This window comes from Streptomyces sp. NPDC046557, from assembly GCF_040645975.1.
In the GTDB taxonomy this organism is placed as follows: Bacteria; Actinomycetota; Actinomycetes; order Streptomycetales; family Streptomycetaceae; genus Streptomyces.
On sequence record NZ_JBEYZH010000006.1, the window covers coordinates 1 to 54286 of the forward strand.

The 54286-nt window shown below is 70.4% G+C and carries 56 protein-coding genes and 3 pseudogenes (1 of these 59 cut by a window edge); 32 read left to right on the top strand and 27 right to left on the bottom strand.

Annotated features, from left to right (window positions below):
• The 13 genes and pseudogenes from ABZ934_RS14675 to ABZ934_RS14735 all read right to left on the bottom strand — a co-directional run.
• A pseudogene (locus ABZ934_RS14675) lies at positions 1-528 on the bottom strand (IS5 family transposase); the annotation flags it as partial.
• A 302-nt stretch (positions 529-830) separates the two neighbouring features.
• Positions 831-1307, bottom strand: coding sequence for a cupin domain-containing protein (locus ABZ934_RS14680; RefSeq protein ID WP_361312618.1), 477 nt, complete (start codon positions 1305-1307; stop codon positions 831-833).
• 784 nt (positions 1308-2091) lie between these two features.
• The gene (locus tag ABZ934_RS14685) at positions 2092-3003 is read right to left on the bottom strand and encodes a hypothetical protein (RefSeq protein ID WP_361312620.1); all 912 of its coding nucleotides are present in this window, start codon (positions 3001-3003) and stop codon (positions 2092-2094) included.
• Positions 2993-3622 (bottom strand): flavoprotein, encoded by a 630-nt coding sequence (locus ABZ934_RS14690; protein ID WP_361312622.1) that lies wholly within the window; start codon positions 3620-3622, stop codon positions 2993-2995. Before ABZ934_RS14690 ends, ABZ934_RS14685 begins: the two co-directional genes overlap by 11 nt.
• Positions 3619-4845, bottom strand: a complete 1227-nt coding sequence (locus tag ABZ934_RS14695) for a pitrilysin family protein (protein ID WP_361312623.1) — start codon at positions 4843-4845, stop codon at positions 3619-3621. Before ABZ934_RS14695 ends, ABZ934_RS14690 begins: the two co-directional genes overlap by 4 nt.
• A 92-nt stretch (positions 4846-4937) precedes the next feature.
• Entirely contained in the window at positions 4938-6227 is a 1290-nt protein-coding gene (locus ABZ934_RS14700; protein ID WP_361312624.1) for a pitrilysin family protein, read from the bottom strand.
• An 83-nt stretch (positions 6228-6310) separates the two neighbouring features.
• The gene (locus ABZ934_RS14705) at positions 6311-6460 is read right to left on the bottom strand and encodes an LxmA leader domain family RiPP (RefSeq protein ID WP_361312626.1); all 150 of its coding nucleotides are present in this window, start codon (positions 6458-6460) and stop codon (positions 6311-6313) included.
• 177 nt (positions 6461-6637) lie between these two features.
• On the bottom strand, positions 6638-7540 hold the full coding sequence (locus tag ABZ934_RS14710) for a T3SS effector HopA1 family protein (protein WP_361312628.1): 903 nt from the start codon (positions 7538-7540) through the stop codon (positions 6638-6640).
• Position 7541: 1 nt separating this feature from the next.
• Positions 7542-8630: a class V lanthionine synthetase subunit LxmK gene (lxmK, locus tag ABZ934_RS14715; protein ID WP_361312629.1), complete on the bottom strand. Its 1089-nt coding sequence runs from the start codon at positions 8628-8630 to the stop codon at positions 7542-7544.
• Positions 8627-10342, bottom strand: a complete 1716-nt coding sequence (locus tag ABZ934_RS14720; RefSeq protein ID WP_361312631.1) for a hypothetical protein — start codon at positions 10340-10342, stop codon at positions 8627-8629. The genes lxmK and ABZ934_RS14720 overlap by 4 nt, the downstream gene beginning before the upstream one ends.
• A complete protein-coding gene (locus tag ABZ934_RS14725; RefSeq protein ID WP_361312633.1) occupies positions 10342-11022 on the bottom strand; it encodes an ABC transporter ATP-binding protein in 681 nt (226 codons plus the stop codon). Before ABZ934_RS14725 ends, ABZ934_RS14720 begins: the two co-directional genes overlap by 1 nt.
• 9 nt (positions 11023-11031) lie before the next feature.
• The gene (locus ABZ934_RS14730; protein WP_361312635.1) at positions 11032-11775 is read right to left on the bottom strand and encodes a methyltransferase domain-containing protein; all 744 of its coding nucleotides are present in this window, start codon (positions 11773-11775) and stop codon (positions 11032-11034) included.
• A gap of 86 nt (positions 11776-11861) precedes the next feature.
• Entirely contained in the window at positions 11862-12872 is a 1011-nt protein-coding gene (locus tag ABZ934_RS14735; protein ID WP_361312636.1) for a transposase, read from the bottom strand.
• A 273-nt stretch (positions 12873-13145) separates the two neighbouring features.
• Here ABZ934_RS14735 and ABZ934_RS14740 point away from each other — a divergent pair, with 273 nt between their 5' ends.
• Complete coding sequence (locus ABZ934_RS14740; protein ID WP_361312637.1) at positions 13146-13733, top strand: TetR/AcrR family transcriptional regulator; 588 nt, start codon at positions 13146-13148, stop codon at positions 13731-13733.
• 271 nt (positions 13734-14004) lie between these two features.
• On the opposite strand, the gene ABZ934_RS14745 is transcribed toward ABZ934_RS14740, so the two are convergent.
• Positions 14005-14628, bottom strand: coding sequence for a ScbR family autoregulator-binding transcription factor (locus tag ABZ934_RS14745; RefSeq protein WP_361312638.1), 624 nt, complete (start codon positions 14626-14628; stop codon positions 14005-14007).
• 106 nt (positions 14629-14734) lie between these two features.
• Here ABZ934_RS14745 and ABZ934_RS14750 point away from each other — a divergent pair, with 106 nt between their 5' ends.
• The 5 genes from ABZ934_RS14750 (at position 14735) to ABZ934_RS14770 (ending at position 19597) form a co-directional block, all read left to right on the top strand.
• Positions 14735-15709, top strand: coding sequence for a ScbA/BarX family gamma-butyrolactone biosynthesis protein (locus tag ABZ934_RS14750; protein ID WP_361312639.1), 975 nt, complete (start codon positions 14735-14737; stop codon positions 15707-15709).
• Positions 15710-16752: 1043 nt separating this feature from the next.
• Positions 16753-16956, top strand: coding sequence for a cold-shock protein (locus ABZ934_RS14755; RefSeq protein WP_361312641.1), 204 nt, complete (start codon positions 16753-16755; stop codon positions 16954-16956).
• 309 nt (positions 16957-17265) lie between these two features.
• A complete protein-coding gene (locus ABZ934_RS14760; protein ID WP_361312643.1) occupies positions 17266-18777 on the top strand; it encodes a DEAD/DEAH box helicase in 1512 nt (503 codons plus the stop codon).
• A 46-nt stretch (positions 18778-18823) separates the two neighbouring features.
• On the top strand, positions 18824-19234 hold the full coding sequence (locus tag ABZ934_RS14765) for a CBS domain-containing protein (protein WP_361312645.1): 411 nt from the start codon (positions 18824-18826) through the stop codon (positions 19232-19234).
• A 51-nt stretch (positions 19235-19285) separates the two neighbouring features.
• Positions 19286-19597, top strand: a complete 312-nt coding sequence (locus tag ABZ934_RS14770; protein WP_361312647.1) for an SCO5918 family protein — start codon at positions 19286-19288, stop codon at positions 19595-19597.
• A 337-nt stretch (positions 19598-19934) separates the two neighbouring features.
• Here the strand turns inward: ABZ934_RS14770 and ABZ934_RS14775 are convergent, their stop codons facing one another.
• Positions 19935-20294 (bottom strand): hypothetical protein, encoded by a 360-nt coding sequence (locus tag ABZ934_RS14775; protein WP_361312649.1) that lies wholly within the window; start codon positions 20292-20294, stop codon positions 19935-19937.
• Positions 20295-21633: 1339 nt separating this feature from the next.
• Between ABZ934_RS14775 and ABZ934_RS14780 the strand changes: the two genes are divergently transcribed.
• Entirely contained in the window at positions 21634-21972 is a 339-nt protein-coding gene (locus ABZ934_RS14780) for a MerR family transcriptional regulator (RefSeq protein ID WP_361312651.1), read from the top strand.
• 147 nt (positions 21973-22119) lie between these two features.
• Here ABZ934_RS14780 and ABZ934_RS14785 read toward each other — a convergent pair whose 3' ends face one another.
• On the bottom strand, positions 22120-22248 hold the full coding sequence (locus ABZ934_RS14785; protein ID WP_361312652.1) for a hypothetical protein: 129 nt from the start codon (positions 22246-22248) through the stop codon (positions 22120-22122).
• A gap of 14 nt (positions 22249-22262) precedes the next feature.
• The gene (locus ABZ934_RS14790; protein ID WP_361312653.1) at positions 22263-23003 is read right to left on the bottom strand and encodes a hemolysin III family protein; all 741 of its coding nucleotides are present in this window, start codon (positions 23001-23003) and stop codon (positions 22263-22265) included.
• 262 nt (positions 23004-23265) lie between these two features.
• Between ABZ934_RS14790 and ABZ934_RS14795 the strand changes: the two genes are divergently transcribed.
• A complete protein-coding gene (locus tag ABZ934_RS14795) occupies positions 23266-23826 on the top strand; it encodes a hypothetical protein (RefSeq protein ID WP_361312654.1) in 561 nt (186 codons plus the stop codon).
• A 62-nt stretch (positions 23827-23888) separates the two neighbouring features.
• Here the strand turns inward: ABZ934_RS14795 and ABZ934_RS14800 are convergent.
• A pseudogene (locus ABZ934_RS14800) lies at positions 23889-24183 on the bottom strand (site-specific integrase); the annotation flags it as partial.
• Positions 24184-24366: 183 nt separating this feature from the next.
• Positions 24367-25245 (bottom strand): helix-turn-helix transcriptional regulator, encoded by an 879-nt coding sequence (locus ABZ934_RS14805; RefSeq protein ID WP_361312656.1) that lies wholly within the window; start codon positions 25243-25245, stop codon positions 24367-24369.
• 369 nt (positions 25246-25614) lie between these two features.
• Between ABZ934_RS14805 and ABZ934_RS14810 the strand changes: the two genes are divergently transcribed.
• The 4 genes from ABZ934_RS14810 (at position 25615) to ABZ934_RS14825 (ending at position 29605) form a co-directional block, all read left to right on the top strand.
• The gene (locus ABZ934_RS14810) at positions 25615-26922 is read left to right on the top strand and encodes an ice-binding family protein (RefSeq protein WP_361312658.1); all 1308 of its coding nucleotides are present in this window, start codon (positions 25615-25617) and stop codon (positions 26920-26922) included.
• 263 nt (positions 26923-27185) lie between these two features.
• Positions 27186-27842 carry a DUF5819 family protein gene (locus ABZ934_RS14815; RefSeq protein ID WP_361312659.1) on the top strand — a complete coding sequence of 219 codons (657 nt, stop codon included), beginning with the start codon at positions 27186-27188 and terminating at the stop codon, positions 27840-27842.
• A 67-nt stretch (positions 27843-27909) separates the two neighbouring features.
• A complete protein-coding gene (locus tag ABZ934_RS14820; RefSeq protein ID WP_361312966.1) occupies positions 27910-28977 on the top strand; it encodes an HTTM domain-containing protein in 1068 nt (355 codons plus the stop codon).
• A gap of 427 nt (positions 28978-29404) precedes the next feature.
• Positions 29405-29605 (top strand): hypothetical protein, encoded by a 201-nt coding sequence (locus ABZ934_RS14825; RefSeq protein ID WP_361312661.1) that lies wholly within the window; start codon positions 29405-29407, stop codon positions 29603-29605.
• 205 nt (positions 29606-29810) lie between these two features.
• Here ABZ934_RS14825 and ABZ934_RS14830 read toward each other — a convergent pair whose 3' ends face one another.
• Positions 29811-30311 carry a DUF5994 family protein gene (locus tag ABZ934_RS14830; RefSeq protein WP_361312663.1) on the bottom strand — a complete coding sequence of 167 codons (501 nt, stop codon included), beginning with the start codon at positions 30309-30311 and terminating at the stop codon, positions 29811-29813.
• Positions 30312-30602: 291 nt separating this feature from the next.
• Here ABZ934_RS14830 and ABZ934_RS14835 point away from each other — a divergent pair, with 291 nt between their 5' ends.
• From ABZ934_RS14835 to ABZ934_RS14860, 6 genes are all read left to right on the top strand, one after another.
• The gene (locus ABZ934_RS14835; RefSeq protein ID WP_361312665.1) at positions 30603-31178 is read left to right on the top strand and encodes a DUF5994 family protein; all 576 of its coding nucleotides are present in this window, start codon (positions 30603-30605) and stop codon (positions 31176-31178) included.
• A 5-nt stretch (positions 31179-31183) separates the two neighbouring features.
• Positions 31184-31372, top strand: coding sequence for a hypothetical protein (locus ABZ934_RS14840; protein WP_361312667.1), 189 nt, complete (start codon positions 31184-31186; stop codon positions 31370-31372).
• 98 nt (positions 31373-31470) lie between these two features.
• Positions 31471-31737 (top strand): hypothetical protein, encoded by a 267-nt coding sequence (locus ABZ934_RS14845; RefSeq protein WP_361312668.1) that lies wholly within the window; start codon positions 31471-31473, stop codon positions 31735-31737.
• A gap of 47 nt (positions 31738-31784) precedes the next feature.
• Complete coding sequence (locus tag ABZ934_RS14850) at positions 31785-32069, top strand: hypothetical protein (protein ID WP_361312669.1); 285 nt, start codon at positions 31785-31787, stop codon at positions 32067-32069.
• A gap of 404 nt (positions 32070-32473) precedes the next feature.
• Complete coding sequence (locus ABZ934_RS14855; RefSeq protein ID WP_361312671.1) at positions 32474-34012, top strand: alkaline phosphatase; 1539 nt, start codon at positions 32474-32476, stop codon at positions 34010-34012.
• 62 nt (positions 34013-34074) lie between these two features.
• Entirely contained in the window at positions 34075-34623 is a 549-nt protein-coding gene (locus ABZ934_RS14860; RefSeq protein WP_361312673.1) for a hypothetical protein, read from the top strand.
• A 93-nt stretch (positions 34624-34716) separates the two neighbouring features.
• Here ABZ934_RS14860 and ABZ934_RS14865 read toward each other — a convergent pair whose 3' ends face one another.
• Genes ABZ934_RS14865 through ABZ934_RS14875 form a run of 3 tightly spaced genes read right to left on the bottom strand, consistent with a single transcriptional unit; the run spans position 34717 to position 38116 of the window.
• Complete coding sequence (locus tag ABZ934_RS14865; protein WP_361312675.1) at positions 34717-35649, bottom strand: MASE1 domain-containing protein; 933 nt, start codon at positions 35647-35649, stop codon at positions 34717-34719.
• A gap of 49 nt (positions 35650-35698) precedes the next feature.
• Entirely contained in the window at positions 35699-36526 is an 828-nt protein-coding gene (locus ABZ934_RS14870; protein WP_361312676.1) for a PP2C family protein-serine/threonine phosphatase, read from the bottom strand.
• 60 nt (positions 36527-36586) lie between these two features.
• On the bottom strand, positions 36587-38116 hold the full coding sequence (locus ABZ934_RS14875; RefSeq protein ID WP_361312678.1) for an alpha/beta hydrolase: 1530 nt from the start codon (positions 38114-38116) through the stop codon (positions 36587-36589).
• 189 nt (positions 38117-38305) lie between these two features.
• Between ABZ934_RS14875 and ABZ934_RS14880 the strand changes: the two genes are divergently transcribed.
• Positions 38306-38914 carry a GNAT family N-acetyltransferase gene (locus tag ABZ934_RS14880; RefSeq protein ID WP_361312680.1) on the top strand — a complete coding sequence of 203 codons (609 nt, stop codon included), beginning with the start codon at positions 38306-38308 and terminating at the stop codon, positions 38912-38914.
• Positions 38915-39028: 114 nt separating this feature from the next.
• Positions 39029-39805: pseudogene (locus ABZ934_RS14885) on the top strand (SigB/SigF/SigG family RNA polymerase sigma factor); the annotation flags it as partial.
• A gap of 106 nt (positions 39806-39911) precedes the next feature.
• Here the strand turns inward: ABZ934_RS14885 and ABZ934_RS14890 are convergent.
• Positions 39912-40265, bottom strand: a complete 354-nt coding sequence (locus ABZ934_RS14890; protein ID WP_361312967.1) for an ATP-binding protein — start codon at positions 40263-40265, stop codon at positions 39912-39914.
• A 362-nt stretch (positions 40266-40627) separates the two neighbouring features.
• On the opposite strand from ABZ934_RS14890, the gene ABZ934_RS14895 reads away from it, so the two are divergent.
• The 3 genes from ABZ934_RS14895 (at position 40628) to pucL (ending at position 44187) form a co-directional block, all read left to right on the top strand.
• The gene (locus ABZ934_RS14895) at positions 40628-41368 is read left to right on the top strand and encodes an SDR family oxidoreductase (RefSeq protein WP_361312681.1); all 741 of its coding nucleotides are present in this window, start codon (positions 40628-40630) and stop codon (positions 41366-41368) included.
• Between the two features lie 234 nt (positions 41369-41602).
• Positions 41603-42964, top strand: a complete 1362-nt coding sequence (locus ABZ934_RS14900) for an aspartate aminotransferase family protein (protein ID WP_361312682.1) — start codon at positions 41603-41605, stop codon at positions 42962-42964.
• A 305-nt stretch (positions 42965-43269) separates the two neighbouring features.
• The gene (pucL, locus tag ABZ934_RS14905) at positions 43270-44187 is read left to right on the top strand and encodes a factor-independent urate hydroxylase (RefSeq protein ID WP_361312684.1); all 918 of its coding nucleotides are present in this window, start codon (positions 43270-43272) and stop codon (positions 44185-44187) included.
• A 16-nt stretch (positions 44188-44203) separates the two neighbouring features.
• On the opposite strand, the gene ABZ934_RS14910 is transcribed toward pucL, so the two are convergent.
• A complete protein-coding gene (locus ABZ934_RS14910; RefSeq protein ID WP_361312685.1) occupies positions 44204-44680 on the bottom strand; it encodes a histidine phosphatase family protein in 477 nt (158 codons plus the stop codon).
• Between the two features lie 256 nt (positions 44681-44936).
• Between ABZ934_RS14910 and ABZ934_RS14915 the strand changes: the two genes are divergently transcribed.
• From ABZ934_RS14915 to ABZ934_RS14940, 6 genes are all read left to right on the top strand, one after another.
• On the top strand, positions 44937-45152 hold the full coding sequence (locus tag ABZ934_RS14915; protein ID WP_361312687.1) for a CbtB domain-containing protein: 216 nt from the start codon (positions 44937-44939) through the stop codon (positions 45150-45152).
• A gap of 18 nt (positions 45153-45170) precedes the next feature.
• A complete protein-coding gene (locus ABZ934_RS14920) occupies positions 45171-45929 on the top strand; it encodes a CbtA family protein (RefSeq protein ID WP_361312689.1) in 759 nt (252 codons plus the stop codon).
• A gap of 21 nt (positions 45930-45950) precedes the next feature.
• A complete protein-coding gene (locus ABZ934_RS14925) occupies positions 45951-46196 on the top strand; it encodes a hypothetical protein (protein WP_136210153.1) in 246 nt (81 codons plus the stop codon).
• 300 nt (positions 46197-46496) lie between these two features.
• Entirely contained in the window at positions 46497-47141 is a 645-nt protein-coding gene (locus ABZ934_RS14930) for a hypothetical protein (RefSeq protein ID WP_361312691.1), read from the top strand.
• A gap of 178 nt (positions 47142-47319) precedes the next feature.
• Complete coding sequence (locus ABZ934_RS14935) at positions 47320-47667, top strand: hypothetical protein (RefSeq protein ID WP_361312693.1); 348 nt, start codon at positions 47320-47322, stop codon at positions 47665-47667.
• 97 nt (positions 47668-47764) lie between these two features.
• Positions 47765-47941, top strand: coding sequence for a hypothetical protein (locus tag ABZ934_RS14940; RefSeq protein WP_361312695.1), 177 nt, complete (start codon positions 47765-47767; stop codon positions 47939-47941).
• 57 nt (positions 47942-47998) lie between these two features.
• Here the strand turns inward: ABZ934_RS14940 and ABZ934_RS14945 are convergent, their stop codons facing one another.
• A complete protein-coding gene (locus ABZ934_RS14945) occupies positions 47999-48409 on the bottom strand; it encodes a hypothetical protein (RefSeq protein ID WP_361312697.1) in 411 nt (136 codons plus the stop codon).
• Between the two features lie 156 nt (positions 48410-48565).
• Here ABZ934_RS14945 and ABZ934_RS14950 point away from each other — a divergent pair, with 156 nt between their 5' ends.
• The 3 genes from ABZ934_RS14950 to ABZ934_RS14960 all read left to right on the top strand — a co-directional run bounded on the left by ABZ934_RS14950 (position 48566) and on the right by ABZ934_RS14960 (position 53365).
• Entirely contained in the window at positions 48566-49393 is an 828-nt protein-coding gene (locus ABZ934_RS14950; RefSeq protein WP_361312699.1) for a hypothetical protein, read from the top strand.
• Positions 49394-49507: 114 nt separating this feature from the next.
• Positions 49508-51523, top strand: coding sequence for an FUSC family protein (locus ABZ934_RS14955; protein WP_361312701.1), 2016 nt, complete (start codon positions 49508-49510; stop codon positions 51521-51523).
• 327 nt (positions 51524-51850) lie between these two features.
• Entirely contained in the window at positions 51851-53365 is a 1515-nt protein-coding gene (locus tag ABZ934_RS14960; protein ID WP_361312702.1) for a VWA domain-containing protein, read from the top strand.
• 83 nt (positions 53366-53448) lie between these two features.
• On the opposite strand, the gene aspS is transcribed toward ABZ934_RS14960, so the two are convergent.
• Positions 53449-54286: the 3' end of an aspartate--tRNA ligase gene (aspS, locus tag ABZ934_RS14965; RefSeq protein ID WP_361312704.1), read on the bottom strand. The gene runs 968 nt beyond the window's last position; the window shows 838 of its 1806 coding nt (coding positions 969-1806); the start codon falls outside the window, past its right edge; the stop codon is at positions 53449-53451.

A 54286-nucleotide genomic window follows, 5' to 3' on the forward strand; every position in this document is an offset into this window, starting at 1 on the left:
GTCGCGGGCCGCGGCGGGAGCGGATCGGCGGGATCCCGCGGACCAGGGGCTGCAGGGCCTGGCTGTCGTGGAGGTTGGCGCCCGATATGCCGACGCATATGGGCAGACCGGTCCGCTCGGTGATCAGGTGGATCTTCGAGCCTTTCTTGCCCCGGTCGACAGGATTCGGACCTGTCAGGTCCCCCCTTGCAGGGCCCGCATGTTCACCGAGTCGATCGCACACCTCGACCAGTCCAGGTCCCCGCGGGCGCCGAGTTCGTCCAGCACCAGGCGGTGCAGTTTGGCCCAGACACGGGCCTTGCTCCATTCGCTGAACCGGCGGTGCGCGGTCGGTCCCGACGGCCCGAACGACGGCGGTAACTGCTTCCACGTGCACCCTGACGTGGCCACGAACACAATCGCGGCCAGCACTTCACGATCCCCATACCGCCGTCGGCCACCACCTTGAGGCCGCGTCGGAGCGGGCGGCACCACCCGCGCGAACAACTCCCACAGCTCATCCGGCACCAGACGCTCCACAATGTCCACGGCCGCAGACTATCGAACACCCCAAATGAGACGACGTCTAAGTACCGCAACGGGGCGTCAGCATTGGCGCCGATGTCGGTGGCGAGGGTGTTGCCCGTGTGCCGCAGGTCGTAGAAGCGGAACAGCTTCCGGACGGCGTCCCGGTTGTCCGTCACCAGCAACGCCGCATAAGTGCCTGCGCCAATCAGGACCTCGAATTCCATGAATGAGCGATAGCCCGGGCGTACAGGCGGGAGGGAAAATCGTGATTCTTTCGGCTCGCCTCGGGGCCAGGAACTACTGTCACGATAAGCCCTCGCTGGTCAGGCGTGCTCGTCCGATGGCGGCTGGGCAGGCTGGACCGACCAGCTTGGCGGCTCGTCGTTGCCTGAGTCCTCGTCGCGCTCCGCGTCGGCGGCTGTCGCATGGATCTTGCCCGATGCGTGGTGGACCGGCGCGTATACGGCGTAGAGCTGCAGGGTCTCGTCACCAATGTTGGTGACGTTGTGCCAAGTGCCGGCGGGCACGAAGATTGCCCAGCCATCCTCGACCTCCCGGTCGAAGTCGAGTCGATCCTTCGTGCGGCCCATCTGGACCCGGCCCCGGCCTGCGTCGAGTCGTAGGAACTGGTCAGTCTCCGGGTGCGCCTCCAAGCCGATGTCCTCACCCACCGGGATCGACATGAGGGTCAACTGAAGGTACTTCCCAGACCAGGCGATCGCGCGATAGTTCGTGTTCTCGAGCGTCGCCTTCTCAAGGTCGAAGGTTTGAGGTTCCGGCCCGATGTCCTTAATGGTCATACTTCTCTCCCGGTCAACGAAGGCGGTACGCAATACACGGTCGCGGTCTTGCGCCAGCTCCGTCAACATTCTCAGAGCCCTATGCTCTTCTGGCCACAAGCACGCGAGCCTCTACCGCACAAACGGCCGCGACCCGTTGCCCGGACAGGCGCGGACGCGTCACCTCCCTGATCGAGTGCCCCTTCCGCGCACTCCAGCACGATCCGCGACCGCTGAGCCAGAGCCTGGGCCGTTGCACGACGACGCACCCAGCCCTCCAGCACAGCCCGCTGGACATCGGTTACCGACACTGGCGGAATCTTCGGACCATGACGACTCCTGCCGACCTAACGCCAAACCTCAGACCCAGGTCACTGGTAGGGCTTGGTTGGATTCCGCGGCAGTCGACGCGCTCGGGGCGGGCGGACGGTTGCCGCGATACCGCCGTGAGCCGCTGAGTTGTGGGGGCGTCGGCCGCCGATCTGGGCCACCATCATGGAGGGCGTGCCCCATCCATGCCCTTCGGGGCGGTGAACAGCGGTCAGAACCGGTGCCCAGAGGCAGTCCGAGCGGAGGCCGTCGGGACAGGAAACGGCAGGTCAGAAGCCGTATGGGTCACCGCGTGCCATAGATTCCCAAGCTTATAGCGCGGGTTCGATTCCCGTCATCCGCTCTTGCAAGAAGGCCCAGGTCAGCGACCTGGGCCTTCTTCGTTGTCTAGACCCCTCAGCCTCCCACCGCGCCCGCCGCGCAGCCAGCTCGCGCGGAAGTCCTGGCCGCAGCCCTTTGGCGCCCGTCGAGGCTCCTATGCAGTCAGTTCCAACGGCGAAAACACGGTTTGCCCGTCCTCGTCGATCAGGGCAGCCAGGATGTCGACATAGCCGGCAATTCCGGCGCTCCAACCGACATTGCCGGCGAAGTCCACGAGGTGAGCCATACGGCGCAACGTGGCACTGCGGCACAGGAGCGCGCCGTCCAGAGTGTGACCGCGGCCTGCCAGGAAGGCTTTCGCCATGACCTTGAAGGCCGAGGTTGCCGACTCGCTCGGGAGGTTGCGGCTTTCTACGTCTGCCATCTCCGCGAGTTCGCCCAGTAGCCAGCCCGCGTCGTGTTCGGGCCTTCCACGGGACAGGCTCTCACCGGTGAGCAGCACTGCGTGACGTCCGTCCGGGTCGGGCACAGTGAGTCCCAAGGACGGTTCGCCGTGGAGCAGCACCTCTCCCGTGGTCCCCGGGGAGCCCCCGTGACACCACTCGACAAGAGTGTTCAACCGCGTCGGCCCCAGGCGGTCCGTGCAGAGCCGATGGAGCCGTGCTGCCCCCTCTTCCTTGCGGCCCCCCCGGAGCCACTGGCTGAGGCGCTCAAGGGCGGGCGGCGGCCCCGAGGCGTCGAGGGGCCCGGTGTATCCGTTGATGTCGCGCAGTGCGTGGCCGATGGCGCTCATGACCAGGCCCGGGGGAAACGTCACCGGCGAGGGCGGCCAGACGATACGCGCCAGGGACTTGGCACCGGGCGTCGTGTACGTGACCGTGTCCCCGTCAAACGCGGCCGAAGCAACGTTCCTTGAGGAACCAAGCTGTTCGGCGCTCTTTCCCCTTGCTGCCGTGGCGCCGGCCGTCCCTCCTGCCAGGTGTCTTCTGCGCCAGAGGAAACGACCGTCCGCCATCGTGAAGATCTGGGTGCGCAGGTGCCTGGTGCCGTACTCGTCAACCAGCATGAGGGATGTCCGTTGCTACGAGGGCTGCCCGCTTCCGCTCCAGGCTGCCGATCACCACGGGCAGGGGCGGAGGCACGGCGGCATCGTCCCGCCCGGTAGTGATGCTGCGACCGTGGGTCGTGGGGATGACCACCACATTGGGCCGGGTTTCGAGCGTCTTCAGGTGATGCTGCAAGGTCAGGTTCTCCTGCCCGCCCGGAGGCACTGCTGGAGCCACCGCTACGGGGGCCCGTGTGCACTGCAGTGCGAGCATGGCGGGTGTGTCCGCCATACCGGTAGCGAACCGGGCGATGAAATTCATAGTGGCCGGATAGACGATCACCGAGTCTGCCCACTGGGCCAGTTCGACGTGCAGTGCGGCGGTCGAGGCCTCCTCCGGCCAGACGTCCAGCACCACTTCGTTACCGCCGAGGGCGGCCAGGGCGGTCCGGCTGACGAAGCGTTCGGCACTGCGTGTGATGACCATCCGGGTCTCCAGACGGGGATAGGCCAGCCGAAGCCATCCTGCCCAGGTGGGCAGGTTGGCCACATGGATGGCACCCGTCCCGACGATGAGCAGCCGTTCGGCGGTGAACTCCGGGACGGGTACGCCGCCGGTGGGGACTTCCTCGTAGGTCACGTCTGATCTCCTGGTGCGACGAATCCGAATCGAGCCAAGGACGGCCCCGCAGCGGCCGGGTCTCCGACGACGACGCCCGCCTGCGGGCCGGGGCCCAAGAAGTTCCGGCATGCTGCGGCGACCTCGTCCACGGTCACTTCCAGGAGTTGACGGGGGTACTCCTGGATCCAGTCGGTACCCACGTCCCAGCAGCACAGTGAGGCGAGGAGGTTGGCCAGGTCCGACTGGGAGGCGGTGGCGGTCAGCAGCGAGCCCCTGAGGTACGTACGGGCATCGTCGATCTCCCGTTGCGTCGGCGGGTTCTCCACCAGGTTCGTCAGCTCGGCGAGGATCTCAGACACGACGAGGCCGGTCGATTGCGTCCCGCAGACCACATCGGTCACCGTGGAAGGGGAGCCGAGCGTGCGGTCGAAGCGCGACAGCGCGTGATAGGCCAGGCCTCGCCGCTCTCGGATGTTCGCCACGAGCCGGGAGGAGAAGTACCCGGCGAATACCGCGTTGGCCACGGCGAGCGCGGGGTACTGGGGGTGGCCGAAGGACACGGAGCGGCAGGACAGTGCCACGTGCGACTGGGAGGCGCCGGGGCGCGGGATCAGCCGCAGGCGATCGGCCGGCGCCGTCCTGGGCACGGGGGACGCCGCGGCGCCGGAGGGCATGTCCGAGAAGGTCCGCGCCACCGCGTCGGCCGTGGAGTCGGCATCGATGTCCCCCACGACGATCACGCGAGCCTCACGGAGCGACAGGCACGTGCGGTGAGTCTCGTGCACATCGTGTGCGGTGAGGGCCGCCACCGTGTCGGCCGACGGCCACGCGTCGAAGAGCGGCATGTCGCCGTAACGGGCCCGGTTGAGCTCACGGACGGCGATGCGCTGGGGCTGGGTGTTGAGGATCACCAAGGCCTGGGACAGCCGCTCGCGTTCCTGGACGATGCGGTCTTCCGGGACGGTGGGCGCGGCCAGCCACGAGGCGAGCATGGCGAGCATCCGGTCGAGCCCTGCGACGGGCACGTGTCCGACGACCGTAAGCCACTCCGCCATGCGCTGCGCGTGCGGCCGGCCGGTGGTGAAGGCCGAGTCCCAGGGAACGTCACGGCCGCCCAGCCGCACGCTCCCGGTGAAGGCCGTCGTCGTGAGCAGCTCGGCCGCCACCGACTGCACCGGGTCGCCGACCGACAGCGGAACGAGGACGCGGACCTCGACCAGCGGAGTGCCTTTCCTGGGCACGGCGAAGATCCTCAATCCGGAGGGCAGGTGCCGTTCGACCACACGGGGGAGGGCGAGAGGCTTCTCGGGATGGAGTGGAGGCAGGGACCTCGTCACCGTGTACCTCCCGCATCGCGTGAGTGGACCAGGAGTGCGGCGGGCCTGCTGTTGACCAGGCTCTCGGCCGCGTTGCGCACGGAGCCGGCCTCGAGGACCGTCAGGTGTCCGGTGAGGTCCATCGGCAATGACGGCTCACCGTAGAGCAGGGAAGAGGCTCCGACCGCCCTCGCCAGGGCGAGAATGTTGTCGTGCTTGCGATGCCACCGCGCGACGGTCCCGCTGACCGCGGTGGCCACTTCGCGGTCGGTCGGCCCCGGCCCCGCAAGATCCTCCAGTGCCGCCTCGATCACGCCGGTGACTGCCTGGTGCTCGGACGAGGGGTGCCGGGCCGTCACGACGAAAGTGTCGGGGTCCCGTGCGTCGAACGGTCCGAAGAATCCACACTGGGCCATGGCGGTCGTGAGGCTGACGCCCCGGGCGAGCGCTCGCTGCTGCAGCCGTCCGGATGAGCCGCCCAAGAGCGTGGCCAGCGCGATGTGACCGAGGTAGCGGTCGCGCTCGGTGCCGGGATCCGGCAGACGGTAGCCGACTGCCGTGGCCGGCAGAGGGGCCTGCCGGTCGGTGCAGCTACCGTTCCGGGGCTCCGACGGCCATGGCTCCGACAGATCCTGCGGGGCGGCCGTCGGTCGTGCTGCGATGTCGCCGAAATGCCTGGATACCCATTCCAGCGTCAGTGCCGGATCGATGTCTCCGACCACCGTGAGTACGGCGTTGGACGGCGTGTAGTAGTCGTCGAAGAAGGCGGCGCACTCCTCCAACGTGGCTCGATCGAGATTGATGAAATCGCCATAGCCGTTGTGGGCGTTGGAGAATTTCCGATAGAGCACCGCAGGGAGGTTCGTCCACGGGAATCCGCCATAGGGGCGGTCGTGGACGTTCAGTTTTATTTCTTCCTTGACCACCGCCACCTGGGTGACAAGGGAATTCTGGGTAAGTCGCAGCGTCCGCATACGGTCCGCCTCGAGAAACAGCAGTCGTTCGAGGGCCGATGCCGGAGCGATCTGGTAATACTCGGTGTAGTCCTGGCGCGTGGATCCGTTGGCCGTTCCGCCTGAGCTCTGCACAATCGCGAAATGCTCGGAGCGTCCTACGTTTTCACTCCCCTGGAACATCAGGTGTTCGAAGAGGTGGGCAAATCCACTGCGCCCTTCCGGCTCGGACCGGAATCCCACGTCGTAGTGCACGCACACGGCCGCCAGAGGGGCCGTACCCCGCCGGCAGAGCACGACGCGCAGACCATTGGGCAGCGTGAAGCAGGAGGGGGACTCGAATTCCTCCGGCATGACGTGGCAACTTTCTCTACTGGCCGAGGCCCGGGCGCCGTCCGACGGACGCGCCCGGGCCACTGGCCGCTCGGCACTGAAGGTCAGCAGCCCCAGCCGACGGTGATCGTGATGCAGATCTCCGACGAGGTCACCGTGGTGGTGATGGCCGGCGCGTCGGTGGCCTCGGAAGCGGCGAGCTCCTCCGGAGTGGTGTAAGCGGCGTAACCGGCGATGAGTTCCATGGATTCCATGAGGATTCCCCCTAGAGTAAAGGTTTTTATCGGCGGTTTCCCGAGTGGGCCCCGCCGTTCCGACGTTTCTCAGTAGATCATCTTCCGGAGCGTCGGCAAACAACTTGTGGGCCGCGTCACGGAGTTCGAGCGCTACTTAGGAAAGTCGAGCGGGATGCGGGGCGAGGGCGGCGCTACTTAGGGAAGTCGAGGGGAATCCACATTCCGGTAGAGCGTCTCTTGGTCGATATTGGCGGCGGCCAACTGCTCCCGCAGGCAAGCGTGCAGCGCCCGGCCGTTCCCGTCGGCGTGCTCCAACAAAGCGTCCGCAAGGGCAGCAGCGCGATGCTGGCCGAAACTCATTCCCCGCATGCCCGGCCTCGTGTCCTCGGGCTCCCAGGCAATGGAAATGCCAGGCGCCAGTTCCCTGGTGAAGGAAGAGGTGGGTGCGGTCAGGTGGTGTGTGGCGGGACGCGTTACCGCATCGGCCACCACCGAGGCGGCGTGCCAGGCGTTCTCGCCCAGATAGACCACAAGCCCGTCCCGGCGCGGGAACAGGCGGCGGGACGACGTCACCTTGGCCCGGTAGGGAACCCCGTCGCGTTCCAGTGCGCGCAGCACGTCGCCCCAGGTCCGCACGGCCTCTTCAGGGGTGCGGACGTGTACGTACACCCTGAGCAGCGGGCGCCGGGCCGAATGCCCCCGGGAACCGTCGACGAGGAAGAAGCCCGGGGAGAGGCCGGGACGCCGGGCGGGCATTCTCACCCTCGTCGCCACGACGTCCGGTTCGGGTACGCGTACGCGTACGCCGTCCACCAGCACGAGACCGTCGCCGTCGAGGCGGGCGGTGGCCATCGTCGTGTCGTGCGGCGTGGCCTCACTCAGTTGCTGCTCAAGCCACGGGTCCCGGTAGGTCCGGGGCCGGTCCTCGGTGAAGGCGTGGCCCACATGGAACGTCTCGTAGAGCGCGGTGATCAGTTTCTGGCGGAGCTGGCCGGCCGTGTCGGCCGTGATGTGGCGCTCGCCCACATGGGCGCTGCGGGTGTCGGCGTGCACCCGCACGGCCGACAGGAGTGTCGCGAGGTCGGGGAAGTCGTCCATCTCAAGCCTCCAGGCCGAGGACTGTGGTGAACTTTTCGGGATGCATCACGGCAGAGCGTCCGATTCCCGCCGCTGCCCGGTCGAGGGCGGTGAGCCGTGGGCGCTGTTCCGCAGAGGCGAACACCCGGTCGATGAGGTGCCAGCCGGCGAAGGCCGTCGCCCTGACAGGCAGACCGGGGTCGGTGACCGCGGTGGTCGCCCGGTAGCCCTGCCAGAAGGCGACGTTGCGCGTCCGCAGCCTGTTGAGCTCGGCCACACCCCGTTGAACGATGTCCTGGTGGGAGAGCTGGGAACTTGGGCCGCTCAGCTCCGCGTCCTTCGCCGGGATGTCGAGCACGGCGCGGTGCAGCCATTCACCGACGAAGGCGCCGATGTCCCGGGCCGGATCTGCCTTGCGGAACTCCTCCCAGTCGCAGAGGAGGAGCCGTCCGTCATGCAGCAGGAACTGGTCCAGGCGCAGGTCGCCGTGGACGGAGGTCACCGCTGCCGCCGCCTCCACGGCGCGCAGCCGGCGCAGCGCCAGGGTGAGCTCGGTGTCGCGTTGCAGCATCCCCCATGCCTCCAGCGAGGCGCCGCTCGCCTGGGTGTGGTAGGCGAGCGGGAGCGAGTCGAAGAACTCCAGTGGGGGGAGGAGGATCGGGTCCGGTTCCGTCGTACCGGTCCCGTCAGCAGGAAGGGCATCCGGCGGAAGGGCGTGCAGCGCACCGACCATTTCCCCCGCGCGGTGGGCGAGTTCATCGTCGAACTCTTCGGAAGTCGCCAGATCGGACCCGGAACGAGCAGTGTCGAGCCACTCGAAGACGACCAACAGCTCCTCGTCGTCCCAGCCCAGGCACTTCGGTGAGGTCAGTGGCCCGTCATTGGCGACGGCCGTCGCCTCATAGGCGCGTTGCCGACGGAAACGGCGAGCCGCGTCCGGTTGCCGCCTGTCCAGCTGTTTGACGAACACGGCGCTTCCGGTGGTGGTCAGACCTGCCACGTTCCGGTTGCGGCCCATGGGTGATTCGCCCTGCTGAGGCAGCAACTGCCCGAGCCCGAGCCGCTCCAGAAGGCCCTGTACGGCGGGTGATGTCGCAAGATCGTCGATCATTTCAGCCTCGTGAGGAGGTAGGCGCGCAGTCTTCTGCCCGCGTTTCGATGGGGCCGCTCGGGCAGTGCGCCGTGCAGCCGGTGAGCCGTGTACCGGGCCCACCACATAGCTGCCGCGCCCACCACGAGCAGCCAGACGACGTGTCCTGCACCGAGCTGGTGATGGCGCTCGACCGCGACCAGTACCGGTGCCGACAGCACGATCGCGACCAGCGGGCCGCGCGCGTACCAGAGCCCTGTCTGAAGCGCGGCGGTATTGCCCATGGGGGTGTCCGCGCCGATCAGCAGATGGCCGGGGACAGTGCCGCGGTAGGAACTCACCAGCGCGGCCCCCACCATGGCTGGAACCACCGCCGGGAGCACGGCACCGCCTGGTGTCCACCAGCCGGTGAGCCCGGCCACGGCGTTGCCCAGGCCGAGCCAGGCGAGCAGCAGGGCGCAGGGGACCCCTCCGTGCCACAGCGCGAGCGTCCGGAATTCGTAGGGGAGGTTGGCGGAGCGACGGACGTCGTCGCTCTCGATGCGTGCCGGCTCCGTCAGCTGCGCGGCCGCCAGGTACTCGGCGACGAGGGCGGCAGCGCACAGGGCGACCTGCCCGTCCGACCGCGTGTGATGTGCGGCGGCGCCCAGGGCCAGTGCCGCGGTGCCCCAGAGGGCCGCCCACAGCAGCCGTCCCGGGACTCGCAGCAGCCCCGCTGCGTCTCGCCATGGCACGAGCAGCCACCTGCTGCGGGGCACGGGCAGGTGCAGTACCGGCCTGGCCCGCGGGCCTCGCGGGCCGCGGGCCGCGGAACGGGCCTGGCGCAGGTCGAGGGAGTAGATCGACGCGGCGACCTGGGACGCGACGGTGGCGCGGTTGCGGAGGGCCTCCCCCGGAATGTCCGGTGTCTCGCGGCGGGCGAGCAGCAGAGCGATGAGCGTGAACGCCGCGGACAGGACCGTCCCGAAGATCCAGCCCGGTGTGCGGTGCCCCGCCATGGCGACGAGCGGCTGGGCCGCCCACCCCCATGGCCCGGACCACAACACCAGTGAGCCGTAGGAGTCGTTCAGGCCGTTGTTCATGCCCCGCAGTACCGCGAACGCGCAGAGCGCCAACGAGCCCGCCGTCAACACCCAGGTGGCTGCGTGGATCCGGGAGCCGTGGCGGGCGGCGGCGCGATCGCAGCGCTCGACGAGCAGCCCGGCGGCCACCGCTGTCAACGCCGTGGCCGCGCCGGCCCAGGCGCCTGCCGCGGTCAGCGGTAGCCAGGCGGCGGTGCCCGCGATCGAGATCAGGTAGCCCAGCAGGCCGCCGCCGATGAGCCCCACCGCGGCCGCCCGGAGTGCGGACGCGTAGAACCGGGGCAGGAGGAGCGGCCCACGCAGGACGGGCAGGGGCAACAGCCACGAGACGGTCGGCAGGTCCACGAGCACCGGGCCCCGCCAGACGGCGCTCCGGGCGACATGGAGCATCACCAGCGCCAGCAGCGCCGGCACGGTCACCGGGAGACTGGCCAGCAGCTGATCGGAGGTACTGCCGTGCCACTCGCCTCGTCGTCCGGCCTCGGCGGCGGCGATCAGGAGCGGTACGCCCCAGAAGGCCGCCGCCAAAGCGATGCAGTACAGCACGAAGGCGTTGCTCTTGCGCTTGCTCCGACGCGTCGAGGCGCGGGCCTCGTGCAGGAACGCCAGCGTTTCGTCCGTGCGCCGGTGCAGGTCGGTGTGGTCGGTCATTACCGGGCCGTCCTGACCGGCGCCACGTCGGCCCGTCCGTCCTCCAGTGTGAGCACGTGGTCGGCCACGGCCGCGGCCAGCTCGTCGTCATGGGTGGCGAGCAAGATCGCCGCTCCCTGCCGCTTGTGTGCCGAGAGCCGCTCTGCCAGTTCCACACGTGCCCGGGAGTCCAGCCGCTGTTCGGGCTCGTCCAGCACCAACAGGTCGTGCGGCCGTACGAAGGCCGAGGCGAGGAGCAGGGACTGGGTCTGCCCCGACGAGAGCGCCGAAGGCCGTGACCGGGCGTGGTCGGTCAGCCGGTGGTCGGCCAGCACCCGGTCGACTGCGTCGTCGGCGCGGCGGCCGAGTCCGTGCCCGACCGCGACCAGCATCAGGTGTTCGCGTACCGTCAGATCCGGATAGTTCGAGCCGGCTTCCATCACGGTGGCCACTCGGGCTCGGGTGCGGGGCGAGTCCTCGTGCAAGGGCTCGCCGTCGAAAAGTACTTCGCCCGAGGTGGGCTGCTCGCGGCCGCAAGCCATCCGCAGGAGGGTCGATTTTCCCGATCCGTTGTCCCCCACCAGTACGGTGCACTCCGTCGCCGCCAGCCGCATGGTGACCGCGCGTAGCACGCTCCGGTCCCCGTAGCTGCGGCTGACGTCCGTCAGTTCGAGCAAGGTGTGGTTCCGAGTCGCCTTCATGTGTAACGCCTACTTCGGGTCTTCGATGGCCTCGTACACGGAGACGTGACGGTGGCTGTTCGCGTCGAAAGCCTCGCCCCTCCAGCCGCCCCGGCGGTCCACCAGCCGCAGGCCGGCGAGGCGTGCCATGAGGTCGATCTCCGTGGGCCAGGCGTAGCGGATGACCTCCTGGGTCGGGCGCGGCACCCCGCCGTCAACGACGGTGTGAATGACGAGGATCAGCTGCCGGTCACGCATGACGTGCGTGCTGTCGATCATCACCGAGGTGGGTGAGAGGTACCGCGTGCTGGTCTTCTCGCCCTCCTGCTGGTGGAAGGCGCTCGGCTCGAACGCCTCGATGACCACACGTCCGCCGGGCGCCAACTGCTCGCGCATCCGCTGCATGCACTGGACCTGGGCCTCGGCCGACGTGGGTGCGAAGAAGGTGTTGAGGGCGATGAACACCACGTCGAACTGTTCACCGGTGCCGCCGGTGGTGAAGTCCGCGGCCGTGGCGGTGACCCTTCCGTGAGTGTCCCGTGCCGCGAGCTTCTCCAGCATCTGCTCGGAACCGTCGATGCCGTGCACCGTCAGCCCGCGCTCGGCGAGCGGTATCGCTATCCGGCCATTGCCCACACCGAGTTCCAGGACACGGCCGGCATCCGGAGCCAGCTCGGCGATGAAGTCGACTGCATCCGCTATGTCCGGCGACGCGGGCGGGTACATCAGGTCGTAGACATCGGCCAGGGCATCGTAAGTGGTGGCGGAATCCATGAGTTTCTCTTTCGAATGGGGTGTTGCCGACAGCGGTTCGTGGCGCCGCGCGGAGGTGCCGGGTGGGCGCCGGGCCGTCGTGTGGTCTATGCCGCTGCGGGCAGGGCGGCGAGGTGGTGCGGAAGACCCGTCGCGCCCTGCCGGCTGTACGCGTAGGCAGCCGAGACGAGCGTCATGTGGTGGTGCCAGCCCGGAAACGACCGGCCCTCGAAGTCGCCGAGCCCGAGATCGCTCTCCATGTATCGCACGGCCTCCTGCGCGAGTCTCAGCGTCCGTGTCAGCGCGAGCAGCTCCTCGGTCCGACGGTGCGGCATGTTGGTGAGCCAAGTCCGGTCCGCCGGCCGCCCCGCGCGGGTCCGGGTGGTGAAGGCGCGGTACGCGGGCTGTCCCTGGTCTGCTCGGACCGGCCCCGGCATGACCGTCGTGGCGCGTGCGAAAGCCAGGCGTCCGGAGACCGCCACCACGAAGTCGTGGCCGCGAAGGGCCAGGCCCCGGACGAACGCCTCCGCGCCGGCGTAGGAGGACGCGTCGGCCACGATCGGCACCGCGGGCCGCCGGGTGTGCGCGGCCAGCAGGTCCACGAGGTCGAGGGCCTGCTCCTCGACGGACCGGTGGCCGATGTCGTCCGGGATGCGGACCCGCCGCCGCCGGGCGGGATCCCCCGTCCAGCACTCGGGCAGGTACAACCTCCAGTCGACGGGCAGCGCTTCGTGGTCCCCGACCAGAAACACTCCGGTGCCGACCTGCCCGTTGACGGATCGTCCGTCGACCGGGCTGAAGCGGCGGTGCACCCCGCACGAGTGGTCGCCTCGCTTGCGCAGGACCACGTCGTCGAGCACCCAGGCGCGGGGAGCCATGCGCTCCTCCGCCCACCGTGCCAGCTCTCGGCGGACCGGTTCCCAATCCCACGGACTCGCGTTGACGAACTGGTGCAGTGACTGGAAGGCCGTCTCCCGGTCCGATACCGCTGCGGCGAGCCGCCGCACTGTCTTCTTGCCGGATGTGCCGAGCAGCCCGGATAGGTACACCTCGGCCCATCGACGCTGGTCCGTCCGGCGCAGGCTGCCGAAGGTGGCCTCGGCGAACACTGAGATCATGTAAAAAGAATAGCGAACGTTCTGTTTTTTTCTAGGGCTGCTCTACGCTGGTGAACTACTTCGGCAAGTCGCGGGCAGAACCCCCATTGACGCTCCGTCAGTTGTTCCGGAGCTGCGGATGCACGGAGAAACCGGCGCGGTTTAGGCAACTAAGCCTTGCCTGAGGGACGCGGTGTTCCGCAGGCTGGCCACCACGGGCACCGCCGACAACGCCCACCTCAGCGCACGACACCCGCGCGCGACTCAGCCGGGTGTGGCGACATCGGAGAGAGCATGGTGAAGCAGGAGAGGGCAGTTCGGACGCGCAACACCGCCGTGCAGGCTGCCGCTTCGGAGTTCTACCGCGCCGGATACGGCGGGACGTCGCTGAAGGCGATCAGCAGGGCCGCGGGCATCTCCATGGGCGCGATCACCTTCCACTTCGACAGCAAAGCCGAACTCGCCGAAGCCGTCGTCGAGGAAGGGGGCTCGGCGGTGCGATCAGCGCTCGACGAGGCAGCCGGCCGCCGCTCGGGAAAGACCCTGCTCGACCTCGGGAACCTGATGCTGGAGCTCGCCCGCATGCTGCGGGACGACGTCACCGTACGCGCGACCGCCCACCTCGCCCGGGAGCTGCCCGGCATCGAGGACTGGACCACCCTGTGGCACCCCGTCGTGGCAGAGCTGGCCCATGAGGCCTACGAAAAGGGCGAATTGCACGCCGCCGCCGACCCGGCGAGCGTCACGGCGCTCGTCGCGCACCTGATCTGGGGGGCCGAGGCGACGCTGCGCGGCGCGTATCCGGACGACCCGGGCGACGCGATGGATCAGCTTGAGGACATCTGGCTCCTCGTCCTCAACGGGGTAGGCCCGGAGAGCTAGCCGGGCCCGGCCCGTTCCTGGATCGGCCCACGGCCTCCCGGTACCAGGGGGCCGCCGTCGCCAGGCGCGCCACCGGCCCCGGCCCCGGAGGGCAGTCCGCCACGCGCCACACCTCGTCGCTGCGGTACCAATGGTCCTGCGCCGGCAGGGAGAACTGCCGCTCACTCACGGCTCCCGGCGTGGCCCGCAGCAGGGTCACGCAAGCCGATCTCCCGGAGCACCGCCGCCCCGATGAAGCCCTTCGAACCGGTAAGCACCACCCGCGGCGGGTTCACGAGGTCTTTGGCTGGTCGGGCGTGGCACACAGCTGCGCCAGTGTCCGCGGCGTGGCGATGCACGGCAGGAGGTACTTCCACAGCGCGGCGACCCGCTGCGGAAGATCCGCGCGCCCCGTCGCGATCTGCGAGAACAGTTGCGTACCGCTGTACGCGCCGACCAGGACCTGGGCGAACTCCCGTTCGTCCACGCCGGGCAGCAGTTCGCCCCTCTCCCGCGCCACGAGGAGCAGGCCGTGGAACTGCTCCACCCACTGCTGGTACGCCGTGTCGTCCTGGAGGCCGAACTCGCCCTGCTCGACGGCAAGACGCACACCGGCCCGGAAGAAGACGTTCTGCTGAAGCTCCCGGCCCACGTGGAAGGTGATGTCGATCAGTCGCTGGAGCCCGTCCTCGCCCGGCGGGAGCTGCACGAAGTCCCGCTGGGCCAGCATGACGGAACGGGCGAGCTCCACCTTCGACTTGAAATGGAAGTACATGCCGCCCTGGGTGACCCCCGCCCGCCTCATGATCATGCTGATGCTGGCGCCGTGGAACCCAAGTTCGTCGAACGTCTCGGCAGCGGCGCGCAGGATCGCCTCCCGGGTCCTCAATGCACGGTTCTGCTTCAACCCCGCCATGGATCACACCGCCGCCACTCGACAAACAAAACGAACATTCTCTATTTTACAGACGGGCCTCCGCCGACCGTCAGCTCGGGGGCCGCACACGCACGCAAGGGGGAACATGCTCGTCACCGCCAATGGGCCCGTATCCGCCGGAGCGCCGGTCCTGACCACCACCGTGCCCCGGGAATACGTCCACCGCGCCGCCCTCTCCGAGGTCTTCCTCACCGGCTGGCAGCGCACCGGCACCCACGCCTTCACCATCACCGCCCAGTGGCCGCGCAGCCACAGCTTCTACACCGCCACGGCAGGGCTGCACGATCCGCTGATTCTGTGCGAGACCGTGCGCCAGACCTTTCCGCTGCTGCTGCACACCGCGTACGGAACCCCTCTCGGCCACCAGCTGAGTTGGTCGCGGTTCAGCTACGCGCTCAACCCGCACGCGCTCCAGGTCGAGCGCACGCCCGCCGAACTGGAGTTGCGGGTCACCGGCACGGAGTTCAGTCACCGCCGGGGCATCCCGACCGCGGTCTCCCTCGACATCGCCATCTACCGCGACGGCACGCCGATCGCCGTCGCCGACACCCGGTTCGGCTGCATCGCACCCACGGTCTACCGGCGCATCCGCGCGGACCGCGGAGACGTCACGCGGGTGTTCGCCGCAGTCCCCGATCCGATCACCCCCCTCAACCCCGCGACGGCAGGCCGCGACAACACCCGCGACGTCGTACTCGGCCACTCCGACAGCCCGGGCCGCTGGCCCCTGCGGGTGGACGCCACCCACCCCGTCCTCTTCGATCACCCCGTCGACCACGTCCCCGGCATGCTCCTGCTGGAAGCCGCACGTCAGGCTGCCCACGCCATGCACCCTTCGGCCGGAACGGTGCTGCCCACTTCGATGGACGTCACCTTCCACCGCTACGTCGAATTCGACTCCCCCTGCTGGATCGAGGCCCATCCCCGCTCGTCCTGCGCATCGGCCCCCGGGGCCCTTCGGGTCGACGCCATCCAGGACGGGGAGGTCGCCTTCACCGCGGAGGTCACTGTCGTACCGCCCCCTTCCTCGATGTGCCCGGCGACAGCACCAGCTGCCTGACGTCACCTTCGGGACATCCGGCTCCCCGGGGCCGGATGTCCCGAGGACTGCTCCCTGAGGGGGCGCGATAGGGGTCAAAGAGATCACCGCTGCGGGTGTTGAGGAACGCTGTTTCGAGGCGTGTCAAGTCGGTGTGGGCCGACCCCTCCGATCGGCGGGTTCAGGAGCGGCGCAACGGCCGGGTTCTCATGGTGATCACCACGAACAAGGATGAAGGTCCGGCGGCCGGAGTCATCGTCACCGGCTGCATCGTCGGGGAGGAGACCGGCTGCGTTGCCGACGCCGTGGGCGGCTTCGCCGGAGGACCCGGCCGCCTCGCCAGGGGCACCTCCCGTGCCGGCAGGACGGTTGGCGGGAGTGGTCGACGGAGACCCGCGACGGGGCACTCAGTCCTCTTTTCCCGCCGGCAGACGATCGGCGGCACAGTGCGGGCAGGAAGGGGCGTGCCCCGGGACCGTTGCCCGGCGCCGGTCGGCCGAGACGGTACGGGCCTGCCCAGCGGCCGGGCGGGCCGTGCAGTGCGGGCACACGACGGTTTCGAACTTCAACTCAGCCATCACCTGCGCCATCCTTCCCAGCCCACGGTGCTCACGACGGATGCACCGCCGTCCAGCGGGGTGGATGGAGCCGCGCCGAGCTGCCGCCCACTTTGCGCGCGCTCTCCGAAGCCGCCCGCAGGGCTCACATTCCGACTGACGGCGCACGTCGCAGCCGGTGAACGTCCTTGCTGCGGAAGCGCTGCACTCGGGGGGATGAATCAATATCTGTGCCCGCGGTCCGAGAAATCGTCGGGCCCCCCGGGGAGAGTTTTTGCGGCACCGCATACGGTGGAGATGCTTAACGCACACAAGCCACTGAAGCGTGCTACTGTCGATCTCGGTTGCAGTTTTGGTACCCAAAAAACTTCAAGCGCCTCCATCCGGCCTCCGCGCCACATTAGAGCGCTTTATATTTCCGGGCTATTTTCCGGGCGGGGCATCATCGCGGCGACACGGCATCCGCACGGTGCGGGCGCTGGTGTACTGCCCCAAAGGAGATATGACATGGCTGCTGGCACCGTGAAGTGGTTCAACGCGGCAAAGGGTTTCGGCTTCATCGAGCAGGACGGTGGCGGCGCCGACGTGTTCGCCCACTTCTCGAACATTGCCGCCCAGGGCTTCCGGGAGCTGCTGGAGGGCCAGAAGGTCACCTTCGACATCGCGCAGGGCCAGAAGGGCCCGACGGCCGAGAACATCGTTCCCGCCTGACACTGACGCGCATTTCGTAGCTGGGGCCCGCATCCCTCGGGGTGCGGGCCTCAGCTGCAAGCATTCCTGCAGTGGTGTCACCTGCGGGACGAACTATTCAGGGTTGCAGGCTCCTCAACGCCGCACCCAAGTCGGTTTCTCCGCATTTACGTCCGGATGACGCCACCCCATGTCAGCGGCTGCGCCCCTGCGGATTTCCTGCAAGCCAAAATCGCTTTCGCATTCCATTTGGCCCGTTCTTGTGATTCCCCGCGCCGCGTTTTCGCCGCGGGAATTCCTTGATACGCGCCGTATTGAGGAAGGTTCTGAATGAACCCCACACGTACGAACGACCGTTCCGCTCGCACCCGCAGCCGCAGCAATGGCCCCGCCTTCGGCACTGGCGCCGGTTCGGGTCGGGGAAGCCGCTTGGGCTCGTCCACCCCGCGCCGTTCCGGAGGCCCGAGCTCGGGCGGCTTCGGCCGCCGACCCGCCGCGGTCCAAGGCGAGTTCGCCCTGCCGAAGACCATCACTCCCGCGCTGCCTGCCGTCGAGGCCTTCGCCGACCTCGACATGCCGGCCGAGCTGCTGGCCGCCCTCGGCGCGCAGGGCGTGACCGTGCCTTTCCCCATCCAGGGCGCCACCCTGCCCAACACCCTCGCGGGCCGTGACGTCCTCGGCCGTGGACGCACCGGCTCCGGCAAGACCCTGGCCTTCGGCCTCGCGCTGCTGGCCCGCACCGCCGGGCAGCGCGGCGAGCCCCGCCAGCCGCTGGCACTGATCCTCGTCCCGACGCGTGAGCTGGCGCAGCAGGTGACCGACGCCCTCACCCCGTACGCCCGCGCCGTGAAGCTACGCCTGACCACGGTCGTCGGCGGCATGTCGATCGGCAAGCAGGCAGGAGCGCTGCGCGGAGGCGCGGAGGTCGTCGTAGCCACGCCCGGCCGGCTGAAGGACCTCATCGACCGGGGCGACTGCCGGCTCAACCAGGTCGCGATCACCGTCCTCGACGAAGCCGACCAGATGGCCGACATGGGCTTCATGCCTCAGGTCACCGCCCTCCTGGACCAGGTGCGCCCCGAAGGCCAGCGGATGCTGTTCTCCGCGACCCTGGACCGCAACGTCGACCTGCTGGTTCGCCGCTACCTGACCGACCCGGTCGTGCACTCGGTGGACCCGTCGGCCGGTGCGGTGACGACGATGGAGCACCACGTCCTGCACATCCACGGCGCCGACAAGCAGCGGACGACGACGGAGATCGCGGCGCGCGAAGGCAGGGTGATGATGTTCCTGGACACCAAGCACGCAGTGGACCGCCTCACCCAGGACCTCCTCAACAGTGGGGTCCGTGCCGCCGCCCTTCACGGGGGTAAGTCCCAGCCCCAGCGCACCCGTACCCTGGCTCAGTTCAAAACCGGACACGTCACCGTGCTCGTCGCCACCAACGTCGCCGCACGCGGCATCCACGTCGACAACCTCGACCTCGTCGTGAACGTGGACCCGCCGACCGACCACAAGGACTACCTCCACCGCGGGGGGCGTACTGCCCGTGCGGGCGAGTCCGGCAGCGTCGTCACCCTGGTCACCCCCAACCAGCGCCGTGACATGACCCGTCTCATGGCGGCCGCGGGGATCGTCCCCCAGACCACCCAGGTCCGCTCCGGCGAGGAAGCACTGAACCGGATCACCGGCGCCCAGACCCCTTCGGGCATCCCCGTCACCATCACGGCGCCGGTGTCCGAGCGGCCCAAGCGCCGCACAGCCTCCCGTGGCCGACGCAGCCCCGTGTCGGCTGCCCGGCGCGTCAGCGTGCGGCAGTCCGCCTTCGATGCGGCGGCCTGACAACCACGTGATCAGAAGACTGACCCATCTCTGCAGGAGGCACGTTTTGACGCTGGTCCAGATGCAGTCCCGCTCGGTGATGTCCAACCCTGTGGCCCAGACCGTGGGCAACGCCATGGAGGCGGCCGGGCCACAGGTCTGTGACGACATGACGGTCGAGGTGGCCTTGTCCGTCATGGCCAGTGCCCGCGCCGGACATCTGCTCGTCTGCGACGAGGACGGCCTGTGCACCGGACTGGTCACCCAGGCCCGGCTCACCGCCGTCCGCGACGGTGACGCGTACACGGACCGGGTCAGGCTGCGTGACGTTCTCGGCCACCGCGGCCGGGTCACCTCGCCCATGACCACGATGGCCGAGGCCGAGCACGCGATGCGCTACCGCCGGCTCGACGCCCTGCCCGTCGTCGAGGAGCAAGGCAGCGCTCCGGGCGTCCTCGCCCTCGCCCTTGCCCGCTGAACGACCTCACCGCGCGGTCGGACCATTCACCTCTTCTCCCTGTGAGGCATCATGCGCTGCGTCATCGCCCGCTTCCCGTTCGACCTGACCAAGAGCGGCGTCCTGGAATCGATGAAGGGCATCAAGCCCGAGCAGGCCGTCGGCGAGTCCGTGATCATCGGGCGCCGTACCTACCCCGTCAAGCAGGTCGGCCAGGTCATCACCCGCCAGGACCGCCGTGACTTCAGCGCCGGTGAAGTCCTCCGGGCCATGACCCAGCTCGGGTTCACCTGCCGCGGCCTTCCCCAGACCGCGGCCCCCACGCGCGTCCTCAGCCCGCTCCAGAAGGCAGCCGCAATGCTCGGGCACCCCGTTACCGTCTGACCGACCGGACCGGCGCGAGCCGACACGGACACAGCGACGAGGGCCCGACCGGCATGCGCCGGTCGGGCCCTCCTGCGTACCGACGGCTTTCTCTACGCGTCGCAGGGTCAGTGGAATCGCGACTCTGATCGCTGAGTAGGGACCGCCGGCGAGGTCGTTTTGCGGCTGCTCTCGCGCCGGGTCGCCAACGACGAACCGGAGCTGCCGCGGCTCTTGGCCGACGTCCTCGTCCTGGGCGAGGACGTCACCCGCAGCGCGTCTTCCACACCTCTGCGTTGGTCGGCATTCGCTGCTACGAGCCGATACCACCGTCACGGCAGCCGCTTGACACCAACACTCAGGAATCGGAGTAGCTGAAGTCGCCCACGGTCCAGGCACTGACATCCGCGATCGAGACTCGATACATCCCACCCGTCTCCGGGATCCCCACCGTGCCCTGCAGGATGCGGGCCACATGGAAGTGCAGATGGGTCGGCGGCCCGTCCCGGCGGGTTGTGGCGGTGAAGACGGCGGAGAACTCGGCCAGGCGGGCCGAGTCCGTCAGGACCTCCGACACCCGCTGCCTCCACACGGCTTCGGGAGCCAACCGACCGGTGATGACCGCACCGGAGGTGACCACGGTCAGGGACATCTGATTGCTCTGCCCGGACTCCACCAGGGTGGCGACATCAACGAGCAGCTGGTCAGGCTTCGACATGAGAGCCGATTCTATTCACCGGCCCTTCCGCCCGCTCCAGCGGTCGCGCTACCAGGCGAGAAGGGCGCTCATACGTCTTACCGCCGGTGGCCTGACGGGTGACCGCGGTCGCTCGGGCGAGTCTGTCGGCCATGGGCCGGCCGAACCCCCGGTGCCGCCCCCTCGATGTCAGGGGTGCACATGGCGCGGCGCATGCGGGCTGGGGTCGTGGACGGCCACCTCAATGCCCTCCGCGTTGGGCCGTCAGTTCCAAGGTGCAGGTCCCTCCGCCATGGCGCAGGGCGTTCGTGACGAGCTCGGACACGACGAAGACCACGGTGTCCACGGCTGCTACGGCCATCGCCTGTTGCCGCAGACGATCCAGGAAGGCTCGCGACTCGTCGCGTGGCGAGCGTGTCTCCAAGAGCGGGTCGAAGAGGCGCCAGAGTACGACGCCAATCCGCGAGGCCCGGGGTCCGTCAGGCTCCCGGCTGCGGCCCTCCCGAGCGCCTGACCTGCAATGCGGGCTACTCAGCGCATGCTGGGCCGACCGAACGTCTAGCTGTCCTCAGCGCTCCGGAAAATCTGTATCCGCTGGAGTAGACATTGAGCCGTGGCGTGGTTATGGTTTCTCTCGTAGCCCAGCAGGACAGCAGGGCCTGGCAGAGACGAACTGCCGGGCAGCAGTACCGGTAGTACGAGCAAAACCCGCAGTTGCAGTTCGCAGGACGGTGCGGTGGTGGAGTTCCGAAGCCAGAGCGGTTGCAGGACGGCGACGGGACTGACCACCGGACCGGGTGGCCCGCAGTGATCAGGGGCCGCCACAAGCAGTTACCGCAGTGGCAGTACTCGTAGTAAGTGCAGTAGGCAGTACCAGCAGTGAAGTCAGTGAGCAGCACCTCGGTGAAGGCGTCGACTGCGGGCGCGCGTACCGGGAGGTTCGGCAGTGGGGTTCTAAGCCAGAGCAGATGCAAGATGGGCGACGGGGCTGGCTGCCGAAGAGTGGCGCTGGGTGAGGCCACCAGAAGTACGCAACACCAGAAGTACAAGCGGTTCGCAGTATCAGCAGTACCCAGTTCCCGTTTGGTAAGTGATTGATCCAGAGGGAAGAACGGAGGAGCAGAGCACCATCAGGATCGCCCGGGCGGAAGTCTGAGCCCGGGTACCGCAGGACATCGATAGTGAGGTGGTCTCCGGTCAAGCAACCGCGATCCCCGCACTCCCGGCAGCATCTCGGCCGGGTCGGCGGAAACAGAAGGCCGGCGCAGGACTAGGGCCGGCAGATGGTGTAGTAGTTCCTTCGGGGCCCTGGTGCCATATGGCACCAGGGCCCCTCCACGCGTTCCATGAGAGAGGTGCAATGACAGCAGACGACTCGTTCGGCCGTCTCGACGACGACGATTACCCCGCCTACACGATGGGCCGGGCCGCCGAGATGCTCGGCACCACCCAGGGCTTCCTCCGCGCCATCGGAGAGGCCCGCCTCATCACCCCGCTCCGCTCCGCGGGCGGACACCGCCGCTACTCCCGCTACCAGCTGCGCATCGCCGCCCGCGCCCGCGAACTCGTCGACCAGGGCACCCCCATCGAGGCCGCCTGCCGCATCGTCATCCTCGAAGACCAGCTCGAAGAAGCCCAGCGCATCAACGCCGAATACCGCCGCGCCGCCGAATCGCCCGGTCCGTCGGCCTCGGCCTGAGGTGTGTGTGCCCATCGGTATCCGCGGGCCCGTTCCCATGGATCGTTTACTGCGGTGACGGGGCGCGCAGGTGTACCGCATGTGCGGCTTCTCCCCCCGCCGCCACCCTCCAGCACTGTGAGCCAGAACCAGCAGCCGGCGGCGTGCCTACCCCCGCACGTGCTGAGGGACGACGTGCACACCGCGCAATGCGTCGGTCGTCGTCGTCATCGTCATCGTCATCGTCATCGTCATCGTCATCGTCATCGTCATCGTCATCGTCATCGTCATCGTCATCGTCATCGTCATCGTCAGTGGGCGACGAGGAAGATGGCGATGTAGTGCGCGGCGAAGGCTGCCACGGTCAAGGCGTGGAACACCTCGTGGTAGCCGAACCAGCGGGGCGAGGGGTCGGGGCGTTGGAGGGCGTAGACAACCGCGCCGGCGCTGTAGAGGAGGCCGCCGGTCACGATCAAGGCGAGTACGGCCGCCCCGCCACTGTGCAGGAAGTCGGACAGGTAACGCACCGGTGCCCAGCCCAGCGCCAGGTAGCAGGGGGTGTACAGCCAGCGGGGAGCTCCGACCCACAGGACGCGGAAGGTGATGCCCGCCAGCGCGCCCGTCCACACGATCCACAGGAGGACGGACCTCTGGTCAGGGTGGAGAAGGAGCACGGCCAGCGGGGTGCAGGTGCCTGCGATGATCAGGAAGATGTTGGCGTGGTCGAGGCGGCGCAGAACGGCCTCGCCGAGTCGCCCCCAGGTGCCGAGGTGGTAGACGGCACTCGTCCCGAACAGCAGCCAGGCAGTGACGGAGTACACGCTGCAGGCCAGAGCGGCCTGCGGTGTCCCTGCCAGGCAGATGAGGACGATGCCCGCGGCCAGCGATGCGGGGACCATTCCTGCGTGAAGCCAGCCGCGTAGCTTCGGCTTGATCGGCTCGACCAGATCGGCCGCTCGCTCGACCAGGTCGGCAACGGGGTGGGAGTCCTCGCGTCCGCCAACCGTTCGTGCGGAATGAAAACGACCGGCTTCGGCGTCGTCTCGGGACACTGCTTTCCGTCCTGACTCGGACTGCTGGGCATCACTGGTGACCATGTGTTCATGCTAGGAGCCTGCCCGGAGCGGCAAACCGGAGGTCTGCCGCAGACTGCCGAATCGGCTTCACCTGATCGCCCGTTCAGCCGCTTCATCGGTCCGGTCCTGGCGGTCTGCCACCGACTGGGGCCGTGGAAGTCGTGTAATCCGACGGGCCATGGGAACGATCAGGGCTCCCGAACGGGTCTCTCCGCTCTCCTACGTTCAAGGATCGCCGATGCTTCCCGAGTTCCGCTCCCACGCATCCGTCCCCCTTTCCCATCAGCTGGAGCAGCGACTGGGACTGGACCCACGCCTCGAAGCCGGCCACATCGATGTGGAGCGCGTCGCGGACATCGCCGTCGTCGCATCGGCCCACTCCGACGGATACGCGGCCACCGCACACCTCCTCGGACTGCTGGCCGCTCTCCCCGCTCCCACCGCGGCCGGAGAACGCTTCTGGTCGGACTTGTGGAGGTCCTCGGGCTCGCTCTACCTGCTACCCGCCAACATGAAGGCCTGCGTGCTGAGTTCGCTGTCCGGAGAAGGCACCGGTCTGGCCGGGCAGATCCTCTCGGCCGTCGACGAGATGACGCCGCCCCAGCGCATCGCAGCCGGAGAGGTCATCGGCCAGGCACTTGCCGAGTCCGACCACCTCCCCGACCTGAAAACGCAGGTCATCGGCGAACTGTGGCTCCGGGACCTCGAACTCACCGCCTGGCGCGTCCTGCATGCGGACCACAAATCAGCCGATCCGGCCGGGCGAAAAGCCTTCCTCGACGCATGGACAAGTATCTGACCGGCAACATCACCGGTGCCGTTCAAATCCGACGGCCCCCGCAGAAGCTGTGAGGGGAGGGTCGCCTGTTCCCGGGCGCATCGGGCCGTAGGCGCAGAAGTAGACCATCAGCCGCCGGCGTGGGCCCATGGCCTCGGCGAGCTCGTCGACCCGGGCGACGGTCGCGGTCGAGCGCTCCTTGGCCTGCTCGCTGCACGCACCCCTGATGCGGCACGGGTTGCGGCGGATCAGCTCGTCATCGGTCGCCGTCTCCATGGTGGCCTTGAGCAGCCGGTAGGACTTGGCGACCGTCGTGTTGCCGGTGGCGGCCAGGCGCTCGGCCCGCCAGGTCCGTACGGCCGACGGGGTGATCTCGTCCGCACAGCCGCCCCGAACGGCAGACCGAATACGGCGAGAACGGCGAGGCCGAACGCCGTCGCGGTCCGCCACGCCTGGCCGGGCAGGGCAGGGCGAACCCTCGTGTTCAGTCGGGGGCGGCCTCAGTGATCCGTGGCCAGGGTGTTGAGGGTGACCGAAGTCCGACGCGAAGCCGCCTGCTCCTCAGTGCGCCGCCCGGAATTCCGTGCCGACGTATGCCTTGACGATTTCGTCGAGGAACTGCCGGGCGCCGTCCGGGCTCAACGCCTGGGCCTGCAAATAGGCATACATGTCGCTGTAGAGCCGCACATCGGATCGTTTCTCCAGATAGAGGTCGCCGGTGAACCTTTCCAGATACACCACATTCACATCGGCGGCGTCGGAGAATTCGAGCAGGGAGAACTGTCCGGAGACACCGGGGTGCGCCCCCACCTCGTGCGGGAGCACCTGCACGGTGATGTGCGGCTGGGCACCGAGGCTGTTCAGATGCTCCAGTTGTTCGCGCATGACCTCGCGGCTGCCCACGACGCGCCGCAGCGCCGCTTCGTCCAGTACGGCCCATAAGCGCAGCGGGTTGTCGGGAGCAGCCAGCCGGTCCTGGCGCCGCAGCCGTACCTGGAGGCGGGTGGCAGCCTGGTCGGCGGTGGCGTGAGGGATCGTTCCTGCGATGACCGCCCGGGCGTAGGCGGGGGTCTGCAGCAGGCCCGGGATCACCAGGGGCTCGTAGGTCCGGATCGCGACGGCCTCGGCCTCCAGGCCGATGTAGGCGCCGTACGCGATGTCGCCGTAGGCGTTCCACCAGCCCTGTCGGCCCGATTCCCGGGCCAGCCGCATCAGGTCGTCGACGAGCCGCTGGTCCTGGACTCCGTACAGCCGGCAGAGATCGCGCACGTCGCGCGGCTTGATGAGGCGGCGGCCGTTCTCCAAGAGGCTGATCTTGGGCTGGGAGATCAGCAGTCGCTCCGCCACATGCTGCGTCGTCATACCGCCGGCCTGCCGGAGCCGGCGTAGCTCCGATCCCAACCGGCGCCTGCTGACGGTTGGATTGACGTCGACGCCCACGGGATGTGTTCCTCCGCTCCTTGCCTTGTTCCGGTGAGCACACTGCCATGCCCCAGGGGGAGTTGGATCCGTCCTGGTGTTGTGTCGCGCACGGCCGCCAATCGATTCGGTTCCCACCGTTGCCTCATGGATTGCGGAGCCCAGGCCGCAGGTCCATAGAAATACCGGCTTCCCCCACACGGCTCATTAATCTGATTCAGTTATTCGCATTATCGGCCCGTCGGCGCGAATGGCGGATGAGACGGAAATCGCCGAACAAATCCCGACTTTTTGCAGGTTTCTGCGTAATATGCCAGCCACAGTGAGACGGTCCTGTGCGGTCGAGACCGTCAATTACGTCACCATCCACTCATAGGAGTTGGCCCCTCGATGACGCTGAATATCTCTGGCGCGGCGCTAAAGCGCACAACGCCGGTCTGGATCGCGACGGTACTCGCCACGGTGATCGCTTCCGCCGTGGTCGCGGTGACGCCGACCCGGGCACATGCGATCGCAACACCCGTACCTCTGGGCACGGCCGCCAGCTTTGCCGTGCTGGCCGGCTCGGAGATCACCAACACCGGCCCCACGGTCATCACCGGCGACCTCGGAGTGAGTCCGGGAACAGCCATCAGCGGATTCCCGCCCGGGATCGTGAACGGTACCGTGCACTCCGGGCCGGTCGACCCCGTGGGCCTCCAAGCCAAGAGCGACCTGGTCGTGGCGTACGACAACGCCGCCGGCCAGCCGGCGGACGCGACTCTTCCCCCGGACGCCGGGGGCCTGACGTTGGTTCCCGGTGTGTACAACGCCCCCTCCACTCTCGGACTCACCGGCACCCTCACCCTGAACGCCCAGGGCAACCCCAACGCCGTGTGGGTGTTCCAGGTCGGTTCGGGTCTGACGACGGCAAGCTCCAGCAACGTGTCCCTCATCAACGGGGCCTCGCCCTGCAACGTGTTCTGGCAGGTCGGAAGTTCGGCCACCCTCGGCACCGAGACCAACTTCGTCGGCACCATCATGGCCCTGACCTCCATCTCGCTGACCACGGGCGCGGACATCGACGGACGGGCGCTGGCTCGTAACGGCGCGGTGACGATGGACACGAACACGATCAACCGCGGGTCGTGTGCCGCCGGCACCACCGGCGGAACCACGGGCGGTCTGGTCACGGGCGGCGTCGTCGCCGGCACCACGACCGGTGGCCCGACGACCGGTGGCCCGACGACGGGTGGCACCACGACCGGTGGCCCCACGACCGGTGGCCCCACGACTGGCGGCCTGCTCGGCGGTGTACTCGGCGGTGCGACGACCGGCGGCGCCAATGGCGGCCTGCTCGGCGGCGTGCTCGGCGGTGTGACGACGGGCGGTGGCCTCGTAGCGGGTACCACGACGGGCGGCGTCACGGGCGCGACGACGGGCGCGACGACGGGCGGAACCAACGGTGGCACAACCGGCGGTGTTCCCAAGCCGCCCGGCAAGCCCGGCAAGCCTGGTTGGCCTGGTCATGACGTCCCCGAGTGGCCCGGTCACGACAAGCACGACAAGCACGAGCAGCAGGGCCGTCCCGACCACGGGGATCACGGCGAACACGAGCACGGGCACCACGAGGGGCCCGACCACGGTCAGCCCGAGGAGCCCGACAACGGCTACGGCGGTCCGGGCGACGAGCACGACGGCTGGGGCCACGACGAGTGAGGACTCCGCACGCCATGCGGATCGTCTGCGGTAAGTCGCGCGTAGCTCCCGAGGCGGCCTGAATGCCCAGGCAGTCACGCGCGACACACGAGTAGGGCGGGTGGCGCGCGGCGGATCGTCCTCGGTCCGTCGTGCGCCGCTCGCGCAAGCCGGAAGGAGCGGATGGGTGAGCAGTCGGGATGGGAAGGCCGGGTGTGATCGTGCCGGGTGGCGTCACGTCAGCGGACGTGAAGGAAACGGAGCACTCAGGATCCGGGCCTGCGGTGGAGGCCCACGACGGCGGTCCGGAGTCGTACTCGGGCGATTCCGGGCCGCGCCGCCCGCTGGGGGTGGGAACAGGCACCTTCATCGTCCTGTGCCTGGCAACGGCGCTGATCCATGTGCTCGCGGTCTTTCTTCATGTGGCACCGCCGAATGCCGTCTCCCAGCTCTACAGCGGGCCGATCAACGCGTGGGTCTATCCGCTCTTCGAGCAGAACTGGCGCCTCTTCGCCCCGGATCCGGAGTCGGTCAACCGCAAACTCTCGGCGAGGACCAGGTACGCCGCCCCTGACGGCAGTGTGCGGGTGAGCGGCTGGTTCGACCTGAGCGCCGTGGACGAATCCGCCGTCGAGCACGACCCCTTCCCGAGCCACACGGCACAGAACATGCTGCGTCGCGCCTGGAGTTCCTACCTCGAAGCGTTCGGCGGTGACGACGAGCCGCATTCGGAGCGGGCCGTGATGATGCGGACGTACCTGCGCAACATCGCGGCGGACCGCGTCGCCGCCCACCGGCGCGGTTCCTTCGACTCCATCCAGCTTCGGGTGATCACGCTCCCCGTCACCGCCTCGGACGCCTCAGGCGCTATCCGCCAGGCCGCACCCATCGACACCCGTTACCTGCCGTGGTGGAAGGTGGCCCCCCATGGAACAGACTGAGCCGACACCGACACCGACACCGGCACCGACGCCGGCAGCCACGCCCACCCGACCGGCGGCGCAGCGCATGCTCGACCGCATGGGCGTGCTCGTTGCCCTGCTGATCGAGCGGCCGGTCTCCTTGTACGGCGCGGCGGTCCTACGCATCGGGTACGGACTGCTCTACCTCGTCTTCCTGCTCCGCGAGTTCCCGCACCGCGACGAGATCTGGGGTCCGGGGTCGCCCTGGACGCCCGCGCTGGCGCGGCAGCTGTTCGACCAGACCGGGTGGGTCAGCATCCTCACCCTCTCCGACAGCCGTGCGTACTTCGAATGCTGCTACGCGGCGGCTGTCCTGACGTCCGTACTGTTCATGCTCGGTTGGCGGACCAGAGTGGTGTCCGTGCTGTTCGCGGTAATCGTGGCGTCGTTCCACGCGCGGGCCGTCTTCATGACGGACGGAGGCGACAACCTCTTCCTCCTCATGGCCGTGTACCTCGTCTTCACCGCGTGCGGTCGACGCTGGTCCCTGGACGCACGCAGGAAGTCGAGGCCGGCAGCGGACGGCGGGCGGCAGCGGCGCCGGTTCCGCGAGTTCGGTCGCACCGCGAGCACCGTGCTGCACAACTGCGGCATGTTCGTCATCGCCGCCCAGGTCTGCTTCCTCTACGGATCCGCAGGCCTCTACAAGGTGCAGGGCGGCTCTTGGGGCAACGGGACCGCCCTCCACTACGTGCTGAACCTCGACCTCTTCCGGCCATGGCCCGCGCTGTCCCTCCTGTTGGACGAACACCCGGTCGCGGTCGCCGTCGCCGGTTACCTGACGGTGCTGCTGCAGGTCGCGTTCCCGTTCGTATTGTTCGGCAGGCTCAAATACCCCGTGCTGATCATGCTGGTGGGTCTGCACCTGGGGATCGCGGTCCTCTTGGGGCTGCCGATCTTCTCCGGAGTGATGGTCGTCGCGGATGCCGTGTTCCTTCCGGACCGCTTCTACCGGTCTTTGGGGTGTCTGTGTTCGCGGTCTTCCCGGCCGCCGGGCTTCGGGAAGGGGCGGGCTGCGGTCCGGGGAGAACCAGCACTCGTGCCGGCTCAGCCCGGGCCGGTGGGCCCGGTCAGCCCGACCGTCGAAGCCGTGAGCCGGCGGCCGGCGCGGTGACCGGAACCGCCGACTTCCCCGACGGCGGCACGACCATGAGCCACGTGGGCATCCACGCCGCGCGACGGTATCCGGCACGCTCCGAGGTGGAGCACCCGCCCGCATCACGATGGTCGGTCTTGGTCGTCGCACTCTCACGGGTGACGTCCGGAAGGGCGAACCCGGCGGGTGAATGTGCCGGGGTCGTTGCATCACCGTCGTCGCGGCATCACCGTCGTCGCGCCGTAGGTGCCGACGCCGGTGGGCGGGGTGGGGATCGTTTCCCTCCTCGGCACTGAAGGGACGGCCGCCCTTACGACGCTGCCACACCGCTGAGGAGCGTCATCCGTGTGCCTCGCTTCGCAGCCGACATGATGCAGACCGTCCCTGTGCGTGTCAGCGTGATCGGGAGGAATCCGAACCCCAGGCACCAAGAGGAGACGCCGTCATGGACGGTACGCAGGGCAAGCGTCAGGAGCCGGGCAAGGGCCGCGAGGCGCAGGAGCATCGTCGTCCCGGAGACCCCGCGCAGCCCCAGCCGGGCAAGCAGTCCCGCGAGAAGGGGCAGAAGCCCGGCGGGAAGGAGACCTCGCGCAGCAGGGAGAACGACCTGCTGCGCGAAGAGGACCTGCACGACGAAGGGCTCTGACCAGAGCACCAATCGCCCGCACGCCCAGAGCCTGGCCGGTCCGCGGTCACCACCCAAAGACCGGTCGTTTCGTAGTCACTGCCCAGAGACCGGTCGTTCCGCCGTCACTCCGGCCGGGCTCTGCTGCAGCCCGCCCAACGCCGAAGGAGACCGGGCCGCGCCACGGTGGCCGCCGCGCCCCCTGCTCGGCCGCTGAGGATTCGGGTCATCCTGCCGTATCGGCGGCGCCGTCCTCAGGTTGGGATGTGGTGGCGATGAGGATCTGAGCGGCCTGCGTGATGTTGTCGGCGCGGACGGCGCGGGCCATCGCTTCCCGGGCGGCGTCGACGGTGGTGTCCGGAGGAACCAGCAGCAGGGCGAAGTGGTCGTTGCGGCCCCGGGTGATGAGGACGGTGTCGTCACCGACCGGGTCGGAGTCGAGGTGCACGACCCGGCCGTCGATGACCAGGCGGGTCGGGAGGCCGTCCCAGGCGGACGCGTCCACCCCCACCCGGGTGATCGGTCCGAGATCCCCGGTCAACACGCTGATCAGCGCGGACAGTTCCGTCTCGATGTCGCGCGTGCGCGGCCACCACGCACCGTCCAGGAGCCCCTCCCGGAGGCTGGTGGTCTCCAGCCGCAACAGCGCCGTACCGGGCTTGATCGCCTGGTGGATCGCATCCGGCAGGAGCAGCGGGCGGGTGCGGGGAGTGTCGGAGTCAGCCATGAGGGTCCACCCGTCTCTCGGGTACGGCCGTACGTCGACGCAGGTCGGAGCCGATACCGACGCCGGTGCCGGCCGGCGACGTGCGCCGGCCTGCCGCCGTTTCACGATACTCCCGCCGCCCGCTTCGCCGCCCGCGGGAAACTGCCTGGTCACGCCGGTCAGAGTCTGCCGAACAGGCGTACAGTGAAAGCACCGGGAGTACTTCGCACACCGGCTTTCACGCAGGTGTCATTTCCGGCGATCGCCTAGAAACCGGGCTGCCGAAGGGCAGCCTCAGGGCAGGTCCGTATCATGACCACCACCCTTGACCGGACCGCCTCGCGCGACCTCGCCGCAGAGTTCCCGGCCCGCTTGTCCCTCACCCCGAAGACCACGCTCGCCGGCCGGCTGGACGGGGCATGGTGGCCGCGCTCCCGCGACCTCGAGGCCGAGCTCCCACCGCTCGTCGCCGCCCTGGAGGAACCCTGGGGCCGCGTCACCCGCGTCACGGTCAACCCCACCCGCTGGCCCGTCGTCCCGCACACGGTTGCCATGGACGGGCGCACGCTGCACGTGGGCTGGTTCACCGAACAAGACCCCGACAAGCTGATCCTGCTCGCCTACACCGTCGGCCGCTGGGACCTCCTGGTGGTCCCGCCCGAAACCGGGCCCGCAGCCGCGGCCCGGCTGATGGCCGCCGCCGCGATCCCGGGCAGCGTCCTCACCGCGGACGTCCTCATGGCCAACGAGACCGTCATCGGGCGCGGCATCCGCGACGCCCGCCGCCGGGAGGCCACGTGGGAGGGCGAAGGCGGGGCCTGCATGTCACCCTCCGGGAACCCGATGGGCAGATCCGCCCTGCCGCTGCCCGGAAAAGGCTGGAGGTGAGCTCCGTGGAGACCATCGTCCTCATCGCGGTGATCATCCTCATGATCGGCATCGGAATGCGCTGGATCCATCTGCTGAACGCCCAGCACGACGCGCGGATCGCGGCCTACCACTTCAGCGACCCCCTGCCGAGGCCTTCCGGCCTGCCGGACGACACCGGTCGTCGAGCCCACCACGCGGATGCCGACCGGTGAGGGAACAGACCTTCCTCCGACGGGGGGCAGCGGTCGGGGTGCCTCGCGCACCCCGACCTGCCGGCCCTTCGCCCACCCCCGAAGGGAAGCACGCCCACGTGAAGGACATCGAGCCCCAGACAATGCCGTCGCTCGGGCACGCCGAGGTACGGATCACCGCACACACACCGGAAGCCGCCCGCGCGGTCGCGGAGGCGTTGCGCAGCTGTTTCGCAGGCGCGGAACAGCGCAGCTACCCCGGCCTCGACGGCGACACCCGCCTTCACCTCACCGTGGACACGACGGCACCCGCCGGACCTGCCCGTTCGTGGCTGGCCGCCAGTAGGACCCCCGTCGGCTGCGGCGCCCACTCCGACGAGATCTGAGAAGCCCCGACCGGCTCCGGAGCCCCCACACACGAAAGGACGCGGTCATGGCCACACTGCGCGAACGCAAGACCTACCGCGATCAGGTGCTCCAGGTCCTGTACGAAGCCGTCGAAGGCAACCGCCTCCTCGGCATCACCGGAGCACAGCTGCGACGCGATCTACACATGCCGGAAGAGGACTTGGCCGCCGCCTGCACCTACCTGGCGGGCGAAGGGCTGATCACCGTCGACTGGGAGCCGGGCAACACCCCCGCGATGGTCACCCTCACCCACGGGGGAATCCGGCGCATGGAGGCCGAGGAGGAAGGAACGGCCACGGGCCCGGCCTGATCCTCCGTACGACAGCCCCTGGATACGGGCGAACTTCTCGGTCTGGTGGGCGAACTCCTGGGCCATGGCCGAGCCGACCGTCGGCTTGGTGTCGCTGATGGCGCCCAGGTAGTCCTCGGTGGTGGGGCGGGCCCGGGTTCCGGTGTCGAAGGTGCGACGACGACACCCGTCGGCTCCTGCGCAGGATCGCGGGCCTGGCGGCCGACCTGCCGGAGACCGCCGGCGGGAGTGGGCATTGGACTGACGGCGGCGCGGTCAGGGTGATCCGACGGTCGCCGTCCCGGCCGGCGGAGGCGCGGTTCTTGGCGTTCGGGTGGTGGTTACGTGTTGAGAAGGGACCGTTCATGCGGCGCTCATAGCTTCGAGGGGACCGCGTCGTCCTTCCCGAGGGGATCTCCCAGCACATGCGCCGCAGACCAGTGAAGACGTTGACCGTTCTGGCCCTCGCGGGGGCCGTGGCCGCGGGGACGGCGACCACCGCCGACTCCGCGCCGCAGAACGACGGACGTGGCAAGGAAATCCGGAACGTCATCTACCTGCTCGGTGACGGAATGGGCCGCACGCACGTCACGGCCGCCCGCGACCGGTACTACGGCGCCGGCGGGAAGCTCACCATGGAGACCCTCCCCTTCACGGGCGCGGTCGCCACGTACGCCGTCGAGAAGGGCACCGCCAAGCCGTCCCTGGTCACCGACTCGGCCAGCTCCGCGACCGCCTGGTCGACGGGCTTCAAGACGTACAACGCCGCGATCGGCGTGGACTCGTACGAGAAGAAGGTCGCCACGCTGATGGAGCAGGCCAAGGCGGCCGGCTTCGCCACGGGCAACGTCTCCACGGCCGAGATCACCGACGCCACCCCGGCGGCGCAGTTCAGCCACGCGCTGCTGCGCGGCTGCCAGGGCCCGACGTACTCCGACGCCGCCTGCCTCCCCAAGAACGAGGACGGTACGTACGAGGCCGCGCCCGCCGACAAGACGCTGATCACGCCGATCGCCGAGCAGATCGCCCGCAACGGCACCGCAGACGTCGTCTTCGGCGGCGGACTCGCCCGCTTCGAGCCGGACGACCAGAAGGCCCTCCAGGCCCAGGGCTACCAGGTGCTCGGCAACTTCGGCGACGCCAAGCTGCCCGCCCAGAGCGCCGCCAGCCAGAAGGTCGCCACCAAGGCCGACCTCGACAAGGCCGACGGCAAGAAGGTCATCGGCCTCTTCAACCGCGGTAACCTGACGGTCGAGCAGGCCAAGGCGGGGCTGCCCGCCGACGCCCCGCAGAAGCAGGAGCCGACGCTGGCCGACATGGCCCGCAAGTCCATCTCGCTGCTCTCCGACCGCAAGCAGCAGGAGCGCGGCAAGGGCAAGGGCTTCTTCCTCCAGATCGAGGGCGCCCAGATCGACAAGCGCTCGCACGCCAATGACGCCGCGCAGACGCTCGGAGAGGTCAAGGCGTTCGACGACGCGGTGAAGGCCGCGTACGACTTCGCGAAGAAGGACGGCCACACGCTGGTGATCGTCACGGCCGACCACGAGTGCGCCGGCTTCAACATCATCGAGCACGGCACCTACACCAACGCCGAGGCCGCCGCGCCCCCGGCCAACACCGACGCCGGCAACCCGGCGAACAACGGCACACCGTCGCGCGCCACTTCGGGCGCCAAGGACACCACCCGCTCGACCGGCATCGTCAACGGCGCGGGCTCGGGTGACGCGAAGAACTTCGCCCCGGCCACGTTCCGCACCCCGGACGACGCGCCGGGCGTGAAGGACGGCAGCCCCGAGGCGAGCCTGTGGCTGACCTACCTGTCGGGCAACCACACCGGCGCCGACGTGCCGATCTTCGCCTACGGCCCGAACGGCAGCGCGTTCGCCGCGAGCCAGAACAACACCGAGCTCTACACGAAGATGTACCGCTCGCTGTTCGGCCGTTCGCCGCAGCAGCAGCACTGACCCTCGCGCACCGGGGCCGGGGGACGCACTCCCCCGGCCCCGTCCCCTTTCAGGAGCGTTCGATGAGACACCCCCGACACCCCCTGCGCCGTGCCGCGGCCACGCTGGTCCCGGCCGCGATCGTGCTCGCCCTCGTCACCGGTTGCTCCGGCGGCGCGCCGCACGCCGCCCCCGGGGGGGAGCCGATCGCCGCCGCCTCGCCCGTGGTGCTGCCCGCGCCGCGCAGCGCGCCCGCCCCGGCCGCCGTGCTCGCGCAGCCCGCCCGGGAGGGCGAAGTACGCGTCGAGCAAGGTCCGTTCACCGATCGCGTACGGCTGGACCAGCTCACCCTCACCGACCGGCAGACCGTCACCGGGCACGTGGCCATCACGGCGGACGTCAGCGACACCCTGGCCCTCGAACTGGCGGTGGCCTACTACGACGCCTCCGGCCGGCTCGTGGGGACCGGGGCGTTCCGGTACCAGGAGGAGGGGGAGGACGCGCACGGCACCGAACACCACGACGGGCCGCGCGCGGCGGGCGACGGCATCGACTTCACCGTGTCGCCGGGCAAACTCACCGGCACCCCGGCCGGCGCCGTGCTGACCGTCCCGGTGCTGGTCAGCGAGTAGCCGCCCGGGCGGCAAGCAGCCGCGCGGGGCAACGAGCGACCGCCCGGGTCGGCAGGTAGCGGCGCGGGCGAAAGAGCAGCCGCGCGGGCGGGTTCAGCCCCGGGCGCGCGGGGAGAGCCGGTTCACCAGCTCGGCCAGGTCCTCGCACGCCTGCTGGATCTTCACGCGGACGTTGTTCTGCTCGGTGACCAGCGCCGACAGCAGCAGCGCGGTCAGGGCCACCGAGCCGTTCAGGGCCATCAGGTTGGCCATCACCTCCAGGATGCCGTGGTGCGCGAACGGCCCCGCCCGCGCGGTGGCCGCCGAGACGGTCGCGACCGAGATCAGCAGCGCGCACGGCGCCGCCCCCGCCAACTGGAAGCGGACGGCGGCCCAGATCAGCAACGGGAAGACCAGGAAGAGCAGCGAGAGCGTACTGCGTGTCACCAGCAGGGTGACCAGCACGGCCACGGCCAGCAGGGCCGCCGCCTCGGCCGTCCGGTAGACGTCGCGGGGCGGCCTCATGCGCGGCAGGGCCAGCAGCACGGGCGTCACCACGAGCACCCCCATGGCGTCCCCGGCCCACCAGGCCGCCCACACCGGCCAGAACCCGTCCCACGGCAGGCTCCCGGTGAGCGCCAGCACCCCGGCGCCGAAGGTCGCGCTGAGCAGCATCGGGAGCAGCCCGCCCAGGAACACCAGGGCCAGCCCGTCGCGCAGCCGGTCCAACTCGGGGCGGAACCGGGCCCGGCGGAGCATCGCGTAGGCGCACAGCGGGGCGAGGGTGTTGCCCGCGATGATGACCGACCCGCTCAGGTCGACCGGGCCGAGCGTCCGCATGACCAGGTACGTGCCCAGGGCGATGCCGGGCCATATCCCCACCCCCCGCCACAACAGCGCGGCGACGGCGATTCCGGTCGGCAACCACAACGGCGTGACCTGCGCCCCCGCGACGACCAGGCGCTGGAGCAGGCCCAGCCGACCGGTCGCGTAGTAGGCGGCGGCGACCGCGAGGATCCACAGCGCCTGGCGCAGTGAGGTGCTCATCCCACGTATGAGACAACGGCGCCGGCCTCGCGCGGGTTCCTGACACGCGCTATCCGTGCGGCGGCGCGTCGTGCCGCAGGACGAGGACCGCCGCGTCGTCCGCGTGACCGGTGGAGTCGGCCACCCGCAGTACCTCGGCGGCCAGCTCCTCCGGATCGGCCGCCGCGCCGTCCCGCACCACCCGGACCACCTGCCCCAACCCCGTCTCGATCGGGAACGACGGCCCCTCTACCACCCCGTCGGTGAGCAGGACGTACGCGCCCGCCCGCGCGAGGGGCCGCGTCGTCACGGGGTAGTCGCCCCCGGACAGCACGCCCAGCGGGAGGCCCCCGTCGTCCTCCGCGATGCCGTACGCGCCGTCCACCGTGGCCCACACCGCCGGGATGTGCCCGGCGCGGGCGCCTTCGAGCCGCCAGGTGCGGGGGTCGAAACGCAGGAAGCTACAGGTCGCGAAGAGGTCGCGGCCGACCGACAGCAGCAGGTCGTTGGCCCGGCCCAGCACGTCGCCGGGGTCGGCCGCGGCGGCGGCCACCGCCCGCAGCGCTATCCGGATCTGGCCCATGAAGGCCGCCGCCTCCACGTCGTGGCCCTGTACGTCGCCGATGGAGAACGCGAGCGACCCGTCCGGGAGCCGGAAGCCGTCGTACCAGTCACCGCCGATGTCCAGGCCGTGCCGGGCGGGCGCGTAGCGGGCCGCGGTCCGCAGCCCCGGCACGTCGGGGAGCGACGCCGGCAGCATCTCGCGTTGCAGGGCCTCGGCCAGCTCCACGCGGGCCTGCTGGAACTCCGCCCCCAGCCGCGCCTGGGCGGTGAGCCGCCCGAGCGTGGTCAGGAGGTCGTCGGCGCTCGCCGGCCGTGGGGAACGACGCGGGGTCATGGACCGCTCCCTCTGGACGACCGGTTCTCCCTGTCCTGCACCCCAGCGTAGGGGCGCGGCTCAGCGCCCGCAGTACGTGTCCGCCCGCGGCCGCTGCCCGGTGGTGAGGAACCGGGTCACCGCCCGGTCGCCGCAGGCGTTGCCGGTGCCCAGGTAGGAGCCGTGGCCGCCCGCGTCGACGGTGACCAGCCGGGCCCGCGCGCCGAGCGCCTCGCGCATCTTGAGGGCTCCGGCGTACGGGGTGGAGGGGTCCCGCAGGTTCTGGATCATCAGGACGTTGGACGGCCCGTTCGAGGTGATCCGCGTGGGCTGCTCCGCCGGGCGGTCCTTCCAGAAGGCGCAGGGGGTGATGTTCGCCGGCATCCCGGCCGTGAGCGGGTGCGCGCTCCGATCGGCGGCCACGGCGCGCTCGTACGCGGCGGCGTCCTTCGGCCAGCTCACGTCGTTGCAGACGACCCCGACCGTGACCGCCGCGTCGGCGTCCGGCATGGGGCCGGAGACGTCGGGCGTCAGGACGGGTACGGCGGCCGGATCCTGGGCGGCCCGCAGGAGCCGGGCGACGGGGGCGAAGGAGTTGCCGTAGAGGCTGGTCTGGAGCGCTTGGAGCAGCCGCGCGCCGGTCAGCGGCACGCCCGGGACGTTCGACGGCCGGGGCTCGCGGTCCAGCCGCGCCGCGACCTCCAGGACCAAGGGGCGTACGTCCTCGGGGCGGGCGGCGAGCCGCAGGTTGTCGGCGTCACGGGCCGGGTCGGCCGCCCAGGCCGCGAAGTCGGGGAAGCGGTCGTCGGCGCCGACCGACATGTTCGCGAGCCAGCCGCGCGCCACGCGGGACGGGTCGGGGTCGCCGCTGCTGTCCAGCACCCAGCGGTCGGTGTGCTGCGGGAACCGCTGCGCGTACACCGCGCCCACGTAGGTTCCGTACGAGGTGCCCCAGGCGGAGAGCTTCCGCTCGCCGAGGGCCTGGCGGAGGCGGTCGATGTCGCGCACCTCGTTGGCGGTGGTGAAGCTGCGCAGCTCGGGTCCCCCGTGGGCGGCGCACGCCTCGGCGACCCTGCGGGAGCGGGTTGCGTTCTCCGCCGTGGAGCCGTCCGGTCCGGGCCAGGAGCGCAGAGTGACCAGGTGCCGGTCCTCCTCGGCCAGCCCGCAGGAGGCGGTGGTGCTGCCGCCGACGCCGCGCGGGTCGAGGGAGACGAGGTCGTACGCGCCGGCCAGCTCCCGGGCCAGGTCCAAGCCCTTCGACGTCAACCGCTTGACACCGGAGCCGCCCGGGCCGCCGGGGATCACCAGCAGGGTTCCACGCCGGGCCTGCGGGCGGTCGCTGCGCAGTCGGGTGACGGCGAGACCGAGCCGCCGGCCACCCGGGTCGCGGTAGTCGAGGGGGACGGGGAGCGTCGCGCACTGCTGCCCGGGCAGGGCGCCCTCATGCGTGCAGTCCTTCCAGTCGAGGACGGGCACGGTGGTGCCGGCCGGGGCTTCGGCAGCGCCGGTCAGGGCGGTGGCTCGCGGGGCGGCCGTCCCGGTCAGGGCGGCGGCGACGGCGACGGTGGACAGGGCGACGGCGGCGGCCTTGCGGCGGCGGTGGGTGGGCATGGCCCCATGCTCGTGGACCGCGCGGCGCCGCCCCATCCGGCTGCCGGGACGGCCGTACGGGGGGCTTCCCCCCCGGGATTCCCTACGGGGCTCCGGCCGGGCGGTACCTGCGCCGGGGGCGGCGGTGACCGCGTAGAGGGCCGGGCGGTGCCTGCGCCGGGGGCCGGGCGGGTGCCTACGCTGGCGGGCATGACGACGACGCTGCTGCGCGGGCTGCCCGAGGGCGGCGGGGTCCGGGACCGGGTCGCCGAGTTGTACTGGGACGCCTGCGGGGCGCAGCTCGGCGCCACCCTGGGACCCGCCGCGGCCGGGCGGCGGTTCATCGCCGCGCACCTGCACCCGGACCGCGCGCTGACCGCCGTCTCCGAGGACGGCCGGGTGCTGGGCGTGGCCGGCTACCAGCTCGCCGGCCGGGGCCTGATCGGCGGCGACACGGCCGCGGTAAGGGCGGAGTACGGGCCGGTCAGGGGCGTGTGGCGGGCGTACCTGTGGACCCTTTCGGCGCGCACCGCGGCGCGCGGCGAGCTGGTCGTGGACGGCATCGCCGTGGACGCGGCCGAGCGTGGCCGCGGGGTGGACGCGCTGCTGCTGGAGGGTGTCGAGGCGGTCGCCGCGGAGCAGGGGTGCCGCCGGATCCGGCTGGACGTGCCCGCCGCCGACACGGCCGCGCGGGCGCGCTACGAAGGGCTCGGGTTCCGGCCGGTCCTGGTACCCCGGACGCCGTGGCCACGGGACGTACTGGGCTTCGGGGCGGTGACGACCCTGCACAGATCCGTGCCGCCGCAACCCGGGACCTGAACCGGAAGACCCGAAAAAAACTTCGGGTATGGAATGGTTCGGGCGGGTATATCCCCGTGGACAGCGCAACGACGGCCCCGATCCGGGACCCCTCCGTCGCAGGAGCGCAGACTGATGGACCGTACAGAGCTCACAGACGTCGCGACCCATGAGGCCAGGGCCCTCTCGGTGGCCCTGTTCCGCAGGCTGGCCGGGCTGCAGGAAGGCACGGCGGAATACTCGTACGTCCGCAACACCCTCGTCGAGTTGAACATCAGCCTGGTGCGGTACGCCGCCCGCCGGTTCCGCGGCCGCAGCGAGCCGATGGAGGACATCGTCCAGGTCGGCACGATCGGCCTGATCAAGGCGATCAATCGGTTCGACCCGGCCCGCGGTGTCGAGTTCACCTCCTTCGCCATGCCCACCATCACCGGAGAGATCAAGCGGTTCTTCCGCGACACGAGCTGGGCCGTGAAGGTGCCCCGCCGCCTCCAGGAACTGCGGATCGACACGGCCAAGGCACACGACGCCCTGGAGCAGGACCTCGGCCGCGAGCCCACCGACGCCGAACTCGCCGAGCACCTGCACGTCACGCCGGAGGAGCTCGTAGAGGGTCGCAAGGCGGCGCGCGCCTACTCCGCGCGCTCCCTGGACGCACCGGCGCAGGAGGAGAGCGAGCGCGACCCGTACGCCGCGCCGACGGCGCTGGGCGAGGAGGAGGCCGCGTACGACCTCATCGAGTGCCTGGAATCGCTCAAGCCGATGCTGGCCGGGCTCTCCCCGCGCGAGCGGACCCTGCTGGAGCTGCGTTTCGGGCAGGAGCTGACCCAGTCCGAGATCGGCGGGCTGCTGGGGCTGTCGCAGATGCACGTCTCGCGGTTGCTCAACCGCACCCTGACCCGGCTGCGCGAGGAGTTCCTCACGGACGGGCAGGACGAGGAGACCGGGCCTGAGAACCCGGCGCCCGGTGGGGCCTCGGCGCCCCGTGGAACCAAGGGGTCCCGGCAGTCACGTGAGGTCAGTGGGCCCCGTCGGACCCGGGGGTCCCGCCCGGAAGCGCCGGCCGAGCCGGCACCGACGGACGGAACGGAGCGGGAGGCGGGACCTCCAGCCAGACCGTCTTCCCGGGGAACGCGCCGCCCGACGGTTCGGCGCCCCAGCTCCTCGCGAGCCGTTCGAGCACGATGAGGCCGTGACCTCCCGGCCGGCTCCGGTCACCCGGCGGCCGGCGACGGGGGGGCTCGGGGCTGTCGTCGCTGACCTCCACCCGCAGACCCTCCGGGCCGTGGCGCAGGATCAGTTCCCGGGGGCCACCGGCGTGCAGGCAGGCGTTGGTGACGACCTCCGAGACCAGCAGGAGCACGTCGTCCATCGCCTCGGGGTCACGCGGCCACAGCCAATCCGTGAGCGCCTGCCGCGTGAAGTCCCGGCAACGGGTGACGACACCGGTCGTCGCGCCGCCCAGGACCAGCCTCCGAGTCTGCTCGGCCACAGGGCCTCCCGTCTCCGCGCGCACGTGTCCGCACGCCCGTCTCCGCGCGCACTCCTGCGCGCCGCACCTACCCCCGCCCGGGGCAACCAATCCCGATATTCCTTTATGCACCCCTTCTCAACCACCCCGGGAACGTCACAGAATCCCGCCAGTTTCTTTCACTTAGCGGAAATGATATTCCGGGATGCGACAACTAAGCTGGTCCTCCGCCGGCCGCACCCCTACCTCCTGGAGGAAGAGCCATGCCCGAAAGTCGCGTCGCCCTGGTCACCGGGTCCTCGTCGGGGATCGGAGCGGCCATCGCCCGCCGCCTCTCCCACGCGGGCATGCGGGTCGTGGTGAACTCCGCACGCAGCGAGAACACCGGGAAGGCCCTGGCCGCGGAGCTGTCGGAGGCGGTGTACGTGCGCGGCGACGTCTCCGACGCGGCCGACGCCCGCCGCATCGCACGGACCGCCGTCGACGCCTTCGGCCGGCTGGACGTCCTGGTCAACAATGCCGGTGTCACCCGGTTCATCCCGCTGGACGACCTGGAGGCCGCGGACGCCGACACGTGGCGCGAGATCTTCGACGTCAATGTGATCGGGGCGTGGCAGATGATCACCGCGGCCGTGCCCCACCTCCGGGAGTCCGGCGCCGGCTCGATCATCAACATCTCGTCGGTCTCGGGCAGCCGGGCGCTGGGCAGCTCGGTGCCGTACGCGGTCAGCAAGGCCGCGATGAACCACATGACCCGACTGCTCGCCTCCCAACTGGGCCCGGAGATCCGGGTCAACGCGATCGCGCCCGGCCTCATCGACACCCCGTGGTACGAGGACGCGGAGCAGGTCTGGGAGAGCTCGCGCGGCTGGATCACGCGGAACGCGCCGCTCCGCCGGGTGGGCACGCCGCAGGACGTGGCGGAGGCCGCGCTCCACCTCGTGAACGCCGCCTACACGACCGGGGACGTCCTCACCGTCGACGGCGGGCGCCACGTCGTGTGACGCCGGAGGCCGGGCGGGGTGCGGACCGGGCGGGGTGCGGGCTCGTCGACCGGAACGTTTCCCACCCCCGTGCGGAAACCTCCCGATCGCCTCGCCCGACCGCCCCGACGACCCCCGCCCCGGCGACCGGCGGCCGACGCTAACCCGGCCCCGCACCCCCGTCGAAGGCGCGCCGGCCGATCCGTCAGGTCCGCCGTGGCCGGTGTCCACATTCTGGACAACTACCCTCGGATTATGAACGCAGCAGCCGACTCCCCCGCCGCCGTGAAAGACGCCGTGAAGGCCGCCGACCGGAAGCACGTCTTCCACTCCTGGTCGGCGCAGGAACTCATCGATCCGCTCGCCGTCGCGGGGGCCGAGGGTTCGTACTTCTGGGACTACGAGGGCAACCGCTTCCTCGACTTCTCCAGCGCGCTCGTCTACACGAACATCGGCTACCAGCACCCCAAGGTGGCCGCCGCCATCGCGGAGCAGGCCGGGAAGCTCTGTACCGTCGCCCCCGGTTTCGCCGTGGACGCCCGCTCCGAGGCCGCGCGCCTCATCGCCGAGCGGACCCCCGGCGACCTGGACAAGATCTTCTTCACCAACGCCGGTGCCGAGGCGGTCGAGAACGCCGTCCGGATGGCCCGCGTGCACACCGGACGCCCGAAGGTGCTGGCCGCGTACCGCTCGTACCACGGCGCCACCTCCACCGCGATCAACCTGACCGGTGACGCCCGCCGCTTCGGCAACGACTCGGCGACCGCCGGTGTCGTGCACTTCTGGGGCCCGTTCCGCTACCGCTCGCCGTTCCACGCCACCACCGACGCCGAGGAGAGCGCCCGCGCCCTGCGCCACCTGGAGGACACCATCGTCTTCGAGGGCCCGCAGTCGATCGCCGCGATCATCCTGGAGACGGTCGGCGGCGCCCCCGGCGTGCTCGTGCCGCCGCCCGGCTACCTGGCCGGGGTGCGCGACCTCTGCGACCGCTACGGGATCGTCTTCATCCTGGACGAGGTCATGGTCGGCTTCGGCCGCACCGGGAAGTGGTTCGCCTGCGAGAACTGGGACGTCACCCCCGACCTGCTCTGCTTCGCCAAGGGCGTGACCAGCGGGTACGTCCCGCTCGGCGGCGTCGCCATCTCCGCAGCGATCGCCGAGACCTTCGCCCGCCGGCCCTACCCGGGCGGACTGACGTACTCCGGTCACGTACTGGCCTGCGCCGCCGCGGTCGCCACCATCCACACGATGGAGGAGGAAGGCATCGTCGAGCAGTCCGCCCGTACGGGCGCCGAGCTGCTCGGTCCCGGCCTGCGCGCGCTCGCCGAGCGGCACCCCTCGGTCGGCGAGGTCCGGGGGCTGGGCACCTTCTGGGCGCTGGAACTCGTACGGGACGCGGAGACGGGCGAGCCGCTCGTCCCGTACAACGCCTCGGGCGCCGACAACGCGCCGATGGCCGCGTTCGGGGCGGCCTGCAAGAAAGGCGGCCTGTGGCCGCTCATCGCCGGCAACCGCATCCACCTCGCGCCGCCGTGCAACATCTCGGAGCCGGACGTGGCCAAGGGCCTGGCGATCCTCGACGAGGCGCTGTCGGTCGCGGACGCGCACATGATCTGACCTACGCGAACAGCCCCCCTCCTGTGGGGTCGCCCAATCCGTGGGTGCGGGTATTCGGACGATCCGTGCGGTGGAGATCGCGCCACGCCCGTGTTGCAATCCGTGGAGCGGTACAAAGCACCACCCAGTACCACCGAGCACCACACCCAGCACCTACGGACCGGGATGCACGTCAGTCCCGGGGCGGCCCCACGTGGCCGAACGGCGGGGAGCGGCACGCCTTCTTTTCGGGCGGACGCTGGACGCCGGGCGTACGGGATCCAGACCACCGGACTCCGTGTTCCCGAGACCCGAAGGAAGACAGCATGAGCAAGCACGTCCTGGCCCAGAACCAGTACGGCAAGGCCGAGAACCGCATCGTCAAGGTCACCCGCAAGGGCAGCGAGGGTTCGTGGCACGAGATCCGCGACCTCAACGTCTCGGTCGCGCTCCGCGGCGAGTTCCGCGACGTCCACCTGACCGGCGACAACGCCAACTGCCTGCCCACGGACACCACGAAGAACACGGTGTACGCCTTCGGCAAGGAACACGGCATCGACTCCCCCGAGGCGTTCGGCATCCTCCTCGCCAAGCACTTCGTCTCCTCCCAGCAACCGATCCGCGAGGCACAGATCCGCATCGAGGAGTACGTCTGGGACCGCATCCCGGTGCCGACGCGCAAGGAGCAGCACTCCTTCGTCCGCAAGGGCCAGGAAGTGCGTACCGCGCAGATCACCTACAGCGAGACGACCGGGCTCCAGGTCATCTCGGGTCTCAAGGACCTGACGGTGATGAACTCGACCAACTCCGAGTTCCACGGCTACATCAAGGACAAGTACACGACCCTCCAGGAGGCGTACGACCGCATCCTGGCGACCAAGGTCACCGCGCGCTGGGCGCACTCGGCGCTCGCCGCCGAAGACGCCGAGTACGACTGGGACCGGTCGTACAAGAAGGTCCGCAAGCACATGCTGGACGCCTTCGCGGAGACGTACTCGTACTCGCTCCAGCAGACCCTGAACCAGATGGCCGAGCGGGTGCTGGACCACTGCCCTCGGGTCAACGAGGTCCGGCTGAACCTGCCCAACAAGCACCACTTCCTCGTCGACCTGGAGCCCTTCGGCCTCAAGAACGACAACGAGGTCTACTTCGCGGCGGACCGGATGTACGGCCTGATCGAGGGCACCATCCACCGTGACGGGGTGCAGCCGGTCATCGCGACCAGCGACTGGATCGTCGCGTAGTTCCCGCGCGCACCCGTCAGTTCGGCCCGGACCGCGTCGCGGGGTCCGGGCCGTTCGGCCGTCCCACGAGCAGGTTCCAGCGGCCGGAGCGTCCCGTGAGCGTGGTGAGGGTGTCCGGTCGTACGTCGAGCCGCCAGAAGGCCGCCGCGGGCAGGTCCAGGGCGTGCACCACGGCCGCCCGTACGACCGCCTGTTCCACCACCGAACGGTGCGTGCCGGGGGCGAGTCCGGCGAGGTGGGCGCCCGTACGCGCGATCAGCGCCGCCACCGATTCCCCGCCGCCCGGGGGCGCGTACGACGGGTCCGTCAGCCACTGCCCGACCGCCTCCGGGTCCTCGGCGGCGACCTCGTCCAGGGTCCGGCCGGCCCACGCGCCCAGGTCCTGGCCGCGCAGGCCCTCGTGTCCCGGGCAGGGTTCCCCGGTCCCGAACCGCCCCTGGCGGGCGGCCGGTCCGAGCGGGGGCGTCAGCAGGTTCAGGCGTACAACGGGCATGGCTGAAGGGTAGGGCCGGAGGACGGGGCGCGCGCCCGGGGCGTGAGACGGCGCCCACACGCCGTGGTGTTCAGGCCACACGCGCGGTACGGTCACGGACGACATGACGAAGGTATGACGGAAGTACCGGTGAGAATCCGGCACGGTCGCGCCACTGTGAAACCTCCCGCACGGGCACGGGGAGGGAAGTCAGACCCGCCACCTTCGTCAAAGAGCACCACTGACCGGGACGCGTGTTCCCTCTGGAGGTTCTGCCATGGCTCACTCTGCCGCGCCCACGACGGCTCCCGCCGCCGTTGCCCCGATTTCCCTTTCCGCGCTGGCCCCTTGGGCCGTCTTCGCGGGAATCGTCACGCTCTTCCTGCTCTACATGGTCGGCGCCGAGCAGGGTGCGACCGCGCTCTTCGAGGGCAACACCGTCCACGAGTGGATGCACGACGGCCGTCACCTCCTCGGCTTCCCCTGCCACTGATCCGGAGTCCCGATCCACATGAACTCCGTATCCCCGCGCGTGCTCCTCGTCCGGGGCATGCTCGCCGGCCTGCTGGCCGGTCTGGCAGCCTTCATCGTCGCCTATGTGCTGGGCGAGTCGAAGGTGGATGCCGCGATCGCCATCGAGGAGGCGGCCGCCGCCGGTCACCACCACGCTGACGAGGCCGCCGCCCCGGTCAGTCGGGCCCTCCAGGCCACGGCCGGCCTGGGTACCGGCACCCTGCTCTACGGGGTCGCGCTCGGCGGCATCGCCGCGCTCGTCTTCTGCTACGCCCTGGGCCGCATCGGCCGCTTCGGCCCCCGGGCCACGGCGGCACTGGTGGCCGGGGGCCTGTTCGTCACCGTCAACCTGGTGCCGTTCCTCAAGTACCCCTCCAACCCTCCTGCGGTCGGCGACCCCGACACGGTCGTCCGCCGTACCACCCTGTTCGTGCTGATGATCGCCTTGAGCGTGCTCCTCGCATCGGGCGCGCTCATCCTGGGACGGCGGCTCGCCCCGCGCATGGGCAACTGGAACGCCTCGATCGTCGCCGGACTCGCGTTCGTCGTGGCCATCTCCCTCGCGTACGCCCTCCTTCCCGGCATCAACGAGGTTCCGGCGGACTTCCCGGCTGTGCTCATCTGGCAGTTCCGGGTCGCGACCCTCACCATCCAGGCTGCGCTGTGGGCGACTTTCGGCCTGTCCTTCGGATATCTAGCCGAGCGCGCACTTGTGCCCGCCATCGCGCCCAAGGAGGCTGTGCAGCCGACAAGTTGACGGGGAAGGGGCCGGTGGCACATGCAGACGGCGATCTGGGAATGGCGTGGCTGGACGGGTGCTGCCCCGTTCTGGCTGAGTTCCGTCCTGCTGCTCCTGGCCCCCTTCACCGCCATCACCTTGCTGGCCCAGATCGGCGTCATCGTGGCGCTGGCCGGCCTCGGCGGTCTGGCCCGGCAGCTGTGGTTCGGTGACTACGGGCACCCCGCCATCCATGTCGCCGCCGCTCTGATGGGCGTCACGGCGGCGGCACTGGTGGTCGTCTGACCCCGGCGGTGACCACGCCCGCCCGGTGGTGGCACGGTGGTGGCCGGCCCACGTCCGGCAGTGGTCGAGCCACAGCCGGCGCCGGCCACTCGCGTGCCTCCTCACCCGTACGGGCGCATCCGCCGCGCCGGCCGGAAAAAGGCGTGCGCACCCTCGTCGAGCTGCGACAACACGCTCGAACTGTTACGACACTCCGGTGACAGGTCGGCGGTGTCCGACGCCTCCCGATGTGCGCGGGGGCCGGGAGCGGTCCACTGCTGACAGGATCCGGCCGCCCGAGCCGGACCAGGAGGGAATGCCATGGCCCGCGCCCAGTGGGCCGTCGGTGCGCTGACGGTCACTCTGCTCGGCACCGGCGTAGCGATGCTGCACAGTACCCAGGGCGCCGAGCCCGAGGCCGTCACCGTGAGCGACGCACTGCCGTCGCGGGCGCTGGGACTGACCGGTCACCGCCGGCTGGTGCGGGAGTTGGAGCACGGCGGCGAGTACCCCGGTCAGGCCGGCCCGCACGCTTCCGACAACGGCTCCCGACCGGCGCGGGGCTCTTCGACCACCCCCGTCCTGCCGATGCGGGCGGCGCGGCCGGTGCGGCTGCGGGTTCCGAGCCTGGGCGTGGACGTGCGGCTGTCCCCCCGGAGCCCGGAGGGCGGGGCCCGCTGGGACGCGGACAGCGCGGCCCCGGGGTCGGGCGGTACCGCCGTCGTCACCGGGAAGGAGCTGCGGCTCGCCGGGATGCGGCGCGGGCGCGTCATCGAGATCGCCCGCGCGGACCACCGTACGGCCGTGTTCACCGTGGTCCGGGTCGTGCCGGTGGAAGCGGGCCGGGCGCCCGAGCCGAGGGAACGGGCCGAGCGGACCGGCCGGCCGGAGCGTGCGACGCTGAGGCTGGTCGGCGGCGATGCCGTCGTCATGGCCCGGTTGACGGGCCGCCACCACACCCGCTGAACCGCCCCGGCGGGCGCGGGTCGGTCAGTCAGTCGGTCGGTCAGTCGGCCGGGACGGGCGGTCAGTCGGTCAGTCGGTCCGGGTTTCGTCCCCCGCCAGGGGTGTCTTCGTCCCCCCAACGGGCGTTTCTGCTCCCGCGGAGGCACGGGCTCCCGCGCATCGGGGCACACAGCACGGCATGAACGGTGCGCGATACGCGCGGGCGGTGACGGCGAAGGCCCTGACGGTGGTCTGCGTCGTGCTGCTGTGCGTGTTCGGCGCCGGTTCCTCGGCAGCCGTGGCCGCCGAGTCCCGTCCCGCCACCACAGCCCCGGCGGAGCCCTCGGACGGGTCGTCCGACCCCGCCCCGGACGTCGAGGCCCGGCCGGCTCTGCGGGCGTTCGCCCGCGAGACGCCGGGCGTACGGCGGCCGCCGACGGTGTTTCACGTGAAACGTGCCGCTCACCCGCCGAGCGCCGTCCCGGTCGGGGCGGCCGTGGTGGGGTGGTCGCGGCCGGCGGTACGGAGTGTGGTCCTCCGCTGCTGAGCGGGCCCGGGTGTGGCCCCCGCGGGATGACCCGCGCGGGTCGATCCGCCCAGCAGCGCGTCCTGCCTACACTCCTGCGACACCGTGAGGTTCCGTCATGCCCATCGACCCGTACGCGGCCCTGAACGCCATGCTCCGCGCCGAAGCCGCCCGCTCCACCCCGCCACCGGCCCGCCACCCCGAAACCGCGAAGGCCGGCCGTGCCACCGGCCCTGACACCGGCCGCCCGGGGAACGCGGCCCACCGCCCGGCCGGGGCCACGCCCGCGGAGTGAGCCGACGGCGGCGCCGGTCCCCGTGGGGCCGGCGCCGCCCAACGGCACGTCCTGGGGTCAGTCCTCGTGCGTGTAGTAGCGGTAGAACGCGACGAGTCCCGTGCCCACGGCCACGCCCAAGCCGATCCCCGCGGCGCGGAGCACCGATTCGTTGGTGAGGCTGAACAGGTAACCGAGGGCGATGCCCGCGAAAGCGCCCCAGGCAGCCGCGTGCGGCTCGCGCGCGAGCCGCGGGCCGAACCGGGCGAGGGCGAACACGCAGCCGGCGAAGACGACGCCACACAGGATTCCGTAGAACACGTTGCCGGCGTCGACCGGGCCCATCTGACGCTGGATGAAGGCCGCCCAGACCCCGTAGACGAGGCCGAGCAACAGGGGGAGCACCAGTGCCCTCCTGCTGACGTGCCGGATGTCCGCCCCCGTCATCCGCTGGGGCCGCCGGGGAGCGGTGGGTGCCGCGTGTGCCATGGCCGGCTCCTCTCTGTCCACCCTCCAGGGCACACCCGCCACCCCGGGGCGGCAAGTGGATCAACCCGGCCACCCGGGCGACGCGGCGCGTCGCGGGTCACCCGATCGCAGCAACCGAGCTGGCCCGACGGGGTCCCGAGGGCGTTCTCTGGTGACGTGCGCACCTCGCTGTCGGCGGTACTGATCGTGCTCGTGGCCCTCCTGGTGCCCGCGAGCGCCGTCGCGTACTGGGCCGACCACGAGCTGGGGGACGCCGACCGCTACACCGCCGCGATGTCCCCGCTGGCCCGGAATCCCGCCGTGCAGAACGTGGTCGTCACCCAGGGCACGCACGCCCTGGCCGGTCAAATCGATGCCGGTCCGTTCCAGGGAGGCGTCGACACCCTGCTGGGCGAGGCTTTGCGGTCCTTCGTCGGGACACCGGCCTACCAGACGGCGTGGGACGCGGCGAACCGCGCCGCGCACGCCGCGTTCTTCCGGGCGCTCACGACCGGGCACGGCGACGCCGTGACCATCGATCTGGCGCCCGTGCTCGCCGAGGTCAAGGGCGAACTCGTCGCGGACGGCGTGCCGTTCGCCGACCGCATCCCCGTCACGCACCTGTCCGTGAAGGTCATGGAGTACGACGATCTCGGCGCGCTCCGGGAAGGATTCCGCATGCTCCAGATCGCCGGCGTATGGCTTCCTCTGTTGACCCTCGTCCTCGCCCTGGCCGCGGTCGCCGTCGCCGTGCGGCGCCGGCGCGCCGTCCTGGCCACCGGCATCGGGCTCGCGGTGGGGGCGGTACTGCTGTGGATCACCGTGGAAGTCTGCCGCCGGCTGACCCTGGACGACCTGCCGCCGGACGTCGACCGTCCGGCCGCCGGGGCGGTGTACGACGCGCTCACCTCGTTCCTGCGCACCACCGCCTGGGTGGTGCTGGCCATCGGGCTCGCCGCCGCACTGGCCGCATGGCTGACCGGGCGACTGCGCCGGACCCCATAAGCTCGGAACGTGCCCAAAGGCCCAGAACTCCACAGAACCCCGTAGAACCTCCCCGTAGACCCCTCCCCACAGACCCAGCAGAACCGATTCGCGAGCGGCGCCACGGAAGCGGGAATGAGCAGCGAACGACGCACCGAGCACATACCGCCCGGGCAGCCACGGGCCCGGCCCGGTACCCGACAGATCCCACTGACGCCGCCCGCCTGGCTGCTCAGGGGGCTGCGGCCGAGCCGGACACCGGTTCCCTGGGCCGCCGTCGTGCGCGCCGGGATCGCGATGGCGACGCCGCTCGCGGTCGGTTTCGCCCTCGACGAACCCGAGTACGGGGCGCTCGTCTCGATGGGGGCCCTGTCCGGGGTGATCGGCGACACCGCCGACGCCTACCGGATGCGTGTGCTGAACATCGCCGTCCCCCAACTGTTCGGCGCGATCGGCGTCGCCCTGGGGACGCTCGTCTTCGGGCACGGCTGGCTGGCGGTGGGCGTCCTCACCCTCATCGCCCTCGTCTCCGGGATGATCTCCTCCATCGGCACCGTCGCGTCGGTCTCCGGGCTCCTGCTCCTGCTCAACGCCGTGGTGGGCGCGGGGTTGCCGCTCCCCAAGCCCTGGTGGACCGCGCCCCTGCTGCTCGGCGTCGGCGGGCTGTTCGTGCTGGCGCTGACCCTGCTGGGCTGGCCGCTGCGCGGGCGGCAACCCGAACGGGCCGCCGTCGCGGCCTGCTACCGGTCCCTGGCCGACGCCCTGGAAGCAGCGGGCGGCCCCGCGTACGAGGAGCGACGCCTGGACGTCACTCAGGCCCTGAACCAGGCGTACGACCTCATCCTGGGCCGTCGGGCCCGGGTCCACGGGCGCAACTCCTCCCTCGTGCGGCTGCTGGTCCAGCTGAACGTGCTGGTACCGCTCGTGGACGCGGCGCCCGCCGCGCACCTGAGCGGCCGTCCCCTTCCGCCGGAGGTCCCGGCGGCCGTGCGGGAGCTGGGCCGGGTCGTGGAGGGGGACCGCACCCGGGCACCCGTACTGGAGCTCCCCCCACCGGTCGGACCGTCCGAGCGGGCCGTCGACAAAGCGCTGCGCTACGCGACGGTCCTCGTGCACGAGGAGGACCCCGACCCGTACAACGTCGACGACCGGCTCGGCCGGCCCGCCGCCCTGCGCGTCCGGGCCTGGCGGGCGGTACGCGACATGGCACTGTCGGGCGCCTCCTGGCGCTACGGGCTGCGGCTCGCCCTGTGCATCGGACTGGCCCAGTCGCTGGTCTCGCTGGTGCCGGTCGAGCGTTCGTACTGGGTCGCCCTGACGGTCACCTTCGTCCTCAAGCCGGACTTCGGTTCGGTGTTCTCACGGGCGGTGCTGCGGGCGCTGGGCACGGCGGCCGGGCTGGTCCTGGCCGCCGCCGTGCTCTCCGAGGTTCCGCGCGGGTGGTGGGACGTGCCGGTCATGATGGGCCTGGCCGCGCTGATCCCGGCGTTCTCGGTCAAGGGGTACGCCTTCCAGACCGCCGCCATCACCCCGGTGATCCTTCTGCTGTCGGACCAGCTCAACCACCAAGGCTTCGATCTGATCCGGCCCCGGCTGCTGGACAGCCTGATCGGCTGCGCGATCACCCTGGTCGCGGGGTACCTGCTGTGGCCCGAGAGCTGGCACACCCGGATCGGGGACCGGCTGGCCGACGCCGTCGAGGACTCGGCCCGGTACGTGGAGCGTGCGTTCGCCGCCGCCGACACGACCGAGGCCGACCGGGCGGCCGCGCGGACCGCCCGGCTCCATGCCCGGCGGCGGATCTACCGCGAGCTGTCGGGCGTACGCAGCGAGTTCCAGCGGGCGTTGACCGAGCCGCCGCCCACCGGGGCGCGGGCCGCCGCGTGGTGGCCCCTGGTCGTGGCCGTCGAGCGGATCGTGGACGCGACGACCGCCGCCCGGGTGCGGGTCAACCACGGGGCCGAGCCTCCCACCCCCGACGATGTGGCGGTGGTGACGGCCGAGCTGCGCGGACTGGCGGAAGGGGTACGGACCAGCAGGACCCCGGAGGAGGTCCAGGTCGCCCCGCTGTCGGCGGGTGCGGAGAACTCCGTACTGGCCCCGGTGCACCAGGAGATCGCCGCCGCTCGGGCCATCGCCAGCGAGCACTGACGGGCGTGCCGGCCTGGTCGGCGCGCTGCCGGTGGACGGCGCACGGAAGGCGGTTGGGCGCCGGAAGGAGCCCGATGTTTCACGTGAAACGACCTCCGGAACGCCGCGACCGCCCTTACGCGGGGGTGAACGCTGCGTGAAGGGGACGCGTTGAAGGTGGAGTTCTCGCAGGTCCCCCTGGGGTGCGTAGGTGACAGGAACGCCACGATTGGCGCCCCTGCCGTCGTTCCAGCCAAGGGGCCGATAACCTTACGTGTCCACTCTGGGTAGGGATCTACCGCGCAGCACGGACAAATGACGCAAGCACACATGCGAAAGGCCGGGCCCATGGGTATTCGGAGCTTGTTGCGCAAGGTGTTCGGACGGTCTCCCGAACCGGTTCCGGATTCGTCGGACGCCCCGTCGGCGGCCGTCCCCAATCAGGCCGAACGCACGCCGCTCGACGTGGCGGCCGAGTTGGTGGCGGCGTCCTTCGACAACCCGACGGTCCCTCCGCAGTCCGCGCCGCGCGACCGGGAGCCGGGCACGGTGCTGACGGCGCCGCCCCAGACCACGGACCCGACGGTCCCCGAGGCCCGCCGCCCCTCGCCCGCGACCACGTCGGAGGCACCAACCGGTGGCTCCGCAACCCCGGTTGCGCAGCCGGCCCAGCCGAAGGCCGAACCCGCGGCGGAGCCGGCGGCCGAGCCGGAGCCGGTGGCCGAGGCAGAGCCGGTGGCCGAGCCGGAGCCGGTGGCCGAGGCAGAACCGGAAGCAGCGACGGCCGCCGAAGCGGAACCCACGCCGGAGGTGGAGCCGGAAGCGGCCCCCGCCGCCGAAGCGGAGGCCGCGCCGGAGGTCGCCCCCGAGTCCGAGGCGGTGGCCGTGGCGAAGGCCGAGCCCGAGGTCACCGCCGAGCCGGAGCCCGAGGCCGAACCGGCCGTCGTGGCCGAGCTCGAGCCCGAGGCCCAGGCCGCACCCGAGCCGGAGTCCGCACCGGAACCCGAGCCGGTCGCCGTCGCCGAGCCGGAAACCCAGGCCGCACCGGAACCCGAGCCCGAGCCGGTCACCGTCGCCGAGCCGGAGCCGGCCGCCGTCGCCGCCCCCGAGCCGGAGCCCGTGGCCGTCGAGGCAGAGGCGGAACCCGAGCCCGCGGCACAGGCGCGGGAGGAGGCCGCCCCCGCCGCCCCCGCGGACGCGGCAGAGGCCGGGCCGGCCGTCGTGCTCGCCGCCGTCAAGCGGCAGGCGCCCGAGGTGGCCGCCGCCTACAAGGCCGCCGGCCAGGTGCTTCGCGGCAAGGGCAAGACCGGCTCCCGCGCCAAGGTGTACCTCGTCCTGGACCGCTCCGGCTCCATGCGCGGCTTCTACAAGGACGGCAGCGCCCAGTACCTCGCCGACCACGCCCTCGCCCTCGCCGCGCACCTCGACGAGGACGCGACCGTGCACACCGTTTTCTTCTCCACGGAGGTGGACGGCACCGCCGACCTCACCCTGGACGGCCACGACGCCGGCTGGGTCGAAGCCCGCCACGCCGAACTCGGCCGCATGGGCCGCACCAGCTACCACGTGGCGGTCGAGGCGGTCGTCGAGCGGTACCAGAAGGACGGCGGCGACCACCGCGCGCTCGTGGTGTTCCAGACCGACGGGGCCCCCGACAACCGCCAGCCCGCCAAGCAGGCCCTCGCCGACGCGGCCTCCCACGACATCCACTGGCAGTTCGTCGCCTTCGGCGACCACGACTCCAAGGCGTTCGACTTCCTCCGCAAACTGGACGCCGAGAACGTCGGCTTCTTCCACGCCGGCCCCGCCCCGGGCGAGCTGACCTCGGCGGCCCTCCTCAAGGGCGTCCTCGACCGCTTCTGACCCGCGCGCGACCTGCCGTACACAGCCCGAAGGGCCCGGGATCATCCGATCCCGGGCCCTTCGGCACGTCGTGCCGCCGCGGCCTACTGGTGCGGCTTGACCGACTTCTCGACCGGCTCGGAGGTCTTGGTCTCCACCGGCTTGCGCAGCGCGATGTTGAGCTCGCGCAGGCGGGACTCCTCCAGCACGGTCGGCGCGCCCATCATCAGGTCCTGCGCGTTTCCGTTGAGCGGGAAGGCGATCGTCTCGCGGATGTTCGGCTCGTCGGCCAGGAGCATCACGATGCGGTCGACGCCGGGGGCGATGCCACCGTGCGGCGGGGCGCCGAGACGGAACGCGCGCAGCATGCCGGCGAACTCCCGCTCGACGGTCTCGGCGTCGTAACCGGCGATCTCGAACGCCTTGAGCATGACCTCGGGCTCGTGGTTGCGGATGGCGCCGGAGGACAGCTCGATGCCGTTGCAGACGATGTCGTACTGCCAGGCGAGGATGTCGAGCGGGTCCTTCTCCTCCAGGTCCTTCATGCCGCCCTGCGGCATGGAGAAGGGGTTGTGGGAGAAGTCGATCTTGCCGGTCTCCTCGTCCTTCTCGTACATCGGGAAGTCGACGATCCAGCAGAAGCGGAAAACGTTCTCCTCGAACTGGCCGGCGCGCTTGGCGGCCTCGACCCGGACCGGGCCCATGATCTTGGAGACCTCGTCGAACTCGCCCGCGCCGAAGAACACCGCGTGACCGGCGGCCAGGCCGAGACGCTCGGTGAGGACCTTGACGTTCTCCTCGGTGAGGAACTTGGCGATGGGACCCGTCAGGGCGCCGTCCTCGCCCACGCGCACCCAGGCCAGGCCCTTGGCGCCCAGCGAGATCGCGTACTCGCCCAGCCCGTCGAAGAACTTGCGCGGCTGCCCGGCGGTGTCCGGGACG

What these genes read in the sequence shown, in the direction of transcription:
- ABZ934_RS14720 (WP_361312631.1), bottom strand. Translation starts at nt 10,342, where the DNA reads ATGACCGACCACACCGACCTGCACCGGCGCACGGACGAAACGCTGGCG.
- ABZ934_RS14875 (WP_361312678.1), bottom strand. Translation starts at nt 38,116, where the DNA reads ATGCCCACCCACCGCCGCCGCAAGGCCGCCGCCGTCGCCCTGTCCACC.
- ABZ934_RS14710 (WP_361312628.1), bottom strand. Translation starts at nt 7,540, where the DNA reads ATGGACGACTTCCCCGACCTCGCGACACTCCTGTCGGCCGTGCGGGTG.
- ABZ934_RS14830 (WP_361312663.1), bottom strand. Translation starts at nt 30,311, where the DNA reads ATGGCTGACTCCGACACTCCCCGCACCCGCCCGCTGCTCCTGCCGGAT.
- ABZ934_RS14900 (WP_361312682.1), top strand. Translation starts at nt 41,603, where the DNA reads ATGAACGCAGCAGCCGACTCCCCCGCCGCCGTGAAAGACGCCGTGAAG.
- ABZ934_RS14770 (WP_361312647.1), top strand. Translation starts at nt 19,286, where the DNA reads ATGCGCTGCGTCATCGCCCGCTTCCCGTTCGACCTGACCAAGAGCGGC.
- ABZ934_RS14935 (WP_361312693.1), top strand. Translation starts at nt 47,320, where the DNA reads ATGAACGGTGCGCGATACGCGCGGGCGGTGACGGCGAAGGCCCTGACG.
- ABZ934_RS14730 (WP_361312635.1), bottom strand. Translation starts at nt 11,775, where the DNA reads ATGGATTCCGCCACCACTTACGATGCCCTGGCCGATGTCTACGACCTG.
- ABZ934_RS14740 (WP_361312637.1), top strand. Translation starts at nt 13,146, where the DNA reads ATGGTGAAGCAGGAGAGGGCAGTTCGGACGCGCAACACCGCCGTGCAG.
- ABZ934_RS14795 (WP_361312654.1), top strand. Translation starts at nt 23,266, where the DNA reads ATGCTTCCCGAGTTCCGCTCCCACGCATCCGTCCCCCTTTCCCATCAG.
- ABZ934_RS14925 (WP_136210153.1), top strand. Translation starts at nt 45,951, where the DNA reads ATGCAGACGGCGATCTGGGAATGGCGTGGCTGGACGGGTGCTGCCCCG.
- ABZ934_RS14760 (WP_361312643.1), top strand. Translation starts at nt 17,266, where the DNA reads ATGAACCCCACACGTACGAACGACCGTTCCGCTCGCACCCGCAGCCGC.
- ABZ934_RS14865 (WP_361312675.1), bottom strand. Translation starts at nt 35,649, where the DNA reads ATGAGCACCTCACTGCGCCAGGCGCTGTGGATCCTCGCGGTCGCCGCC.
- ABZ934_RS14850 (WP_361312669.1), top strand. Translation starts at nt 31,785, where the DNA reads ATGGCCACACTGCGCGAACGCAAGACCTACCGCGATCAGGTGCTCCAG.
- ABZ934_RS14960 (WP_361312702.1), top strand. Translation starts at nt 51,851, where the DNA reads ATGGGTATTCGGAGCTTGTTGCGCAAGGTGTTCGGACGGTCTCCCGAA.
- pucL (WP_361312684.1), top strand. Translation starts at nt 43,270, where the DNA reads ATGAGCAAGCACGTCCTGGCCCAGAACCAGTACGGCAAGGCCGAGAAC.
- ABZ934_RS14880 (WP_361312680.1), top strand. Translation starts at nt 38,306, where the DNA reads ATGACGACGACGCTGCTGCGCGGGCTGCCCGAGGGCGGCGGGGTCCGG.
- ABZ934_RS14685 (WP_361312620.1), bottom strand. Translation starts at nt 3,003, where the DNA reads ATGCTGGTTGACGAGTACGGCACCAGGCACCTGCGCACCCAGATCTTC.
- ABZ934_RS14920 (WP_361312689.1), top strand. Translation starts at nt 45,171, where the DNA reads ATGAACTCCGTATCCCCGCGCGTGCTCCTCGTCCGGGGCATGCTCGCC.
- ABZ934_RS14780 (WP_361312651.1), top strand. Translation starts at nt 21,634, where the DNA reads ATGACAGCAGACGACTCGTTCGGCCGTCTCGACGACGACGATTACCCC.
- ABZ934_RS14955 (WP_361312701.1), top strand. Translation starts at nt 49,508, where the DNA reads ATGAGCAGCGAACGACGCACCGAGCACATACCGCCCGGGCAGCCACGG.
- ABZ934_RS14940 (WP_361312695.1), top strand. Translation starts at nt 47,765, where the DNA reads ATGCCCATCGACCCGTACGCGGCCCTGAACGCCATGCTCCGCGCCGAA.
- ABZ934_RS14835 (WP_361312665.1), top strand. Translation starts at nt 30,603, where the DNA reads ATGACCACCACCCTTGACCGGACCGCCTCGCGCGACCTCGCCGCAGAG.
- ABZ934_RS14700 (WP_361312624.1), bottom strand. Translation starts at nt 6,227, where the DNA reads ATGCCGGAGGAATTCGAGTCCCCCTCCTGCTTCACGCTGCCCAATGGT.
- ABZ934_RS14755 (WP_361312641.1), top strand. Translation starts at nt 16,753, where the DNA reads ATGGCTGCTGGCACCGTGAAGTGGTTCAACGCGGCAAAGGGTTTCGGC.
- ABZ934_RS14825 (WP_361312661.1), top strand. Translation starts at nt 29,405, where the DNA reads ATGGACGGTACGCAGGGCAAGCGTCAGGAGCCGGGCAAGGGCCGCGAG.
- ABZ934_RS14785 (WP_361312652.1), bottom strand. Translation starts at nt 22,248, where the DNA reads ATGACGATGACGATGACGATGACGATGACGATGACGATGACGATGACG.
- ABZ934_RS14750 (WP_361312639.1), top strand. Translation starts at nt 14,735, where the DNA reads ATGCTCGTCACCGCCAATGGGCCCGTATCCGCCGGAGCGCCGGTCCTG.
- ABZ934_RS14725 (WP_361312633.1), bottom strand. Translation starts at nt 11,022, where the DNA reads ATGAAGGCGACTCGGAACCACACCTTGCTCGAACTGACGGACGTCAGC.
- lxmK (WP_361312629.1), bottom strand. Translation starts at nt 8,630, where the DNA reads ATGATCGACGATCTTGCGACATCACCCGCCGTACAGGGCCTTCTGGAG.
- ABZ934_RS14820 (WP_361312966.1), top strand. Translation starts at nt 27,910, where the DNA reads ATGCTCGACCGCATGGGCGTGCTCGTTGCCCTGCTGATCGAGCGGCCG.
- ABZ934_RS14895 (WP_361312681.1), top strand. Translation starts at nt 40,628, where the DNA reads ATGCCCGAAAGTCGCGTCGCCCTGGTCACCGGGTCCTCGTCGGGGATC.
- ABZ934_RS14910 (WP_361312685.1), bottom strand. Translation starts at nt 44,680, where the DNA reads ATGCCCGTTGTACGCCTGAACCTGCTGACGCCCCCGCTCGGACCGGCC.
- ABZ934_RS14680 (WP_361312618.1), bottom strand. Translation starts at nt 1,307, where the DNA reads ATGACCATTAAGGACATCGGGCCGGAACCTCAAACCTTCGACCTTGAG.
- ABZ934_RS14775 (WP_361312649.1), bottom strand. Translation starts at nt 20,294, where the DNA reads ATGTCGAAGCCTGACCAGCTGCTCGTTGATGTCGCCACCCTGGTGGAG.
- ABZ934_RS14870 (WP_361312676.1), bottom strand. Translation starts at nt 36,526, where the DNA reads ATGACCCCGCGTCGTTCCCCACGGCCGGCGAGCGCCGACGACCTCCTG.
- ABZ934_RS14810 (WP_361312658.1), top strand. Translation starts at nt 25,615, where the DNA reads ATGACGCTGAATATCTCTGGCGCGGCGCTAAAGCGCACAACGCCGGTC.
- ABZ934_RS14930 (WP_361312691.1), top strand. Translation starts at nt 46,497, where the DNA reads ATGGCCCGCGCCCAGTGGGCCGTCGGTGCGCTGACGGTCACTCTGCTC.
- ABZ934_RS14890 (WP_361312967.1), bottom strand. Translation starts at nt 40,265, where the DNA reads ATGGACGACGTGCTCCTGCTGGTCTCGGAGGTCGTCACCAACGCCTGC.
- ABZ934_RS14860 (WP_361312673.1), top strand. Translation starts at nt 34,075, where the DNA reads ATGAGACACCCCCGACACCCCCTGCGCCGTGCCGCGGCCACGCTGGTC.
- ABZ934_RS14745 (WP_361312638.1), bottom strand. Translation starts at nt 14,628, where the DNA reads ATGGCGGGGTTGAAGCAGAACCGTGCATTGAGGACCCGGGAGGCGATC.
- ABZ934_RS14735 (WP_361312636.1), bottom strand. Translation starts at nt 12,872, where the DNA reads ATGATCTCAGTGTTCGCCGAGGCCACCTTCGGCAGCCTGCGCCGGACG.
- ABZ934_RS14945 (WP_361312697.1), bottom strand. Translation starts at nt 48,409, where the DNA reads ATGGCACACGCGGCACCCACCGCTCCCCGGCGGCCCCAGCGGATGACG.
- ABZ934_RS14915 (WP_361312687.1), top strand. Translation starts at nt 44,937, where the DNA reads ATGGCTCACTCTGCCGCGCCCACGACGGCTCCCGCCGCCGTTGCCCCG.
- ABZ934_RS14855 (WP_361312671.1), top strand. Translation starts at nt 32,474, where the DNA reads ATGCGCCGCAGACCAGTGAAGACGTTGACCGTTCTGGCCCTCGCGGGG.
- ABZ934_RS14705 (WP_361312626.1), bottom strand. Translation starts at nt 6,460, where the DNA reads ATGGAATCCATGGAACTCATCGCCGGTTACGCCGCTTACACCACTCCG.